Raw genomic sequence first — 57,671 nt, forward strand, 5'->3', positions numbered from 1 at the left:
TAAAGAACCTTCACCGTTGATATAATCCGTTATTGCTTTAATCTTAAGTTCATGTGAATAATGTTTATTTCTACTATTACTTATTAATCCATCCACTCCAAAAGCCTTATATTTACGTATCCATTCCTCAACCGAGAAGCTAGAAACTTGTAGTTGATAAGCTATTTGCCCTACACTTATTTTTCCTGATAAATACTCCTTAACAACCTCTATCTTAATTTCTGACAATATTTTAGTTTTTCTTTCCATAATAAAATGCTCCCTCTATATAAACAGTTTTTATTATTTCAACTGTCTACTATAAAGGGAGCATATCATTTAAAAGAAATCCTAGGGTTTTATAAATTTAGATAGCTTTTTTTATAATAAGATTTCTATTGTAAATCTCTTTAAATTTACCAGTAGCTCTATATGCTTGGTGAATTTCAAGTTCTAAATCTATATCCGAAGTTACAGTGATTGTAACTGTATTTTCGTCAAAGTCTACATCTAAATCACTAACAGCACCTACAAGGCTTCTATCTAGCCCTTCAGCAAGCTTTAAAAGAACTCCTATTAACTTTGTAGCCTTTACATCAAGGCTATTGATAATGGAGGCGAATGGAGGCTGAGGAACCTGGTATTTATTAAACCTATGTGAGGCTGCAATACATGCACTCATTAGTAATTCTTTATGAGTTATTCCATTAATATAAGAATGTAAAATTATATAGAAAGAATGTTTATGATGCTCATAGTAATCTATACTAGTTCCACAATCATGAAGCATAGTAGCAGTTTTAAGAATGCGATCATAACTACTATCTAAATGGTGAAGAGGTTTTAGTGCATCAAAGAGTTTAGTAGTAATCCAAAATACATGTTTAGCATGAGATTTATTACTATTTAAAGTATCTAAAATACCGTTAATGCTATAATCTAAAATATCTTTGTTAAGTGGATGTTTAGAATTAATGTATTCATATAAAACCCCTTCTTTTAAACCACGGTCAGAAATAATGATTTTACTGTTGCAAACTAGTTTAACAATATTGTGGAAAATAGCAAGTCCACCGACAATTACATCAGAAGAATCAGGATCAAAACCTTCAATTTTGCATCTTTGCTTATAATCCTTAGATTTTAAAAGATTATATATATCATGAACATCTAAATCAGTAAGTTCGTAGTTATGAGATATATCAAGTGGATATCTCTTTTTAATCCTATCAAGTTTCCCGATTGTACGAACCGTGCCACCAACTCCAATTATAGAATCATATGTGTTTTCAGTTACCCATTGCAAGTCACGTAAATGAGAGTTTATAAGGTTTATAGTTACATCTAAATCATCTCTAGATATTCTATCAGTTAAGTTATAATTGTATGATAAATTTACACAGCCAAAAGGAAGTGTTGCACTTTTGATAATGCATCCATTTTGAATCCAAGCTAAGTGAGTGCTATTTCCTTCAACTTCTACCATTAAAGAATTTTCTACATATATACTTCTAGTTACACCTATAAAGTTATAGTGGATTTCTTCTTCACAAGATAACACTCTAATATCAACATCTAATTCAGATTTAATTGTTGATATTAACAAATCTTTATTTTGTGCAGTTCTAAAGGATTCAGTAGCAACTGCAATTATTTTAGAAGCGCCAGATACAATGCATAATGATTTAAAAGCTCTAAGTGTAGAAAGAATTAAACTGATTTTATCATTGCATATTTCACATCCGTTAACTAAGTCAGAACATAATCTTATAGAAGATTTAAGTTCATCTATAACTTTAAAATAACCATCATCTTCAACTTCAGTTAACATTAATCGAAGAGTATTAGGACCAATATCAATAACACCTATTTTATTCATAAGAACTCCTTATTTACTTTAGTATTATAATTTAGTTTCTAATTCAATATTATATCACTTTTAAAAATAAAGAATAGATAAAATTTACTGACTAGTTATTTATTTAGATATGCCTTAACTAAAATTAAAGTTTATAAATGAAATTATTTTTATGAGTTGACAAAAAAACTTAGAGTTATGTATAATAGGTATATTAATAAATTTAAAATAAAGTCAAAGAAGAGGAAAGTACTTTAATTTAATCTTTTAGCGAATAGGGAGATGGTGTGAGCCCTACAAGATAAATTAAAAGGAAAAGAGACTTGGAGACATCTACTGAAATTAAGTAGGATAGATCGTATAAGCTGCGTTAAAGCAATGAGTGGCATTCATAAATGCAACTAGAGTGGTACCGCGGTTACTTCCGTCTCTTATTTTTAAAAGAGATGGCTTTTTTTATTTTCAAGTAAATATAATGAAATGCCTAAAATATAGGGAGGAATAATTATGGATTATAAAAAGAAAATTGCAGAGCTTATAAAAGAACATATGGATATGGATGTTAAGCTTATTGAAAATTTAATAGAAATACCGCCAAGACCAGAAATGGGGGATTTTGCATTCCCATGTTTCCAATTCTCAAAAACACTTAGAAAAGCACCAAATATGATAGCAGCAGAGTTAAAAGATAAATTAAATGCAGAAGGGTTTGAAAAAATAGATAATTTAGGACCATATGTAAACTTTTTTGCAGATAAAGCTATATTTACAAAAAATGCTATAGAAAAAATCCTAGAAGAAGGAGATAATTATGGATCATCAAATGTAGGAGAAGGAAAAACTGTTTGTGTTGAACATTCATCACCAAACATTGCAAAGCCTTTCCATGTTGGTCATCTTTTCTCAACTTCAGTTGGAAATTCATTATACAGATTATTTAAAAAAGAAGGGTATACTGTAGAAGGAATTAATCACTTAGGAGATTGGGGAACACAATTTGGTAAGTTAATATCAGCATATAAAAGATGGGGTAATGAAAAAGCTCTAGAAGAAAATGCAATAGATGAGTTACTTAGAATATATGTTAAGTTCCATGATGAAGCTGAGAATGATCCATCATTAGTTGATGAAGGAAGAGCATATTTTAAAGCTTTAGAAGATGGAGATAAAGAAGCCGAAGCATTATGGGAAAGATTCAGAAACTTAAGCCTAAAAGAATTTGATAGGGTATATAACATATTTAACGTAGAATTTGATTCCTATGCAGGAGAAGCCTTCTACAATGATAAAATGGGTGTTGTAGTTAATGAGTTAAAAGAAAAGAAACTTTTAGTTGAAAGTAATGGAGCACAAGTAGTTATGCTTGATGAATATAACATGCCACCATGCATAGTGTTAAAAGGAGATGGAGCATCTATATATGCAACAAGAGATTTAGCGGCAGCTATGTATAGAAAGAAAAAATATGATTTCTATAAATGTGTTTATGTAGTTGGTTCACCTCAAGCACTTCACTTTAAGCAAGTGTTTAAAGTGTTAGAGCTTGCAGGACACGAATGGGCTAAGGATTGTGTTCATGTTGGGTTTGGATTAGTTAAGTTTGCAGATAGAAAGCTTTCAACTAGAAAGGGTGAAATAATACTTTTAGATGATTTAGTAAGAGAATCAGTAGATAAGACTTTAGAAGTTATAAATGAAAAAAATCCAGAGTTAGAAAATAAAGAAGATGTTGCAAAGAAAATTGGAGTAGGTGCACTAGTATTTACTTACCTTAAGAATTCAAGAGAAAAAGATATAATATTTGATTGGAAGGAAATGCTTTCATTCGAAGGAGAAACAGGTCCTTATGTTCAATATTCCTATGCAAGAGCTAAGAGCATATTAAGAAGAGCAGAAGAATCAAATATAGAAGCTGATTTCTCAAAACTTAACTCAAAAGAAGAGTTTGAATTAGTGAAACACTTAGAAAACTTCAATAATCAAATACATGTAGCAGTTGAAAAACTAGAGCCTTCAATACTAACTAGATATGTAATAGAAGTTGCTAAGGCGTTTAATAAGTTCTACAATGCACATTCAGTATTAAATTTAGAAGATGAAGGATTAAAGCAAGCTAGATTAGAATTAGTTAAAGCTAGCTGCCAAGTTATAAAAAATGGATTATACTTATTAGGAATAGATGTAGTAGAAAAAATGTAATTACTAAGGAATATTCAAAAAAGCAACGTTTAATTTAAACGTTGCTTTTTTTATTAGGCTATTTATTTTTATCTTTGTCTTTATAAATAGGACAGTGGTTTGAACAACTGCCACAATTACAATTGCCTTTAGATGATTTTCTAAAACTTCTAAAAAGTATAAAGGCTGAGAATCCTAAAATTCCAATTGTTATAATAATCTCCATAACATCCTCCTTAGGTGTCTTCAAGAAAAGAACTCGCCAGATACTGGCCTATTTTCTTGAAGATTCCTCATCTATAAAAATAAAGTTGCAATATTAAAGACTATGAATGATACTACCCATGCTAAAATCAATTGGTAAGCTATTGAAAAAAGAGTGAATTTAGTTCCATACTCTTTGTACATAGCGCCTATAACTGATATACAGGGAGTGTATAGTAATACAAACACTAAAAATGAAAGTGCAGAAGCTGATGTGAAATATACTGGTAACATTAATGTTAAGTCACCTGAGAAAATTATCCCCATTGAAGCTATAACACTTTCTTTAGCAAGTAACCCTGTTAATAATGATACTGAACTTTGCCAATCACCAAAACCTAGCGGCTTAAATATTGGAGCTATAACGCTACCAATTGAAGACAATAGACTATCATTAACATCTACCATTCCAGTAAAGTTAAAGTTTGATAGGAACCATATAAGAACACTCATAGCAAATATTAATGTTCCAGCTCTAATTAAGAATCCTCTTGCTTTTTCCCATACTTGTTTTCCTATATTTTTAATAGATGGAGTTTTATATTCTGGTAATTCTATAATAAAGGGCTCCTCATCTTTTTTAAAAATAGTATTCTTAAAAATTACTCCGAAAATAAAGGCTAATATTACACCTAATAAATAAAGGCCAGCAACAATTAATCCAACATATTTAGGAAAGAATACAGCAGCAAACACTGCGTAAACAGGTAATTTTGCATTACAACTCATTAGTGGTACTAATAATGCTGTAAGTTTTCTATCTTTTTCACTTTCTAAAGTTCTAGCTGACATAATAGCTGGTACTGTACAACCGAAACCAACGATCATAGGAATAAATGCCTTACCTGAAAGACCCATTTTTCTCATAACCTTGTCCATTATAAAAGCTATTCGAGCCATATAACCACTATCTTCTAATACTGAAATACAAGCGAAGAGAGCAAGTATTATAGGTAATAAAACAACTATTCCCCCAACTCCAGCAATAATACCATCAACAATTAATGATTGGAACCAAGGGCTACTATCAGATAAAAGGCTAGTAACGAATGGTAAAAGGGAATCGTTAAGTAATGCATCTAGCATATCAGATAATGGTTGACCAACCCATGCAAATGTTACTTGGAACATTAAAGCCATAAAAGCTAAAAAAATTGGATAAGCAAGCCATGGGTTCAACAAAATATTATCTAATTTGTCTTTAGTTGGTTTACCTTTTTTTATAGAGATTGTACTACATTTCTCTATAACTGAATCAATAAAAGAATAAGTCGTTTTTTCATCTTCAAAATGAAAATCATTATCAGCTTGAGAGCTGAAAAAAACATCAGATACTAGTGCGTCTTTTAGTTCATTAATTCCCTCTTCCTTTGAAGCTACAATTGGAATTACTTTAACTTGCAAAAGTTCTGATAGCTTATTATAATCTAAATTAAATCCTTTTTTTTCAGCTACGTCAATCATATTAACGGCTAAAATAATAGGTTTTTTAAATTGTTTTAATTGAGTAGTTAAATAAAGGTTTCTATTTATATTTGATGCATCTATAATATTTAAGATAACATCAACCTCATCATCCTCTAAAAATTTTTTGGAAATTTTTTCTTCGTTAGAATAAGTATCAAGAGCATATATTCCTGGTAGATCAACTACTTTTATATCTCCAAAGAAGCCTTCCTTCTTATCTACTGTAACTCCTGCCCAATTTCCAACTCTTTGAGTAGAACCGGTTAAGCTATTAAATAAAGTTGTCTTTCCTACATTGGGGTTACCCAGTAGCGCTACTGTTTTCATTTATTATCCTCCTTAGTTAGCTAGAAAAATATTCTTAGCATCTTTTTTTCTTATGGCTAAATCGAATCCTCTTAGCTGTAGTATCATAGGATCGCCTAAAGGAGCTATTCTTTTAAGTTCTACCTCTGTACCTTCAATGCAACCTAAAGCAGATAATCTTTTAGCTAAATCTACATTTCCGGAAATTGATTTAATTATTCCTTTTTGGCCTAGTTCTAAATCACAAATACACATTATCTCTACCTCCAATGAAAATCATTATCATACTATATAATAGCTAAAAATTAAAAAAAAGTCAATGTTTTTTTAAATTAAGTGAATAATTTTGAAAAAAACAGAAAAACTATAAAGTTATTGATATATTAATTTAATAATAATATGTTAAAATAGGATTAAGATATATTAATTAAAAGTTTTTTAATTACCACAAAAATGGTATAATTAAAAAGTATATTAATGAGAAAAAATATATATAGATAAAGGTATCTAAAAATAGTTAATTGTTATAGTTAATAATTATTTTTATACTTAAATACTGGAAGAAAGAGTGGGTACTATGATAATACGTGAAAATATTGTAGAGGTAGAAGAAGTCTCAAAAGAATTTATGCTACACACTAATGAAATTAATAGAACTCCAGAGGATGTTATATTTTTTGATTTGGAGCATTATGTATATAAGAAACCTAAATGTATCGGTGTTTTCGGAGCTTGTATATATAATAATGAGGATAAAAAAATATATGTAACTCAATATATGATTGAAAATAAAAATGAAGTAGTAGATTTACTTATACTAGCAAAAAAATATTTTATTAATATGAAAGAAGCTGGTAAAAAAGCTATTGTTACATTTTCAGGGAATAATGATTTTACAGTAATTAATTATCTCTTTAAAAAGTACAACATAGAATATGATTTTTCTATAGAATATGAATCCATAGACATTCAAAAAGAGTATGAAAGAGAAAGAAAAACATCAATAGGTCTTAAAAATTTAGAAAAATTATTTGATATTCATAGAGAAGGAGATTTAATTAGTGGGTCTAACCTAGCAAAGACATTTCATAAAGTGTTAAAAGATAGAGAGTATATAATGAGAATGCCAAAAGAAAAAATAGAAACTATACTTTTATATAATGAGCAAGATGTAACAAATCTTTGTGTTATCTTTAAGAAATGGAATCAATACATTATTAATATTGAAAAAGAGAATGAAGAATATAATGAAAAAGATACTGAGAAAGAAAATGAAGAAGATACTGAAAAAGCAGAATATAATGAAGACATAGAAATAATAGATGAAACTAAAAAGATAGATATGATAGAAGAAAGTGAAATTAAATTAGAAGTTAATAATGTAATTTAAAAACAAATATCTAATCTTAATTGTTTTAGGAGAAATCCTTAAACAATAGATGCCTCCAAATTTTTATTTGGAGGCATCTATTGTTTAATTTAGTAATCGTAAACAAAATAATAAGATAAATGTCCCTTGATTTGAAGAATTTTATTTGTTTGGAATCCTATTTATTTCTGTTCCGTTAGAGGATAATACTATAGTTCCATCTAAATCAGTTCTATAAGATTTTATATTATTAGTATTTAATAAAGTTAGTGTTTTATTAGTGGGATGTCCATATTTATTATCTACACCTGCAGATATTACACCAATAGATGGATTAACAGCATTTAAAAAAGTTTTGCTAGTTGAAGTTGAAGATCCATGATGGCCAAGTTTTAAAACGTCAGATTTTATATTAGGATTTTTAGATAAAACTTCTTTTTCAACTTCAACTTCTGCATCACCAGTAAATAGAAAAGAATTATTTCCATATTCAATTTTTATTATAGGGGAATAGTCATTAAGATTAGAATATTCTTCTTTGCTTGGAGAAAATACTGTTACATTTGTGCCTTTGCCTAAATCTATAGTATCTATGCCAGCCTTAATAATATTAATTTTTAAATCTTTAGTTATTAAAGATTCCACCATTTTTTCAAATGTGCTAGTTGTATGTTCAACTTTTGGAGCATAAAATTTTCCGACTTCATACTTATTAATGACAGAGGACATACTACCTATGTGGTCTTCATGAGGATGTGTTGCAATTATATAATCTAGTTTAGATAAGCTGATAGAATCTAAATAAGTTAATAAATTTTCTTTAGCATCTTTTGGTCCTGCATCAATAAGTAAATTTTTATTGTTTACTTGTATTAAAATAGAGTCGCCTTGGCCAACATCTATATAGTGAACAATCATTTTATTAGTGGGATTTAGGTTTTTTTTAGGTGTAAATAAAAGGTTGTAGAATGAAAAAATAAAAGCAAATATTAATATTAATAAGGATAGAATTGAAAATTTCTTTTTCAATTTTAAGACCTCCTAAATTCTTAGTTAAAGTTATTTTTTTGTATTTGCGATTTAAATAAAGGCTAAACTTCTCATTGTACTATAATATTTATCCTTGTATAATACAAGTAAGGAATCTAAAAAAATATATTAGAAATTCTTCAGATTCCTTTAAAAACATAATTAGGAGAAAAATAATGGATTTGTTTAAGAAAATAAATTATGGATTATATATGATAATCTTAAGATTAAAGGCTATTAAATTATTTTTTATTAGAAGATTTAAAGGCGAAGTAGAAGCGGATAAATATGTAGCGAAAGTTGAATGTGCTTGGGCGGATTACACTATAAATAAAGCTGTCAAAATGAATGTTACAGTAATAGGAGAGGAAAATATACCAGAGGAACCCTGCGTCTTTATAGGAAATCATACAAGTGTTTTAGATTGTCCTTTATTAATATTTACAGCAAAAAGAAGTATTGGGTTTATAGCAAAGAAAGAATTAATAAAGGTGCCTATTATAGGATATTGGATAAAACAAGCTAAGTGTGTGCCAATTGATAGAGAAAATGTACGAGAAGCAGTTAAAGTAATAAATGAAGGTGTACAAAATCTTAAAGAGGGTCATAGCATGGCAGTATTTCCAGAAGGAACTAGGAGTAAAGATGGAAAACTTGGAGAATTTAAAAGAGGTAGTATGAAACTTGCTACAAAAGCAAAAGTGCCCATAATTCCAGTAGCAATGGATAGAGCAGACAGAGCATTTGAAATAGATAGAAAAATTAAACAAATAGATATTATAGTTACATTTGGTGAACCAATTTATACAGAAAATTTAACGAAAGAAGAAGAAAAAGAATTAGCAGAAAAAGTTAGAAGTGTTATAGCAAATTCTTTAGAGAAAAATAAAGAATAATAAATGTTAAAAATTTGATGAAATAAGTAACGAATTATTTTTTTTATTTTAAGGAAATGCGATAAATAAATTTAATTATTAAAAAAACGTTCGTGTATATGTTTTCAAATACAATATGTTTTCAATTTAATAATAGTTTGTGAAAAATGAAAAAACTTCTTTCTTAAATTGCATAATATATGATATAATTTAATAATAAATCACTAAAAGATATAAAAATGAATATTTAACTAAGATAAAATGCAAAAAGGGGGCAATTGTGTGCGTAAAGAGTTTTCAATAAGCAATGATAAAATATTAATAAACTTTACAGCTAAGTACTGTAATAACTTTCAAACACTAACAGAAAGTGAGGGGTTTAGAAGGGTTCTTGAGGTTTATTTAAAAACCTCAGAAACAAAGCTTTCTTTAAGCTATAAATACTTATCAAAATCTTTAAATACGAATGATCTATGTGAATTAAGAAAAGATGTAATAAGAGTAATTAAATATTTAACAGTTATGGATGTGAATGAAATAGTTACATTTGATGAAAATTATAAAAACTTATTTTCAGACAAAGATAGCTTCATATATTTCATAGAAGATTTTTATTTATTCTGGAGAAGACTTGAAAGATATACAGTAATTCATGGAGATAAAGTACAAGAGGGATTAGAAGCTATGAACCTTACACAAGCAAATACAGCTTTTTCAACTCTTATTAAAAAGTTATATAGAAAAATAGAAAAAAATGTTTCTGGATTAAAACCAAAGGTATTTAGACAATTACCAGCAGGTGGGAATTCATGTGTAATGATAAATAAAGTATTATGGCCTATACCAGATGGTTATGAAGCTTTAGAAAAAATACAATTTATAGATACTATATTACTTGAAACTCCATTTATAACATATCCTAAAAAAAATACTAGAAATGGTATGTTTAATGAAGTTTTTGAAAATCCAGTTAAAAGAGCTTCATTAAATGCAGATCATTGGTTCTGCTACACTGCAAAGGTTGGAGAATTACTAGCATACATATATTTCCATAGAGATTATATGGCTCATGGAATAACTTTATGTAATTTATTTGAAATGGCAAGAACAGAAGAATATAGAGGCAGAAAACCTGATATTATTTTTGTGTTTGGAGCTAATGATGATGATGGTAATTTAAAAACAGTATTTTATGATGATGTTAAAAATGATATAATGGTTGGATACATTAATCATTCAGAAGAAATAGATTATTTTGGATATATGAAAAAAATGACATTAACACTTCATAATTTAATTATGATAAAAAGAGGTTGCTTACCTATTCATGGAGCTATGGTAAACATTGTGCTTAAGGAAGGTAAGAATGCTAATGTTGTTATAATGGGAGATAGTGGTGCTGGTAAATCTGAAAGTTTAGAAGCTTTTAGAACTTTAAGTGAAGATCATATTAGTAATATGACAATAATATTCGATGATATGGGTACTTTTAAAGAAAAAGATGGAGATATTATAGGATATGGTACAGAAATTGGTGCTTTTGTAAGACTAGATGATTTAGATCAAGGTTATGCATTTAAGGAAATGGATAGAAGTATATTTATGAATCCAGATAAAACAAATGCAAGGTTAGTTATGCCAGTCGCTCCTTATAAAGAAATAATTAAAGGATATAAAGTTGATTTATTCCTTTATGCAAATAATTATACTAAGGTAGGAGAAGGCGAAACTTCCATAGAATACTTTAAAACAGCTAAGGAAGCTATTAATGTATTTAAATCAGGAGCAAGAATGGCTAAGGGAACTACAACTGAAATAGGACTTGTAGAATCATATTTTGCAAATCCATTTGGACCAGCTCAAAAGCCAGAACAATGTGATATATTAATTGATAATTATTTTGATGCAATGTATAAAGGTAATGTTAAAGTTGGGCAAATTAAAACTTGTTTAGCAGTTAACGGACAAGAAAAAGAAGGACCAAGACTTGCAGCTTTAGAATTATTTGAAATAATAAAGAATTTATAAAATAAAAAGCCTCTCAAATTTGAGAGGCTTTTTATTTTAGTCTGAACTCATTAATTTATCTTTTGCAAAGAATGACAGTGAGTATAATCCAGCTATTCCTACTAGCGCATACACAATTCTACTAAATGCTGTCATATCTCCGAATAGTGTAGAGACTAAGTTAAATTGGAAAAATCCAATTAAACCCCAGTTTATCGCTCCTATAATAACTAATATAAGAGCGGTTGAATCTAATACTTTCATAAAAAACACTCCTTTATTTTTGGGTACATAATTATGTTTCCCAAAGAAATATTTTTTATGTGTAAAACATAAAATTAAATTGTAATATTCCTATCTACTGGTTGTTCAAGTGAAATAAATGTATCTGTTCTTTGAACTCCAGGAATTACATTTATTTTATTAAGTAATATAGATTGTAAATCAGAAATGTTTTTGCATATTACCTTTGTAAAAATAGAATAATTCCCTGTAGTTAGATGTAATTCTACAACCTCGCTTATTAAAGAAAGTTGATCTACAACTGATGAGAAAGAAGATGTTTTATCTACATATATGCCAACAAAGCAGCATACATCATAGCCTAATATTGGTAGGTTTAAAAGAATTCTAGTTCCTTTTACAACTCCAAGTTCTTCCATCTTCTTCATTCTTACATGTATAGTACCACCACTAACATGACATATTCTAGCTATTTCTAAATAAGGAGTTCTAGAGTCCTTAATTAATAAATCTAATATTTGAAGGTCAAGTTCATCTAATTGATAGGTTTGGTTTAAACCCATATTATCACCCCTATTTAACGATTTTATAATTTCTTTTTCTATTTTATCAAATTTATTGTGAAAATAGAAGCTAAAAATGATAATATTATAAAATAAATTAAAAAAATTAATGAATTTATAAAAAATCCCAAATAAAGCAAGCTGCTTTCAAAAAAAAAATAAAAATTAAATTTATAATACTTGAAAATAAAGCTTATTTATTTTAATATATAGGTTACACAGTAAAATAGGAGGGTATACTTATGAACAACATATTATATATAGTAATAATGATAGTAGCAACAATTTTAATTTTTTGGGGCGGAAGAAAATTTATATTTTCTAAAGTGAAAATAAACAAATGGATTCCTTTAGGAATTTCAATAGTAATTTTAGCAAGCCAATTTTTTATAGGAAACCAAAATAAGTGGATTAATGCGGTCTCAACATTATTAACAGTTATGTTTTTCTTATGGTTTATGGAAATTCATAGTACTGGAGGCCCTAAGGTTGCAGAAAAGAAAATAGTAATTAAGCCTAAAGCTAAACCAAACAGAGTTAAGCATTTAAAAAAATAAGAAAATAAATAATTTAGGCATCTTCAAAAAATACTAGTAGTTAAACTAGTTATTTTTTCAAGATGCCTTAAACATATAAAAAACATTTAAGGAATATTTGCATTTTAGTCTGGATTTTTAGTTACAAAAATAGGTGAACTAAAAGCGATTTTACCAGTTTTCTGAATAACCTTAATTACATACCAGCTTTCATCTTTTTCATGTACATGCTCATAAAGATATTTAATGTTATTTAAGTTAATGTCAATTATGTTTTTGACTAAAGTACCTTTATTAGAAATTATATGAATTTCTTTAATTGGATACCTAATATCATCAGCATAAATCATAAATTTAAGTTTATCAGAAGTTATAACAATTTCCTCACCCATAAAAATATTATTAATAGTAAAGTAAAGTTTCAAAAAACGGGATTCAGTTGAATAGGTTCTTCTATTTCTAAAAGCAGATACTAGTGCAGTAGTTGAAAGCTCATTACCTATATAAACTGTAAGGTTTTCTGAATCACCAAAATTCACTTTGTGGTTATCTTGACTATTTATGGCGCCAAGTTTCCAACCTATATCTAGAAGGTTATAATAATATTTATCGTGGCGAGTATATTTGGACGCAGGGTTTCCGTTACCAACTTCCACAGAGGTAATAAGCTTATTAAATATTGGATGATGATCAAGGCTATTAACATTTTTGTGGGGATGATTAATTGAAATAAAAGCATTTGTATTATTTAACATCCATAAAGCTAAAAGCTTTAAGTCTATTATTGTACCATTAAAAAATGTATTAGAATTTATTATATTAAAATCACCAAAAGAGTTAGTTTTACATTCAAATCCTACTAAGGGTAAAAAATCATCGTATTTCTTTCTCATCTTAATTGCATAGTGATGAGTTCCTTGCCATCTTGTTAAAACCTCATCTTTAATAATAACTTTATTAGAAAGATAAGAATTATGGTCTGTTATGCACATAAAGTTTATACCTGTTTTTCTTCCATATTCATAATCATCATAAGGATTTCCTCTGCCGGTAGAATAAGATGTATGACAATGAGGTATTCCATAATAAAATTTTAAATTGCTTTGATCGAATTCTTTTATGTCTTTATGCTTTTTTCTTCCCAAATTATGCCTCTCAAAATATTGTTTAATTATATATAGTATTACATAGGTATAAATAATGACAATAATATAAGGGAATGATAAAATAAGTTTATAAGATTATATATTTATTTTTCAAAAGATGTTTTAATGAAAAGGAGTTATAGAAATGATAAAAGAGTTTCAAGGGGTTAAACCTATAGTACATAAAACTTGCTATATTTCAGAAAGTGTTGATATAATAGGAAATGTTGTTATTAAAGATAACGCTAATATTTGGTTTGGTACAAGGATTAGAGGCGATATGAATAGTATTGTTATAGGCGAAAATACAAATATTCAAGAAAACTCTGTAGTTCATGTAGATAGCCATTGTGGAACATATATAGGTGATGATGTAACAATAGGGCATGGAGCTATAATTCATGGATGCACTATACATAATAATGTTTTAATAGGAATGGGTTCTATTGTATTAAATGAAGCTATAATTGGGAAAAATACAATTATAGGAGCAGGATCATTAATACCACAAGGAAAAGAAATACCAGAAGGTGTTCTTTGTCTTGGTAGCCCAGTTAAAGTAATTAGAAATTTAACTGAAGAAGAAATAATAGGAATTAAGACTTCAGCAAATAATTATGTAAACTTAAGTAAAAAATATATATAGGAGGCAGGTTAAACAATTAGTTTAATAGTGCCTAAATCAGGAGGAAATATGTTAAATATAGGTGAATATCACGTTTTAAAAGCAGTAAGAAAAAAGGATTATGGATACTTTCTACAAAATGAAGAAGGTGACTCAGTTTTATTACCAACATCATGTATTGGTAAGGAAAGAGTTAGAATTGATGACGTTTTAAATGTATTTGTTTATAAAGATTCATTAGATAGACCAGTTGCATCACTTGCTAAACCATTTGTAACTGCAGGAGAAGTTGGTTATTTAAAAGTTGTAATGAAAACAGAGTTTGGAGCTTTCATTAGTATTGGATTAGACAGAGATATTTTTGTTCCAATTAAAGAACAAAGATTTGAAATCAAAGAAAATGAAAAATATTTATTCTATATATATGTAGATAAAACGGGAAGGCTTGCAGGAACTACAGATGTAGAACCTTACCTAAGACCTTTAGAAGAAGCGGATAACATAACTTATAAAGTAGGAGATGAAATGGAAGCTGTAGTTTATTCAGCTACTCCAGCTGGTACTTTAAATGTTGCAATAGATTGCAAATATAAAGGATTAGTATTACCAAACGAATACTTCCAAAGTGTTTATCCAGGAATAGAATTAAAATTAAGAGTTAAAAGATTGTATGAAGATGGAGTAATTGGATTTTCTTCAAGACAAAAAAGATTAATAGAAAGATCAAGTCTTCAAGAATCTATATTAAAACATATGGATATTAATGGTGGTTTTATGGCGTTTAACGATAAATCAGCACCAGAAGATATAAAAGCAACATTTAATACAAGTAAAAACTACTTCAAAATGGCACTTGGTGGCTTAATGAAGGAAGGGAAAATAGCTCAAGACTTAGAAGGAACAAGAATAGTAAAGTAGAGTAACTTATATTTAGGATAGAATTCAATTAATACTAAGCAAACTTATATCATATAACTTTATATGATATAAGTTTGTTTTTTTGTATTTTTGTATTTTAAAATGGGGAAAATAAATAAAGTTTGAAAAAACTAGGACATTAAATCTTTAGCATATGGTATAATTATATTGAAAATAAAGGGGGAATTAGTATGTTTAAAAATTTCGCAGCAGACGCTTTAGGATTAAGTGATATAGGGAAAATAATTAGTTCTAAGGATTATGACAAAGTAGATGCAGATGATTATATAATGCATGAAGATGGAGAAAAAATATTTTTCTTAATTAAGTCAAGGACAGATGAATATTGCTTCACTAATTTAGCTTTAATACATGTAGATGGTGAATCAGCTATTAGTAAGAAGAGAACAGTAAAAAGATATGACTATTATAAAAACAAATTAAGTAACATAACTATTGAAACAGCAGGAACAATAGATTTAGATTGTGAAATTAAGTTTGCAATAAATCAAGAGATGTTTTTAATTGATGTTGACAAAAGAGCCATTGAGCAATTAAAAGATCTTTATAAAGCTTTAATAAGAATAGAACAAATTACAGAAAGTAATGAAACAATGTTAATAAAATCAGGAGAAGTTTTAGAAATAGCATCTAAAGCCTGTGGTTCTCAAAAAATAGAAAATGGAGATTTAGCAGAAATATTTAAAAATATTAATGAATATTCTTTCCAATGGATAAAGCAAAGTAGAGAAGAATATATTAAAAAAGATTTTACAGATACATTTAAGAATTATATAAATAATTAAAGATAAAGTATTAGCGCAGCTCCTAGATAAAAAATTATCTAGGAGCTGTTTCTTTGGTGTTATTATCCAGTATAGTCAGCTATAATAACATATTTATTTTCGCCAACCTTTAATAGGTTAAATAAAACACCTCACATTATTAGAATTAAATTTGTATAAAAAAATATATATATCCTAATTATAATAAATAAAAGTATTGATTTATGAAAAAAATTAAATAAGAATATTGACTTTATTGCTTTACTGTGATAAAGTAATGATATGATAAAGAAAACAAAAGGGGGCAATTAATAATGAATATAAGAAAATTAATAAAAAAGGTTTTAATGACAACTATAGTAGGGGCAATAGCCATAGGATTTGTAGGTTGTGGTAACACTGAAAAACTAGTTTTGGGGTTTGATGATACTTTTGTACCAATGGGATTTAAAGATGAAAATGGCGAGGTTACAGGTTTTGATATTGAACTTGCAAAGGCAGTTGGAGAAAAGCTAGGTAAAGAAATAGAGTTTCAACCAATAGATTGGAGCATGAAAGAAACAGAACTTAATAATGGAAATATAGATTTTATTTGGAATGGATATTCAGTTACTGATGAAAGACGTGAAAAGGTTGAATTTTCAAAGACTTATTTAAATAATAGACAAATAATAATTACACTTGCAGATTCAAAAATTAAAACAAAAGCAGATTTAAAAGATGCTAAAGTTGCAGCACAAAATGCATCAAGTGCAGTTGAGGCAATAGAAGCTGATGGAGATATAATTTCTACATTTAAAAATGGAAAAATTATAACTTTTGACACAAATAATGAAGCGTTAATGGATTTAGAAGCAGGAAGAGTTGATGCTATTGTTGCTGATGAAATATTAGCAAAATATTATATGAATGGAAGAGGTATTGAAAAATATAATGTTATTTCAGAAGATTTTGGAATAGAAGATTATGCAGTAGGTATGAGAAAAGATGACTCAGCATTTGTTGAGAAATTTAATAAAGCTTTTGATGAAGTTGTAGCTGATGGAACAGCCGCAGAAATATCAAAAAAATGGTTTGGTGAAGATATAATAGCTAAATAAAGGAGGGAAAATTATGCAAGATATAATAAGCCTTATTCCACAAGTGCTTCAGGGTTTAACAACAACATTGATGGTGTTTATATTAACATTAATATTATCAATTCCATTAGGAGTAATTATAGCTCTTGGAAGAATATCTAAAATGAAAATATTAAATAGCATAACAGGTATTTATATCTATATATTTAGAGGAACTCCTTTATTATTACAAATACTATTTATATTTTTTGGGCTACCATCACTTGGATTATCAATTCCTAGAATGCCAGCAGCTATACTTGCAATGGTATTAAACTATGGTGCATACTTTGGAGAAATATTTAGAGCGGGAATAATTTCTATTGATAAAGGACAAATTGAAGCGGCTGAGGTACTTGGAATGTCTAAAAAGGATATCTTTGTTAGAATAATTCTGCCTCAAGCATTAAAAACAGTGTTTCCACCAGTATCAAATGAAGTTGTTACACTTGTAAAAGATACAGCACTAGTTTATGTTGTGGGATTAGACGAACTTCTTAAAGTTGCTAAAATAGCATCAAATAGATTAACATCAATAATGCCATTTGTAGTTGTAGCTATAGTATATTTAATTCTTAATGGGATAATTGCAAAAGTATTAGAAAAAATTGAAAAAAAATATAACTATTATCAGTAGGAGGGGACTTGCATGTTAAAAATAAGTGGATTGAAAAAAAGCTTTGGAAAAACAGAGGTATTAAAAGGCGTTGATTTAGAAATAAAATCTGGTGAAATACTAGTAATCGTTGGTCCTTCAGGTGGAGGAAAAACAACTCTACTTAGATGTGTTAATGCTTTAGAAACCTGCGATGATGGCTTAATTGAAATTAATGGAAACACTTTATGTGAAAATGGGAAATATATAGATAAAATAGAAATGAAAAATATAAGAAAAGATATAGGCTTAGTTTTTCAAAATTTTAATTTATTTCCTCATATGAGTGTTTTAGAAAATTTAATAGAAGCACCACAAAAGGTTTTTGGTGTTTCAAAGGAAGAAGCAATAAAAAGAGCAGAAGAAACTTTAAGTTTCCTTGGGTTAAATGATAAAAGAGACAACTACCCCTGTGAGCTATCAGGAGGCCAAAAGCAAAGAGTTGCAATTGGAAGAGCATTAGTATTAGATCCAAAGTTAATGTGCTTTGATGAGCCAACATCGGCATTAGATCCAGGTCTTACAGATGAGGTTGCAAAATTAATTAGAAGTCTTGGAAAAGAAGGTATGAGTATGATGATAATTACTCATGATATGGAATTTGCAAAGAAAGTTGCAGATAGAATATTTTCTATGGATAAGGGGATTTTGTCAGAAGGATTAATATTTAAAGATCTACTTTGATTTATATAAAAATGAATTAAGGTCTATTTAAAAAACAATAAAAATGAGGTATTCAAATTTGAATACCTCATTTCTTTTGAAAAATTATTTATCTTTCATTCTAAAGAATATTTTAATAAACTCATTTATTATAAATGGTACTAATGATAATCCAACTACAAGTCCCCAATCTGATACTGTTAAAGAATAAACTTTAAATATTGATGCTAAAACTGGAACTGTAATTATAATAAATTGCAAACTTATTCCAAATGCAATAGAACCAATTAACCATTTATTTTTAAATACTCCAACTTGGAATAAGGATTTTGTTTCGTTTCTCATAGTTAATGAATAAAACAATTGAGAAACACTTAATACTACAAATGCCATAGTTTGAGCATGCATTAATGAACCTGGATAAAGTCTTTCTCCTAATTTAAATGCAATTAATGTTGTAACACCAATTAATATTCCATTAATAATTAGTAATCTACCCATTCTACCAGCAAAAAGACTTTCTTTTGGGCTACGTGGTTGTTTAGACATAACATCATGGTCGCCTGGGTCAACTCCAAGTGCAAGAGCTGGGAAACTATCTGTAATTAAATTAACCCATAATATATGAATAGGTAATAGCGGTGTAGCCCAGTTAAATAATATAGCAAAGAATAATGCTATAACTTCTCCAAGGTTACAACTTAATAAGAATAAAATTGATTTTTTTATATTGTTAAAGATATTTCGTCCTTCTTCAACAGCTTTAACTATAGTTGTAAAGTTATCATCGGTTAAAACCATGTCAGCGGCACCTTTAGCAACATCTGTACCTGTAATTCCCATGGCAACACCAATGTCGGCTGCTTTTAATGAAGGAGCATCATTTACTCCGTCACCAGTCATTGAAACTATATTACCGTAAGATTTAAAGGCTTTAACTATTTTAACTTTATGCTCTGGAGAAACTCTAGCAAAAATTCTATAGTTATTAACTATTTTTATAAATTCTTCATCGGAGTAAGTATCAATTTCACTTCCGGACATTGCCTGGGCAATATTTTCTGCAATTCCAAGTTCTTTGGCAATGGCAACAGCAGTGTTTTTATGATCACCAGTAATCATAATAGTTCTTATACCAGCTTTTTTACTAAGTTCAATTGAACCCTTAACCTCTTCCCTTGGAGGATCAATCATACCCATTAAACCAATAAAGATTAAGTTATCTTCTAAATTATCAATTGCTACATGTTCATTTTCTAAAATTTTATATCCAAGAGCTAAGACTCTTAAAGCATCATCAGACATGGTGTTAGAAGATGTTAGAACACTAGCCTTTAGTTTATCAGTAAAGTCCTTAACTTCGCCACCAATTAATATTTTTGTTGATATTTTTAAAATGCTATCAATAGCACCCTTAGTAAAAGTATAATAATTTTCATTGTACTTATTTAAAGTTGTCATAAGTTTCCTATCAGAATCAAAAGGAATTTCATTAACTCTTTTATGGTTTGTATTTAAATCATCTTTAAATATATTAAATTTATTTCCTACATCTAATAAAGCAATTTCGGTTGGGTCACCAGTTTTAGAAGATTCTGTTGAAGTTGCATCATTACATAAAATCATACCATCTATTAATAATTTAGTTGTTTCATCTGTAATATTTGCATCCTCTAAAGATTTAAGTTCATTATTAACAAAATATTTTTTGACAGTCATTTTATTAATTGTTAAAGTTCCTGTTTTATCAGAACAAATAATATTAACAGAACCTAAAGTTTCAACAGCCGGTAATTTTCTAATAATAGCATTTTCCTTAATCATTCTTTGAACGCCAAGGGCTAAAACAATAGCAACAATGGCAGGTAATCCTTCAGGAATAGCAGCTACAGCTAAACTTATGGAAGTCATAAACATATCCATAAAGTTTCTTCCTTGGAACATTGAAATAATAAGCATAAGTATTGAAATAGAAACAGCGGCAAATCCAAGAGTTTTACCAAGCTGTGCAAGTTTCTTTTGAAGAGGTGTTGTATCATCACCCTCAGCATCAAGCATTTTTGCAATTTTACCAATTTGAGTATCCATACCAGTACTTGTAACTATACTAGTTCCTCTACCATAAGTAGCAAGCGTAGACATAAACAACATATTATGCTGATCTCCAATAGGAACATCTCCTTCAGATACTATAGTTTCTGAATTTTTATCAGCAGGAACAGATTCTCCCGTAAAGGCAGATTCTTCGATTTTCAAGTTAGCAGATTCTAAAATTCTTAAATCAGCAGGTATATATCTTCCGGCATCAATAATAACTATATCTCCAACAACTACTTCTTCAGATGGAATTTCTTTTAATTGTCCATCTCTTTTAACAAGAGCTTTTGGAGTAGAAAGCTTTTTAAGTGCATCAAGTGCCTTTTCAGCTTTAGATTCTTGCACTAAACCAATAAGAGCATTAACTAAAATAACAATTAATATGATTACAGCATCGCTAATTTCACCTACAATACCAGAAATTAAAGCAGCGCCAAGTAAAATATAAATCATTACATCGTTAATTTGAATAAAGAAAAGCATTGCAATTGATTTTTTCTTTTTTCCTGCTAGTTTATTTTCACCATTAGTTTCTAATCGTTCTTTTGCGTCTGTAGAAGAAAGCCCATTAAGAGCATTGGAGTTAAGCTCTTTTAATGCTTCTTCTGATGTTTTATTAAACCACATATGAAAAACCCTCCTTACTTTTTTGAAGACCCCTTAATAATCTATAAAAATTATTTTACTATAAGTATAGCATAAATAAAGTTGTTAATATTAATACCTGGTAAAAAAAGTAATATGTAAAGTTCTTATTAATGTGAAGAAAATATAGTGAAAAATAGCCTGGAAATATTGAGTTATTAGTTTATTTTAAACCTCTAATACACTTTCGAAAAAATAAAACCTCTAGTTGAAAAAACGTTACTCTGATATAATATTAATAAGGAATGTGAAAGGATTGATTAGTATGGAAATTGGAAGAGTAAATTCAAAAGATACAATTAGAAATGAAAGAAAAATAGTGTCAGAGAAAAAAGATTTTTCTCAAAGCTTTAATCAAGCTAGAGATAGAAAATCAGAAGAACAATTAAATAAAATGATTGAAGAAATTAATAAAAGAGGAAATAGATTAGTAACTACAAAAACTTATGGTGATGTAATAGCCTATAAAAAAATGATTAAAGAATATTTAGCATCAATTTTAAAGTTTATGTATGATACTAAAAAGGATGTTAGTTTTTGGCAAACACAGTACTTTGTAACAGTTGAAACTATAGATGAAAGACTTGAAGAACTTACAAAGGAATTAATGGCTGAAGAAAGAGAAAATTTAAACGTAGCAGCTACTATAGATGAAATACAGGGGCTTATAGTTGATATATATAAGTGACACTCCAAATCTATGATTTGGCAAGTGGAAGTTAAGTGAAAATCTAAATCTTTGATTTAGTAATTTGAACTTACTCTGTAAGAGCACTCCTTAGAGCGAATGCGAAAAGGAGTTTCCTTTATATAAACTCAACAAATAAGATTATAAAAGGGGAACAGGATTATGGCAGATAAAATAAAAGCATTGCCACATAAAATAACATTTGCAATAGGATTAAGTTTGGTATTAGTAGGAATAACAATAAGCAATATCCTGCCACTTGGTATTTGCTCAATGCTTGTTAGCGGTATTCCTATGTTTATAGGAACAATATTTGTTTTGATTGCGTCTGATAAAAGACACTCAAATATTGATAAATAAATTTTATTTTATAGGAACTGTTTTGGCAGTTCCTATAATTTTGTCATAATATCAACATTATCTTAAAACAAAGTCTAATTTTAAAAGAATAACAATTGAAAATAGTTATCAACTGTTGTAGTATTAAATATAATAAACAATATAAAAACGGAGGAAAAAAATATGATAAAAAGATTTATTAGTTATTATAGACCTTACAAAAAACTATTTTTCTTAGATATGATTGTTGCATTTATTGCAGCAGCTTGTGATTTAGTATTTCCTATGATGACAAGAAATTTGGTTAATGAGAGCATACCAAATAAAAATTTAAGAATGCTTATAGTATTTGGTGGAACTCTTTTAGGGATATATATAGTAAAGGCTGCTTGTACTTATTTTATGCAATATTATGGACATGTAATGGGAGTTAGAATGCAAGCGGATATGAGACGCAAAATGTTTCTAAATCTTCAAAAGTTACCTAATAGGTATTTTGATAATAATAAAACTGGTGACTTAATGAGTAGAATGATAAATGATCTTATGGAAATTTCGGAACTTGCTCATCATGGTCCAGAAGATTTATTTATTTCATTGGTTATGTTAATAGGTTCATTTATAATATTATGTACTATAAATATACCGTTAACACTTATAATATTTTCATTTATACCGGTAATTATAATTTTTACTTGGAAAAAGAGAAATAAAATGAAAAATGCATTTATGGAAACAAGAGTGCAAACTTCAGCGGTAAATTCAACACTTGAAAATTCTTTAGCAGGAATAAGAATAACGAAAGCCTTTGTTTGTCACAAAAATGAAGAAGAAAAATTTGAAAAAGGAAATATTAAATTTAAAAAGGCTAGAGAATCAGCATATAAAGTAATGGCTGAATATTCTTCAGTGGTAAATTTTAATATAGATATGTTAGATTATGTAGCATTAATTGCTGGGGGATTATTCACATTTGGTGGAATAATAAATATTGGAGATTTCTTAGCATATTTATTATATATTAAGATATTTAGTCAACCAATTAAAAAATTAACAGCCCTTATGGAACTATATCAAAGTGGTATGACTGGTTTTAATAGGTTTATAGAAATAATTGAAGAAGAAAAAGAGAAAGAAGACCCAAAGGCTACAGATATAACAAATGTACAGGGTGAAATCAAATTTAAAGATGTACATTTTAGTTATGAAGATAAAAATATATTAGCTGGAATAAATTTAACAATAGAAAAAGGTAAAATGTTAGCTATAGTTGGACCATCTGGTGGAGGGAAAACAACCTTTTGCAACTTAATACCAAGATTTTATGATGTTACAGATGGTGATATCACAATTGATGGTAAAAGCATATATTGTAGTAAGCTAAATTCTTTAAGAAAAAATATAGGGGTAGTGCAACAAGAGGTTTTCTTGTTTACAGGAACAATAAAAGAAAATATTTTATTTGGAGATCAGGAAGCTAATGATGAAAGGGTGATAGAATCAGCTAAAAGAGCTAATATACATGATTTTATTATGGAACTTCCAGATGGCTATAATACTAATATAGGAGAAAGAGGAGTTAAATTATCTGGAGGACAAAAACAAAGAATATCAATAGCAAGGGTATTTTTAAAAAATCCACCGATATTAATATTAGATGAAGCAACTTCAGCATTAGATAATACTACAGAATATATGATACAAAAATCTTTAGAAGAATTATGCTCAGGTAGAACAACTATAGTTGTTGCTCATAGATTATCAACAATAAAGAATGCGGATGAAATTATTGTTTTAACAGATAAAGGTATAGAAGAACAAGGAACTCATGAAGAATTATTAAATAAAGAGGGTTCATACAAAGAACTATATGAAGCTCAATTTTTAAATTTGAAAAAAGTGCAAAACTGAAAAAGAAACTTCCCTAGCTAAATATAAAATTTTAGAGTTGCGTAAGTAAATTGATAATTTTCTGTTAAAGGGGGAAAATAAAAAGGAATTAGTTAGGTTAGCTATTGACTAATAAGAGCAAAATGAGTAAAATTAAAATATATAATGTACCCCTAAGGGGTATATAAGGAGGAATAAATATGGTTCAACATGTTACAGTATCAAATTTTAATGAAGAGGTTATAAATAATAAAGGTGTAGTTTTAGTAGATTTTTGGGCAACTTGGTGTGGTCCTTGCAAAATGATAGCTCCAATATTAGAAGAAGTGGCGTCAGAAGTTACAAATGCTAAATTTACAAAGGTTGATGTAGATGCAAATCAAGCGCTTGCAAGTAAATATCAAGTATCAAGCATACCAACTTTAATGATATTTAAAAATGGTGCTCCTGTAGATACTTTAGTAGGATTTATGCCAAAGGATGCTTTAAAAGCTAAAATAGCTAAACACTTATAAATTTAAGAGGGTGAAAAAATGGGTGAACGGTATGATATTGCAATAGTTGGTAGTGGACCAGCGGGATTATCAGCTGCATTAAACGCAAAAATTAGAAATAAGAAATTTATTATCTTTGGGAATAAAAATTTAACTAATAAATTAGTTAAGGCTCCAAAAATAAATAATTATTTAGGTTTTTTTGGTATGACAGGAGAAGATATAAAAAATCAATTCGAGGCTCATTTAAATTCTATGGATATTAAAATAACTGAAGAGAGAATTAACGCTATATATGCAATGGGTGATTATTTCGCATTAATGGTAAATAATGAGACCTATGAAGCAACAACTGTTATATTAGCTACAGGGATGGAATATTCAAGACCTTTAAAGGGTGAAGAAGAATACCTTGGAAAAGGTGTTGGATATTGTGCAACCTGTGATGCTCCATTATATAGAGGCAAAGTAGTAACAATAATAGGTCATAATAAAGAAGCAGAAGAAGAAGCAAACTTTGTTTCCGAACTTGCAGGTCTTGTATATTATATACCAATGTATAAAGGCCCATATGAATTAAGAACTAATATTGAATTAGTAGAAGATAAACCAGAGCAAATTAAAGGCGAAATTAAAGTTGATAAAATAGTATTAAAAAACAGAGAGTTAGAAACAGACGGTGTTTTTGTATTAAAAGACTCTATTTCTCCAGGACAATTAGTTCCAGGTTTAAAAATTACTGATAATCATATTGAAGTTGATAGACTTATGAAAACAAATATTAAAGGTTGTTTTGCAGCGGGAGATTGTGTTGGTATTCCGTATCAATATATTAAATCCGCAGGGGAAGGTAATATTGCAGCCTTAAGTGCAGCTAAATATTTAGATCAAAAGAAATAACTTGTACTTAAAGAAAAGCGCTAAAGTGCTTTTCTTTTTTGTTGTTATAAGGATTAATATAATAGATAACAATATTTTTTTAGTAGTCTAAGTATAAAAAATATATAGTGTGGTAAAATAATGTAATAATATGAGACAAGATTACTAAAGTTAAATATGCCTAAAGAGGAGAGAAAAATGAAAGGTTTGTTAATAATATCAGTATTTATAGTAATAATTATATTACTTAGTATCAATTTTATAGGTGAAATAAAAAAAGATGCATTTAAACATATAATACTTGATGATAGGAAAGATAAAGGTAAAATGATAAAAGTTTTAAAAGAACGATTCTTTTGTGATTATAAAAATTATGAAGACTTAGAATATGAAGAATTAGAAATCCTAAGTTCAGATGGATTTAAGCTAAAGGGTTATTATTACAATAAATATCCGGACTCAAATAAAGTTATGATTATTCACCATGGATATACAGCAAATCATTATGTATGTATTCAATTTTTAGATATATTTTTTGAAGAGGGGTTTAATGTATTACTAGTAGATATGAGAAGTCATGGAGAAAGTGAAGGCGAATATATTACTTACGGATATAAAGAACAAAAAGATTTAGATATTTGGGTGAATTTAATTAGAAATAAAATCGGTGAAGATGGAATGATAGGACTTCACGGACAATCCATGGGTGGAGCAACAGTTCTTATGTATGGTGGAAATTATAGTGAAAAAATAGATTTTGTTATAGCTGATTGTGCATATTCAAATGGAAAAGAAATTTTAAGATATCAGTTTAAACAAGCTGATGTTCCGTTTTTTCCAATATATAATATGGTTAATAGACAATGTAAAAGTAAATGTGGGTTTGATATGAATAATATATCACCTATTGATTGTATAAAAGATAATGAGATACCTGTATTATTTGTTCATGGGACTGGAGACAATGTAGTGCCTGTAACTATGAGTGAAGAAATGTTTAGTGTTAAAATAGGAAATAAAAACAAATTAGTTATAATTCCAGATGCGGTACATGTGGGAGCTTATGCAAAAGACAAAGATACTTATGTAAAAGCTATTAGAGAATTTATAAGTGAATTAGGAATATAAAAAATAATAGTTAAAAGAGCATTCGATAGTATGTAATATCGAATGCTTTTTTATGTGAACTATTTTTAAATTTATATATTATGTAAATAAAGATAAAAATAATTAAATAAGACAAAAATGTACAAAAATATTTTAAATAGTGTAAAATATAAGTAATAAATAAAAATAATGTAAAAAAGGGTTTCAAAGTAAGGGGAAAGGTATATTTATATGGAGAAAATTAAAGGGAAAGGGGAAAACTATGAGACTAAATGCAAAATTTGATAATATGAAAAGCATAAAATTTACTATTACTAAAAATTTTATAATATTAATGGGGATTATAATATCTATAATAATAGGTGTGCAAAGATTTATTATGGGAAGTATGTTAAGAAGTAGCATAACAAAGGTTATTTCAGAAGGGGAAAAAGTAGTAGTTGCTGGAGTAATAAGTAAGGCTTTAAATAGGACAACAATGTACATAATAGTAATTTCAATTGTAATAATTATAATTGGAGCTATATGGATATGGAAAAATTTTGGCAGGACAGCAAGGTTATTAAATGGACTTAGATTACACATTGAATATCTTACAAATGGAGTTTATCATTATAAAATAAAGGAAAAATATTTTAAAAGAGAAGATGAAATTGGTGCAATATGTGTGGCATTAGATAAAATGCAAAAATCTACAATAGAAATGATAAAAGATTTAAAGTCCTTAACAGAAGATCTTAATGGTCAATCAGGGTCTTTATCTAATGTATCTGAGGAATTAACTTGTGCTACAGGGGATATTTCACAAGCAATAAGCAATATTGCCCAAGGAATATCTGGTGAAACTATGGATATTGAAGTTATTATAGGGAGAATGAGTGAATTTAACAAACTTCTAGAGGATAATATTAAAGATATAGATAATTTATCAGGAATAGCTAATGAAGTTGACAAAAATGCAAATGAAAGTAATGCAGAGTTAAAAGAATTAAGAAAATCAATGGAAGATTTTAATAAACTCTTTCAAGTATTCTTAGGAACTATTGAAACTATGAATACTGATATTAAAAAAGTTGATGATATCACAGATTTAATAAATAATGTAGCAGAACAAACTAATCTTTTAGCTTTAAATGCAGCTATTGAAGCGGCAAGGGCAGGGGCGGCAGGTCTAGGATTTACTGTAGTAGCATCAGAAATTAGAAAATTAGCAGAAAAGACTAAAGAATCATCAGTTTCTATTAATCATTTAATTGCAGATGTATTAAATAGTTCAGAAAACTTAGTTTCTAAAACAGATGAAATGAGTATGGAACTTCAAAATCAGAAATTGGGAGTAGATAAGTCAATAGTATCATTTGATGTTATTTCAAATTCTATAGGAGATATGAATCCTAAAATTAAAATGCTGGTTAAAAGAGCTAATTTAATTTCAGAAGATAGCAATAAAATTGTTATGAAAATTCAAAATCTATCAGTAGTAAATGAAGAAATATGTAACTCAGCAGAAGAAATAACTGCATCAGCCGAGAATACTAATACATCTTCAGCTGAAATATTAAAGTATTCAGTATCATTAAAAGATAATGCAGGGGTAACAACAAATTATATTAATAAATTCAAGCTTAATGGAGTGGCGGAAGAGGAATAAATGATAAAATATTTATTTGAAATTTAAAAAAGATATGGTGAAAATGCCCCTAAATTTAGTCAAATCTAAATTTAGGGGCATTTTAATTATTTAAAGCTATTGAAAGAAGCATCTGAAGGCATTCTCCAATCTCCTCTAGGACTTAAAGATATACTTCCTACCTTTGGTCCATCAGGGAGAGCACTTCTTTTAAATTGTTGAGTAAAGAATCTATAAATAAATTTATTAAGCCATTTTTCAATTTCATCGAAGCTATAATCATCTTTAAAGGCTTGAGTTGATAGTAACAGAATTCTTTCTTTGGAAGAACCATGTTTTATAAAGTGATATAAGAAGAAGTCATGTAATTCATATGGTCCAACTATATCTTCTGTTTTTTGTACCATTTCATCAGTAGCTCCCTTTGGTAATAGTTCAGGGCTAACTGGAGTATCTAAAACATCAAGTAATGTTTCTGCCACATTGCCAGTGTATTCTTGTTCTGCTACATATCTTACTAAATATCGAACAAGACTCTTGGGTATAGATGGGTTAACAGAGTACATGCTCATATGATCACCGTTATAAGTGCACCATCCAAGAGCGAGTTCTGATAAATCTCCTGTTCCAATTAGAAGTCCGCCTTCTTTGTTTGCTAAATCCATAAGTATTTGAGTTCTTTCTCTTGCCTGAACATTTTCATAAGTAACATCGTGAATGTTTTTATCATGGCCAATATCTTCAAAATGTTGAAGTGCGGCTTTTACTATATTTATTTCTCTTAAATCACAATTAAGCTCTTTGCAAAGAGTTAAGGCATTGTTATAAGTTCTATCTGTAGTTCCGAATCCTGGCATAGTAATTGCCACTATATTTTTATGATCAATACCTAATAGTTTAAAGGTTTTAACTACAACTAATAAAGCAAGAGTTGAGTCTAAACCTCCAGATATGCCTATTACAGCTTTTTTTATCCCTGTATGTTCCATTCTCTTCGCAAGTGCAGAAGCTTGAATATTAAATATTTCTTTGCATCTTTCTGCGCGTTCCTTTGGGTTTGAAGGAACAAAAGGATGTTTATCAACAAATCTATCAAAGTTTTTAATAGAAGTACTATTAAATTGGAACTTTATATAATTAGGTTCAAAAGGAAGAGTTGTTGATGAATTTCTAAAACTTATATTTTTAAGACGTTCTGCATTAAGTCTAAATATATCTACGCAAGAGTAAATAACTTCGTTATCTCTTTGGAATCTAGCATTTTCTTTTAGCAAACTTCCGTTTTCAGAGATTAATAAATGTCCACTAAATAAAAGATCTGTTGTTGATTCGTGAACACCAGCAGAAGCATATATGTATGAAGACATTAAACGAGCGCTTTGGTTTGTAATTAAACTCCTTCTATAATCAGCTTTAGATACAAGCTCATTTGAAGCTGAAAGGTTACCAATTATATTAGCACCCATTAAAGCTAAGTAGGAACTAGGTGGGATAGCAACCCAAAGATCCTCACAAATTTCAAAACCAAAATTAAAATTATCTGAAGAAAAGATTAAATTAGTTCCAAAAGGAATATCTTTTTGGAATTTAAAATCTACTTTTTTATTAATAATTCCAAGTCCTTCACTAAACCAACGTTTTTCATAAAATTCACTATAGTTTGGAATAAATGATTTTGGTATAATTCCAAGGATTTTACCGTTAAAAATAACATAACCACAGTTATAAAGATTATTATTATAATTAAGAGGGGCACCTACAGTAATTAACATGTCGGTATCTTTACTTTTATAAACAAGCTTTTCTATAGCTTCCATACTTTTGTTTAATAAAGAAGATTGCATAAATAAATCCCCACAAGTATAAGAAGTTATACAAAGTTCAGGGAAAACTATAGATTTAGCCCCAGCTTTATAGGCATTATCTATACATATATTAATATTTTCTAAGTTAAAATCTATATCAGCTACACGGGTAACGGGACAAGCTGCGCTGACTTTAATAAAATCCATATTATCAACTCCAATTTTTATTTTTTTGAAGATGTCTTATATATTAGTATTCATAAAATTACAAAACAAAATACATCCTAATTAAATAATAAAAGGAAAACCTTAGAAAATCAATGAGAATAAAATATAAATATAAATAAACCTATTAAAAGTTTAAAATAAACTTATAAAAAGTTTAAAATAATATTGTAAAGATGTAGAAAAGAATGTATAATAAATTTATAAGGTTAATATAATAAATTAATTAACAAATTATGTTATAATAAAAAGAAAAGAGAAGGGGGGAGTATAAATGGGATCAACAATATTTTGGATTATTCTTGGAATAGTGGTATTTATTTTAGATATAGCTACAAGTAGCTTTTTATTTATTTGGTTTTCTATAGGAGCCTTTGTAGCTATGATAGCTTCATTAATGGGCGCATCAATAGGAGTGCAAATAATTCTTTTCTTAGCTATAAGTATAATAACAATATCTATTGGATATCCTTGGGCAAGAAAAAAATTCAAATCTTCAGTACAGCGTTTACCACTAATGGAAGAACATTACATTGGTAAAGTTTTAAAAGCAGAAGAAGATATTGAAGAAAGAGGAAAAGCAAAACTCGGAGGCGTTTATTGGGCAGTACTTAACAAAGGCGAAACTATTAAAAAAGGTGAAAGCTTTAGAATAGTTGAATTTGAAGGTAATAAATTAAGAATAGAGAAAGAGGAGGAATAAAAAATGGCAGGTATTATAGTAGGAAGTGTGATTTTATTAATAGTATTAATATTAATTTTATCATCAATTAGAATTGTAAACACGGGGTCAGTATGTGTAGTTGAAAGGTTTGGACAATTTCAAAAGATATTAGAACCAGGATGGCACTTTATAATTCCGTTTGTAGATTTTGTAAGAAGAAGAATATCAACAAAACAACAAATTTTAGATGTACCACCACAATCAGTTATTACAAAGGATAATGTTAGAATTTCAGTAGATAATGTAATATTTTATAAATTATTAAGTGCAAAAGATGCAGTTTATAATATTGAAGATTACAGATCAGGTATTGTATATTCAGGAACAACAAATATGAGAAACATTATAGGTAACATGACTTTAGATGAAGTGTTATCAGGAAGAGATAGAATAAATTCAGATCTTTTAAATATTATGGATGATGTAACAGATGCTTATGGTATCAAAATTCTTTCAGTTGAAATAAAAAATATAGTTCCACCTAACGAAATTCAAGAAGCTATGGAAAAGCAAATGAAAGCTGAAAGAGATAAGAGAGCTACAATTCTTGTGGCTGAAGGTCAAAGACAATCTCAAATCGAAAAGGCTGAAGGTGAAAAGAGAGCTAAAATATTAGCAGCAGAAGCTGATAAAGAAGCTAATATTAGAAGAGCAGAAGGTTTAAAAGAATCACAATTGTTAGAAGCAGAAGGTAAAGCATCAGCAATAAAACAAATTTCTATTGCAGAAGCAGAAGCTATAAGAAAAGTAAATACAGCTATTATAGAATCAGGAACAAATGAAGTTGTTATAGCTTTAAAACAAGTTGAAGCCCTTAAAGAAATGGCAAATTGCCCAGCTAATAAGCTTATATTACCAAATGAAACTTTATCATCACTTGGTAGCATAGCTGCTATTGGAGAAATGTTAAGTAAAAACAAATAAAAATTATTTGTTTGGAGATAACTAAAATTACTTGAAAAAAATGAATAATTTAAAAGAGGAAGTTGATTATAATGATTTTGAAAATCATTTGTCAACATCCTCTTTTTTATTGGTTATTTATTTGAAAATATCTTATTATTTAGATATTTTGTTTTTTATTATACAAATACCTTGTGTCATAGTTCCCATTGGGCAATATACACACCAAGAGTTTGGTTTGAAAAGTACCATAGTAATAAGACCTAGTATTGTAGAAGTAAGCATTACACTATAAAATCCAAAAGCAAACTGGGAAATCCATGGAGTGATAGTAGTTAATTCATTAAAGTTCCAAGGAAGCTTGAATGTCCATAGAATAGTTATTACTTCTTTTAAAGAATTAGTACCTTGAAAAACTAAATAGGTATTAAAAATCATATTTATAAACATAGTTAAGAAAAATATTAAAAAACCATATCTAAAATATTTAGTTTTAATCCATTTAGGAATTGGTTTATTTCTTGAAAGATTAAATTTATTTCCAAGTAATGATAACAATTGACCACGTCCACAATAACTATTGCAATAGGCTTTTCCCCCACCGGTTAAGGAAATTATTAAAGGTATAAGAAAGCATATTAATCCAAGCCAAGCAAATAGAATGTTAAAAGCACCAAGAACTAAATAAGCAGACGAGGCAATCCATAGATATTCATACCAATTTTTTTTCTTTTTCATATTTTTTTCAACTCCTTAAAATTATTATTTTATTTCTATTACGGATGCAGGACAAATCTTTGAACATTTACTACAGCCAACACATTTTTCAAAATTTACCTCAGCATAAATTCCTTTGGTTACTTTAATAGCGTTAACAGGACAATTTCTTACACAAACACCACAAGCAACACAATATTTAGTATCTATATAAGCTTTTTTTCTTACTAAATTTTTTTTTATCATTTTTAACCCCTTTCTCGCTGATGTATAATCAGAGAAGCTTATTATAGCTATAGTATAATTAAATATATAAAAATATTATGTGACAATATCACATAAGGCATTTAAACTATTACTTTTATCAAATGACTAATTGGGTAAAATATTAGTTATAATAAAATTAAGGATCTTCAAAAAAATAAAAATTAAGATTTTGATCTACTTTGAAGATGGATAATAGAAGAGGTGGGTATGCATGAATAAAAAAAAAGAAGTAGTAGATAATAATTTAAATAATATAGAAAAATTATTTGAAATATATCCTATACTAAAAGAAATAAATAATGAGTTAATACGAGGAAAAACTATATTTGAAAAAATAGAAGCTGGTCAATATTTATCTTCTATTGAAAGTGAATGCACAGGGCTTTTATTTGTTATTAGTGGAGTTATAAAAATACAGAAAATAAATGAGGATGGAGAAGAAACTAATCTTTATAATATAAAAAAGGGCGATCTATGTCATGAAGCATTAAGTTGTATAATAAAGTGTGAATCTTTAAATATTGTAGCGAAAGCATTAGAAGATTCAAAAATATTTATAATGAACATAGATATAACTAAAAATATTTTATTAAAAGATACAGCTTTTCTTGAGTATATGTATAAAGATATATATTCCAAATTTAATAATGTACTAAATAATAAAGAAAAAATAATTCATGAACCTCTTGAAATAAGACTTATAAAATTATTAATAAGTAAAAATAGTAATGTAATTTATGCTAAACATAGTGAATTAGCCTTTGATATTGATTCAACTAGAGAAAGTGTAAGTAGAAAGCTTAAAAATATAGAGAGAATGGGATATATAAAAATAACACGAGGCAAAATTGTAATTATTAAAGAATTAAAGGAACTTCAAAAAATATCGAATTTGAGTGATTAGGTCACATAAAAGATTGAAACTTTAGTGTATATTAGGTACATATTAAAAATAACATCTTAGGAGGAAATAGAAATGTTTGATTTTTTAAAAAAAAGTAATGGGAAAGTTATAAATGTAAATGATATTGACAATTTAATAGGAAAGATAGAGTTAATTGATATTAGAGAAACTTATGAATATAAAAGTGGAACTATAAAAACAGCTAAAAACATACCAATGGGTGAAATTTTAGCTAAACCGGATAAATACTTAAAAAAAGATAAAGAATATTATATAATGTGCCAATCAGGGGGGAGAAGTTCAAGCGCTTGCAAACAATTATCAGAGTTAGGGTTTGATATAACTAATGTAGCTGGTGGAGTGGGTTCCTATGTAGGTTCAAAAATAAAATAATGTTTTTAGGTATAGTAAAATTAGAATATAAAATAGAAATTTTGAACAAACTAATAATAACCTGAAAAGGTTACGTAGGGTTTGCCGGCAATGTTATGTTGTCGGTATTTTTAAAAAATATAACTTAAATAAAAATAATTTTAAAAAAAGGTAGCGTTAATAAACAAAATATGTTATTATAAATAAGAAGTCGGAAACGACTAAATATATTTTAAAGATTTAATAGTAATTAGCATTCTCCATTATAGGGATTTGTTTTAAGAAATTAGTCTTTAGAGATGGAGGATTTAAGATGGAAGATAAGAAATTAGTATGTAAAGATTGTTCAGCAGATTTCATATTCACAGCTGGAGAGCAAGAATTTTACAAAGAAAAAGGATTCGACAACGAACCAGTAAGATGTGTTGAATGTAGAAGAGCTAGAAAGCAACAAAGCAACAGAAGATAATTCTATTGTTTAAATAGAAGCTGTAAGAGTTTACTCTTACAGCTTTTTGTTATATAAAATTAAAAATGTATTTTTAAATACTAATAAGGTATTTTTTGAAGAAATATTAGGCGTTTAAAGAAAATAAACAAGAATAGCACTTGTTATTTATTTGAATATTTTTTATATAAAAAAGATAAAAAAACTTAAAAAAGATATAGCATTAATGCAAAAACAAAATAAATAAGAAGTCGGAAACGACTAAATATATTTTAAAGATTTAATAGTAATTAGCATTCTCCATTATAGAGACTTGTTTTAAGAACTTAATCTTTAGAGATGGAGGATTTTAAGATGGAAGATAAGAAATTAGTATGTAAAGATTGTTCAGCAGATTTCATATTCACAGCTGGAGAGCAAGAATTCTACAAAGAAAAAGGATTCGATAACGAACCAGTAAGATGTGTTGAATGTAGAAGAGCTAGAAAGCAACAAAGCAACAGAAGATAATTCTATTGTTTAAATAAAAAACTGTAAGAGTTTACTCTTACAGTTTTTTTGTTGGGTATATGTAAAGGATATTCAAATAAACTTTTGAAGTTTTTTCAATAATCAGAAATATTAAAAAATATATAAAATTTATTGAAAAAAGTATGGTTTTTTTATAAATAATATGATATTATAAAGAGGAAGTCAGTAATGACTAAAATTTTTTTTGAAGATTTAATAGAAGTTAGCATTCTCCATTATAGAGTTTGGTACTAATATATTAATCTTTGGAAATGGAGGATTTAAGATGGAAGATAAGAAAATAATGTGTAAAGATTGTGGAAATGAGTTCATATTCACAACTGGAGAACAAGAATTTTACAAAGAAAAAGGGTTCGACAATGAACCAATCAGATGCATTGATTGCAGAAGAGCAAGAAAACAACAAAACAACAAAACAACAGAAGATAATTCTATTGTTTAAAAGAGACTGTAAGAGTTTACTCTTACAGTTTCTTTTTTTTTATGCAATTATAAAAAACTTGTATTGAAAGGGCTGACCTATGGACACCTAATAACCATATAATTTGTTTATAGTCAATAATTCGAACGTATGGTATAATAACCTTTGTGTAATAGCGTTCGCCTTCTTTGTCCAGTAACTAAAAGGAAATTGCATTTTTGTTAGTTACTTATATCCTATTTTGGGCTGATTTTTATTAAGAATTAATTATACCGTTTATAATTCAATACTAAGATTTAATTTAAAGAATTTTATAAAAAGATGAGGATGTGTTTAATAATGTCTATAAAACGTTTCAAATGCATAAATTACAAAAATTATTTTCTTTATTGTCTAGGTGCTTTAGTGTCTACACCTTTAATGGTAACGTTATTTAATAATGGTAGCTTACTAGCTTACCCTATGATGCTTATTTGGTTTTCACTTGTGATTATTGTAGTATTATTACCTTCAATCATAGGTCGTAATTTCTATAGTCACATTCTTCTCTATAAAGCTAAAAATGGATTATTAAGAGACGAAGAGAAAAAGCCTAGATTGATGAAGTTTTGTAAGTTTTTACCTAATATGTTAGGATGGGTAATTTGGTTAAAAATAATAAAAATAGATAAACTCGGGTTAGAACAATAGGCGCTATGAAATCATATTTATTAGCAAGCCTTGAATAGGACAGGCCTCCACAGGGCAATGACCTGCAGGGCAGGAACTATTTCTAGGGGCGAGCACTTGCTAATAATAGTAACTTGGATAAAGAGAATTTTCTTAATAACATAACTATTTTATAAAAATAAGATGATCTAAGTAATTAAACTAAAATGTACTGATATGATCCCCTTAAAGTAGATAGATTAAATAGCAAAAATCTGTCTACTTTAAGGGGATCATTTTTGTGTCTAAAAGAACTAAATATACAGCAGAATGGAGCCTTTTTAAAGATACCGTATAAATTTCCTTGATTAAGAATATGATGTATTTTAGGAGCACCATAGATACCTTTATTATCATCATATATTTTATTTATTTCTATTTTTAGTTCCTCATTCTCCTTATATCTCTTAGAATCTGTTTTGTTTAAAGATCTATAATAAGTACTTCTGGCTACGCCTAAGACGTTACACATTGTTTTAATATCATGAAAATACTTATTTTTATTTATAACTACTATCAACTTATATTAATCCATATTTATGAATTAATTCAATTTAAATCAATATTGGTAAAAGGCAAAACTATAATATTTTAAAAAAATAAATAGCATGCTTTTATATCAAAAAATATAATTTAACTGTCCGTAGGTCAGATTGCAAGGTAGGTTATTATATTAAAGGTAATAGAAAAAGAGGAACCCTATGGTTATGAGATATATCGAAATTTACAATTGTTAGGTTCTGATGAATTTGCTGAAGGGTCCTTATATCCATTACTATTGAGGCTAGAAAGAAATAATATGATAAAATCAGTAAAGAAGCAATAGCCTTATGGACCAGATAGAAAATATTATACATTAACAGAGGTTGGATTACAGGAAATAGTAGAATTTAAAGAAGATTGGGATCAAATTAGTATAAATATAAATAGTGTTTGGGGTAAGGGAACTTTATAAAATGGATTAAACCTTTGAGTCTGTTTATTATGAAGGGAATCATAATAAAAAATCCAACAATTAATATTGTTGAATTTTTTAGATTGTGATTTCCTAATATTGTTCATTTTCCTTTTTTAAATCCATAATTTTTCTTCTACACTTATATGCTTGATAGAAAAATATAATACATATAACACTTAATAAAATTGTGCTAATTAATGAAAATACCATCCTAAAATTTAAATAACTATGCAATTGTGATGGAATAATTAAAGTTTCACATAAGGCTAATATAAGAAAAATCTTTTGTATCCTACTATATTGTTCTATTTTACTTTCATTATCTGTATATAATTCAAATTCTCCTTTTTTTCTGAAGAATGCCCATATTCCCCATGTTTGTACAATCTCTGCATCAATTTCTCTAATTAAATCATAAAATTCATTTTTTTGTTTTGTATTTTTATCTTTAATTAAATCAACTTTATACGTATATTCTCCTGGCTCGCACTTTTCAAACCAGTATACTCCTAGAAAAAAATGTGTCATTGCGTATCCCTTTGCTACCATATCATTTAAAAATATTTCCTCTTTATCTTTGTCATAATACCATCTAAATTTAATCATCTTCGCCGCTCTCCTTTTCTCCATTTTTAACAAGTTCTTTCAATCTACGTATTTCATTACTTAAAATTTGTCTACCTAAATCAGTAATTAAATATTCTTTCTTTTTTCGTGAATCAGTTTCTTCGCTATAAAGCTTAATCCAGCGTTTTGACACTAATGTATTTATAGCTCCATATAATGTTCCTGGTCCTAACTTAACTCTACCTTTTGTTAACTCGTCTACTTTTTGTATAATTCCATATCCATGATTTGGTCTTAATACGGCTAACATAATATAGTAAGTAGATTCTGTTATAGCTATAGCCATTTTATATCTCCTCTCGATATATCGTTATCTGATATATATAATTATATCATCACCTGCTGTATTGTCAATACTTTAGATGTGTTTGGTTTTAAGTATATTTTCATTACATATAAATAATTTATCTGATAAATTATTTAATATTTTATAGACGATTTTAAATTACATGAACTAGACTAATTCCAAGTATCTTTTATCCATTCCACTCTCATATCAACATTTCCTTGGGTTGCGTTTGGAACTACTCTTGCTGTTTCCTTACGCATATGAATTCAAAAAATAAATAACAAGCCAATATGCAAGTACATTTGCACTTTGGCTTGTTATTTATTTTTTTAGTTAATTTATATTGAGAACAATAGTAATGGGTAAAGAAGTATAAAAATAAAATTTTTAACATACGAATTATAATCAAATAAAATAAAATGATAATTCGTAAATATACGAATTATAAAATAAAATATATAGAATAAAGTTGACTATAATGGATGGGAATGTTAAACTAAAAAAGAAATGACGAAGAATATAAGAAAAATAATAATTAATGTTCGTATTTGAAGAAGGTTAATACAATTATTTGTTAGAAGGATACGAGGATAGCTTATAGGGAATATTAATAAATAGACAATTGAAATTTGGAGGTATGGTTAATGGTAAATACAAGGTGCATATTTGTTGAAAAAAAGAAGGGCTTTGATGTAGAAGGAAAAAGCTTGCTTCATGATTTTAAAAGTAACTTAAGACTTGAAGGTTTAAAAGAGGTTAGGTTAGTTAATAAATATACTTTAGGAGAAATTGATGAAGCTTATTATCAAAAAGCTTTATACACTATTTTCTCAGAAAGAACAGTGGATACATTATATGAAAAGAATTTACCGTTAGAGGCTGGAGAATTTGCTTTTGCAGTAGAATATTTACCAGGCCAATATGACCAAAGAGCAGATTCAGCTGGAGAATGTTATCAGTTATTAACATCAGAAGAAAAAATAGATGTTAAATCAGCTAAAATAGTTATTTTAAGTGGTGATTTAAATGAAGAAGATGTTAATAAAATAAAAAAATATTATATTAATCCAGTAGATTCAAGAGAAGTAGCTATTGATAATTTAGAACTTAAAGTAGAACTTCCAGTGCCAAAGGATGTAGAAATTTTAAATGGATTTATAAATAAAAGTGATGAAGAAATTGCAGCCTTCCATAAAGAACTAGGGCTTGCAATGAGTATAGAAGATTTAAAACTTATAAAAGATTATTTTAAAGATGAAAATAGAGATCCAAGTATAACTGAAATAAAGGTTATAGATACATACTGGTCAGATCATTGTAGACATACTACTTTCTCTACATCAATAGAAGAAGTTGATATAGAAGAAGGAATTTACGCAGAGCCAGTAATGAAATCATATGAAGCATATATAAAATCAAGAGATTTTGTATATGGTGAAACAAATAGAGACGAAACACTTATGGATATTGCAGTTATTACTATGAAGGAAATGAAAAAACGTGGAAACTTAGATGATTTAGATCTTTCAGATGAAATTAATGCATGTTCAATAAAGGTTAACATAGAGACAGACAAAGGAAATGAAGAATATTTAGTAATGTTTAAAAATGAAACACATAATCATCCAACAGAAATTGAACCTTTTGGTGGAGCAGCTACATGTTTAGGTGGAGCTATAAGAGATCCCCTATCTGGAAGAACTTATGTGTATCAAGCAATGAGAGTTACAGGAAGTGGAGATCCTACAGTTGAAATAGAAAAAACGCTTAAAGGTAAGCTTCCACAAAGAAAGATAACTTTAGGAGCAGCTCATGGATACAGCTCATATGGTAATCAAATTGGGCTAGCTACAGGTCAAGTTGCAGAAGTGTATCATGAAAATTACAGAGCTAAAAGAATGGAAGTTGGAGCAGTTATAGCTGCAGCACCAAGGGCAAATGTAGTTCGGATTGAACCTAAATCTTCAGATTTAATAGTTTTATTAGGTGGAAGAACAGGTAGAGATGGACTTGGGGGAGCAACAGGATCATCTAAAGAACATACAGAAGAATCAATAAATGAATGCGGAGCTGAAGTTCAAAAAGGAAATGCACTAGTAGAGAGAAAAATCCAAAGATTATTTAGAAATAGTGAAGTTACTAAATTAATTAAAAGATGTAATGACTTTGGAGCTGGTGGAGTTTCAGTTGCAATTGGAGAATTAACAGTAGGACTTGATATAAACTTAGACAATGTTCCTAAAAAATATGATGGGCTTGATGGAACAGAACTTGCTATTTCAGAATCACAAGAAAGAATGGCAGTAGTTGTTGCTAAAGAAGATGCAGCAAAAATTATAGAACTTGCAGCTAAGGAAAATTTAGAAGCTGTAGTAGTTGCAGAAGTTACTGATAATGAAAGACTTAGAATGTTCTGGAGAGGAAATAAAATAGTTGATTTAAAAAGAAGTTTCCTAGATACAAATGGAGCAAGACAAACTACTGATGTAGTAGTTAATGCACCAAAGGATTATCCATTTAATGTGGAAGATGTGGATATTAAAGAAGAATGGATAAAAAATTTAAAAAGCTTAAATGTAGCATCACAAAAAGGGCTAGTAGAAAGATTCGATTCAACTATAGGAGGCGGAACAGTGCTTATGCCTTTCGGTGGGAAATATGCACAAACTCCTGCAGAAGGAATGGCAGCTAAAATACCAGTTTTAGATGGAGTATCTAAAGATGCAACATTAATGAGCTATGGATTTAATCCAAATATGGGGTTATGGAGTCCATACCACATGGCATATTACTCAGTAATAGAAGCAGTAACAAAACTTGCATCTATGGGTGGAGATTATAGAAAAGCTAGATTAACACTTCAAGAGTATTTTGAAAAGCTTGGATGTGACAGTGAAAGATGGGGAAAACCATTTGCAGCATTACTTGGAGCGTATCAAGCACAAATAGATCTTGGAATACCAGCAATTGGCGGTAAAGATTCAATGTCAGGAAGCTTTGGAGATTTAGATGTACCACCTTCACTTGTGGCATTTGCAGTGGGTGTTGAAAAAGCAGATAAAATAATTTCACCAGAATTTAAAGAAGTGGGATCAACAGTTGTTCTTTTAAAAGCAGAAACTTTAGAAGATATGACTTTAAACATGGATGGATATAAAAAGAACTTAGAAAAATTATATAAGTTAATTGGAGCAGAAAAAGTTATTTCAGCATCATCAGTTAAAATCGGAGGAATTGCTGAAGCTTTAACTAAAATGACTCTTGGAAATAGAATTGGGGTAGAATTTGAAAACTTAAGCAAAGAAGAATTATTTGGATTAAATTATGGTTCAGTAATTTTAGAATTTAGTAACTCTACAAATATAGAAGAAGAGTTAGTCGGTTGCGTTTATAAAGCAATAGGTAAGACAATAAATAATGGGGCTATAATTTCAAAGGAATATGACTTAAACCTTAAAGTTACAGAACTTGAAAAAACATTTGAAGAAAAATTATCTAAGGTATTTAAAATAGAAACTGAAGATAAAAATGAAAAAGTTGAAGCAATTAGCTATACAAAGAAAGTTTGCACAGGGGCAAAAGTTAAAATTGCAAAACCTAAAGTATTAATTCCAGTGTTCCCAGGAACAAACTGTGAATATGATTGCGCAAGAGCATTTAGGAATGAAGGCGCAGAAGTAACTGAATTAGTATTTAGAAATATGACTAAAGAAGCACTGCTAGAATCAATAGACAAATTAGAAAGTTTAATAAAAGAAACTCAAATAATAATGTTACCTGGTGGTTTTTCAGCAGGAGATGAGCCAGATGGTTCAGGTAAATTTATAGCAACAATATTTAGAAATGAAAAAATAAAAAATGCTGTAAATGACTTACTGAAAAATAGAGATGGTTTAATAATTGGTATTTGTAACGGCTTCCAAGCTTTAATAAAACTAGGACTTCTGCCTTATGGTGAAATTTTAGATATTGAAGAGGATATGGCAACACTTACTTATAACAACATTAACAGACATATGAGTTCAATGATAAAAACAAGAATTTCTTCAACTAAATCACCTTGGTTTAGTGAAGTAAATGTAGGGGATATTCATACAGTACCAGTTTCACATGGTGAAGGAAGATTTGTTGCACCAGAGAGTTTAATAAATAAATTAAAAGAGAATGGTCAAATAGCTACTCAATATGTGGATTTAGAAGGAAATGTTTCAATGAACATGCCGCATAATCCTAATGGATCAATGCTAGGAATTGAAGGGATAACAAGTTTAGATGGAAGAATCCTTGGTAAAATGGCTCACTCAGAAAGAGTTGGAGACAATCTTTACAAAAACATACCAGGAGAATTTGATCAGAAGATATTTAAAGCTGGGGTTAAGTACTTTCAATAGTAAAATATAAATTTAGATAATTAAAGAATTGTAAAATTAAATGAGCTTTATAAATTATGTTTAATCATTTAGCTCAAAATAATAAATATTTATAAAAATGGAGGAATCTTTATGAAGGTAGCAATATTTTTTGGAAGTAAATCTGATACTGAAATAATGAGAGGAGCTGCAAACTGTTTAAAAGAATTTGGTGTTGAATATAAAGCTTATGTTTTATCAGCACATAGAGTTCCTGAAAAATTAACAGAAGTTTTAATAGAAGCAGAAGCAAATGGTTGCGAAGTAGTTATTGCAGGAGCGGGGCTGGCGGCTCATCTGCCAGGAGTTATAGCATCACAAACAACAATGCCAGTAATTGGAGTTCCAATAAATGGAGCAATACAAGGGCTTGATGCATTGTTCTCAATAGTTCAAATGCCAAAATCAATACCAGTTGCAACAGTTGGAATAAACAATAGTTATAATGCAGGTATGCTTGCAGTACAAATGCTTGCAATTAAAGATGAAAAAATAAAAGAAAAATTAAAAACATTTAGATTAGATATGAAAAAGAAATTTATAGAAGAAAATGGCGAAGGGATGGATTTATAATGGCTAAATTAGAAATGATGTATGAGGGAAAAGCAAAACAAGTATTCAGAACAGATAAAGAGGACGAAGTAATAGTTTATTACAAAGATGATGCAACAGCTTTTAATGGAGAAAAGAAAGGTTCAATTAACGATAAAGGTGAATTAAATAATGCTATAACAGCAATGATTTTTGAAATGTTAAATAAGAATGGAATTAAAACTCACTTTATTGAAAAACTAAATGATAGAGAACAATTATGTAAAAAGGTTCAAATAGTACCTCTTGAAGTTATTGTAAGAAATGTAGCAGCAGGTTCAATGGCTAAAAGATTAGGTCTTGAAGAAGGATTTGCATTAAAAACTACAGTATTTGAATTATCATATAAAGATGATAATTTAGGAGATCCACTAATAAATGATTTCCATGCAGTAGCAATTGGAGCAGCAACTTTTGAAGAACTTGAAATAATTTATTCAATAACAGCAAAAATAAATGATTTATTAAAAGAATTCTTTATAAAACAAAACATCAGATTAATTGATTTTAAAATAGAATTTGGTAGATATAATGGAGAAATAATTTTAGCAGATGAAATATCACCAGATACATGTAGATTCTGGGATGCAACTACAGGAGAAAAGTTAGATAAAGATAGATTTAGAAGAGACTTAGGAAATGTACGTGACGCTTATGTTGAAATATTAAACAGAATCAAAAACAAGTAAGAATAAAAAGAAGAAAATTTAGAAATAGATAAATAGATAAATAGATAAATAGATAAATATGAAAATATGAAAATAAGTATAGGCAATAGGCAATAGGCAAATATGTAAAGTGAGGTGGGTGAGTATTATGAGTAATGAAACATTAGAATTAATTATGGACCCAAGCAATGATAAGTTTAAAGAAGAATGTGGAGTATTTGGAGTATATGTAAACAAACCTATGGATGTAGCTTCTATGAGTTACTATGGTTTATATGCTCTTCAACATAGAGGTCAAGAAAGTGCAGGAATTGCAGTAGCTAATGAAGAAGGAATAAAAATGCACAAGGGAATGGGGCTTATAACAGAAGCCTTTTCCCAAGATGATTTAAAAGAGCTAAAGGGTCATGGGGCAATTGGTCATGTAAGATATTCAACTTCAGGAGATACAAATATTATAAATGCACAACCATTATTAACTCAAACAAAGCTAGGACAAATAGCTATGGCTCATAATGGAACTTTAGTAAACGCTGGTGTTATTCGTGAACTATTAGAAGATGGAGGACACGTTTTCCACACTTCAATAGATTCAGAAGTTATAGCTAATCTTATTGCAAGAGGTGCAAAAAAAGGTATTGAAAATGCAGTTTTAGATGCAATTCAAGCAGTTAGAGGGTCCTTTGCAATAGTGATTTTAACAGAAGGAAAGCTAATTGGAGTTAGAGATCCTCATGGAATAAGACCTTTATGCATTGGAAAAATGGACGAAGGATATGTTTTATCTTCAGAAAGCTGCGCATTAGATGCGATAGGAGCAGAACTTCTGCGTGATGTTGAGCCTGGTGAAATAGTAGTTATAGATGAGACTGAAATTAAATCTTATAGTTACTCAGAAAACACTCAATGCAGAACCTGCGCTTTTGAATATATATATTTTGCAAGACCAGATTCAATAATTGATGGGCTTGATGTTCATGCATCAAGAGTGGAAGCTGGTAGGCAACTATTTAAACAACATCCAGTAGATGCGGATATAGTAGTTGCAGTTCCAGACTCTGGAATTCCAGCAGCTATGGGTTATGCAAAAGCATCAGGAATTCCTTACGACACAGGGTTTATTAAAAATAGATATGTAGGAAGAACTTTTATTACACCTTCTCAAGAAGTAAGAGAAAGAGCAGTAGCTATAAAGTTAAATCCTTTAAAATCAAATATAGCTGGTAAAAGAGTAGTTTTAGTTGATGATTCAATAGTTAGAGGGACTACATCTAAACATTTAGTGGATTCACTAAGAAGAGCTGGAGCAAAAGAAGTTCATTTCTTAGTTGCATCACCAGTAGTTAAATATCCTTGCTATTTTGGAATAGATACTCCATATAGAAGTGAATTAATAGGTTCTGGTAAAAACAATGAAGAAATTAGAGAACAAATAGGCTGTGATAGCTTAGAATATTTATCAATGGAAAGCATGTATAAATGTTTTACACAAGAAAAAGGATATTGTGTTGGATGTTTCAATGGAATTTATCCAATAGCAACACCAATAGAAACTGGAAAAGATAATCTTGAAAGGTAGGTAGTAATAATATGATAACTTACAAAGAAGCTGGAGTTAATATAGAAGAAGGATACAAATCTGTAAAACTTATAAAAGAATATGCAAGCCGCACAATGACAGAATATGTTTTAAATGGTCTTGGAGGTTTTGCAGGTATGGTTGAACTTCCAGAAGGTTACAAAAAACCAGTTTTAGTTTCAGGAACAGATGGAGTTGGAACTAAACTTGAAATAGCTTTTAAAACTAAAAAATATGATACTGTAGGAATTGATTGTGTTGCTATGTGTGTAAATGATATTTTATGTCATGGAGCAAAGCCGTTATTTTTCCTTGATTATATAGCTTGTGGAAAGCTAGAAGCAGAAGTTGCAGCAGATTTAGTGAAAGGTGTAGCAGATGGGTGTGTTCAATCAGCTTGCGCATTAGTTGGTGGAGAAACAGCAGAAATGCCAGGGTTTTATAAAGAAGGCGAATATGACATGGCAGGTTTCGCTGTTGGTATAGTTGATAAAGATAAAATAATTAATGGTAAAAACATTAAAGTTGGAGATAAATTAATAGGTATAGCATCTTCAGGACTTCATTCAAATGGATATTCATTAGTAAGAAAAGTTTTTGAAGATATTAATGAAGATTTAAATGGAGAAGAAGCTTGGAAGACATTAATTACTCCAACTAAAATATATGTTAAACCAGTTTTAGCCTTACTTGAAAAGTTTGAAATTAAAGGAATGGCACATATTACAGGTGGTGGATTTATAGAAAATGCACCAAGAATGTTTAATGGCTTAGATTTTACAGCAGTAATTAATAAAGACAGTTATCCACTTCCAAAAGTATTCGAAAGAATAATAGAAAAAGGCGTAGATAAAGATCATATGTACAACACTTTTAACATGGGAATAGGATTTATGCTTTGTGTTAATGAATCAGATGTTCAGCCTGTAATCAGAGCTTTAGTTGAAAGTGGAGAAAAGGCTTATGAAATAGGGCATATAATAGCTGGTGGTGATGGCATTTGTTTAAAATAGCAGTGTTAGCATCCGGTGGAGGGTCAAACCTCCAATCCATTTTTGATTCAATAGATAATGGAAACCTTAATTGCAGTGTAGAAATGGTTATTGGAAGCAAAGAAGGTATATTTGCATTAGATAGAGCTAAAACAAAAGAAGTAGAAACGCATGTTGTTTCAAGAAAAGAATATGGAAATAAAACTTCAGATAAAATATTAGAACTAACTAAGGGAAAGGTTGATTTAATAGTACTAGCAGGATACCTTTCAATATTAGAAGGAGATATTTTAAAAGAGTTTAAAAATAAAATAATTAATATTCATCCATCATTAATACCTGCTTTTTGTGGAGATAAAATGTATGGAATGAATGTTCATAATGCAGTAATTAAATCCGGAGTTAAATTTACAGGGTGTAGCGTACATTTTGTAAATGAAGAAGTAGATGGAGGAGCAATTATCCTTCAAGAAGTTGTACCAGTTAACTTTGAAGATAATGCAGAAGATGTGCAAAAAAGAGTTTTAGCTGAGGAACATAAACTGCTTCCAAAAGCAATTGAATTATTAATAAATGATAAAATACAAGTTGTAGATAAAAGAGTAAATATAGTAAAGTAGTTAGATGTTTAATTAGTGAAATATAAATATAGTAAAGTTGTGAGGAGTTTTAATATGATTAAAAGAGCTTTAATAAGTGTTTTTGATAAAGAAGGGGTTTTAGATTTTTCTAAGTTTCTATCAGATAATGGAGTAGAAGTTATATCAACTGGAGGAACTTACAAGCACCTAAAGGAAAATGGTGTAAAAGTTATAGAAGTTAACGAAGTAACTAATTTTCCGGAAATGTTAGATGGAAGAGTAAAAACATTACATCCAATATTACATGCAGGAATCCTGGCAATAAGAAATAATGCAGAGCATATGAAAACTATAAAAGAAAGAAATATAGAAACTATTGATATGGTAATAGTTAATCTTTATCCTTTCTTTGAAAAAGTAAAAGAAGATTTAGACTTTGAAGAAAAAGTTGAATTTATAGATATTGGTGGACCAACAATGCTAAGAGCAGCAGCTAAAAACTTCCAAGATGTTGTAGTTATTTCAGATAAAGAAGATTACATCACAGTTATGGAAGAAATGAAAGTTACAGGAGAGGTTAGCTACTCACTTAGAAAAAAATTAGCAGGAAAAGTATTTAACTTAATGAGTGCTTATGATGCTGCAATTTCAAACTTCTTACTTGGTGATGAGGAATATCCAGAATATCTTTCAGTATCATATAAAAAAATGCAAGATTTAAGATATGGAGAAAACCCACATCAAAAAGCAGCTTACTATGGAGCAACAGAATTTAATGGAGCAATGAATTCATTTGAAATATTAAATGGTAAAGAATTATCATACAACAATATTAAAGATGTAGATATTGCATGGAAAACAGTTTGTGAATTTGAAGAAACAGCTTGTTGTGGACTTAAGCATAACACACCATGTGGAGCAGCTATTGGAAAAACACCATTGGAAGTTTATAAAAAAACATATGATGTAGATCCAACTTCAATATTTGGAGGAATAGTAGCTATAAACAGAGTTATTGATAAAGAAACAGCAGAAGAAATGGTGAAAACATTCCTAGAAGTAGTTATTGCACCAGATTACAGCGCAGAAGCTTTAGAAGTATTTAAAACTAAAAAGAACTTAAGAATATTAAAATGTGGTGTAAAAGCTAAGGATAAAAAATATATTGTATCAGTAGATGGTGGAATGTTAATACAAGAAGAAGATAAAACTTTAGCAGAAGACTTTAAAGTAGTAACAAAGAAAGCACCTACAGAAAAAGAAATGGAAGATTTAATCTTCGGGATGAAAGTAGTAAAATACGTTAAATCAAATGCTATAGTAACAGTAAAAGATGGAGTAGCAGTAGGAATTGGCGGAGGTCAAGTAAATAGAATTTGGCCAACTATGGACGCTTTAAGAAGAGGAGCAGGAGCTACAGTATTAGCTTCAGATGCATTCTTCCCATTTAGGGATATAGTAGACGAATGTGCTAAAGCTGGGATTAAAGCTATTATACAACCAGGTGGATCTATGAGAGATCAAGAATCTATTGATGCTTGTGATGAACATGGAATTGCTATGGTTATGACAGGGATTAGACATTTTAAACACTAGGATAATAGCAAAGAGGAGGTAATCTTCTCTTTGCTTATTAAATGAATAGTAATGAATGTAGAATTTGGATTCTATATTCATTACTAATTATAATAAAGGTGATAAGGGAGCGTTTTAATATGAAGTTGTTATTAATTGGGGCTGGTGGAAGAGAGCATTCTTTAGCTTGGAAATTGGCTAAAAGTGAGAAAGTTGAGAAGATTTTTGTGGCACCTGGTAATGGTGGAACTGCATTTGCGGATAAATGTGAAAATGTAGATATTACGGATATAAATGAATTATTGGCTTTTGCTAAGGAAAACAATATTGATTTAACTATTGTTGGTCCTGAAGATCCTTTAACGAAGGGAATAGTTGATTTGTTTAAAGCTGGTGGACTTAAGATATTTGGACCTGATAAAGCAGGAGCAGAGCTTGAAGGTAGTAAAAGTTATTCTAAAGACTTTATGAAGAAGTATGGTGTTAAAACTGCGGAGTATGAAGTTTTTTATGATGCAGATAAAGCTTTAGGTTATTTAGAAAACTGTACTTATCCAATAGTTATTAAAGCAGATGGGCTTGCAGCTGGAAAAGGGGTTGCGATTTGCGAAACTAGAGAAGAAGCAAATGATTCAATAAAATCATTTATGATAGATGACATATTTAAAGGGGCAGGAGCGAAAGTTGTTATTGAAGAATTTTTAGATGGTGTGGAAGCATCTATATTATCAATAACAGATGGAAAAACAATTGTACCATTTTTATCAGCAAAAGATCATAAACAAATATTTGATGGTGGAAAAGGACCAAATACAGGTGGAATGGGAGTTCTTGCACCAAATCCATATGTAACAGATGAGGTTCAAAAAGAATTCGAAGAAAACATAATGGCAAAAACATTAGCAGGAATACAAGCAGAAGGATATGACTTTAAGGGGATAATATTCTTTGGATTAATGATAACTAAAAAAGGTACTTATTTATTAGAATATAATGTGAGAATGGGAGATCCTGAGACACAATCAGTGCTTTATTTGATGGAAAGTGATTTGCTTGAAGTTATTGAAGCGGCTATGAATGAGGAGTTGGCTGGTTTTGAAATTAAATGGAGTAAGGGTACTTGTGTAAATGTTGTGCTTGCTTCGGGGGGATATCCTGGAGAGTTTGTTAAAGGCTATGAAATAAAGATTAATGAAGGGGTTAAAGACAAAGTATTCTTGGCTGGAGCTAAGGCTGAAGATGGTGTGCTTAAGACTAATGGGGGGAGAGTTCTTTCTGTGTTGGGTGTTGGGGATACTGTTGAGGAAGCTAGGGTTGATGTTTATAATAATATTGATGGGGTTGAGTTTGAGGAGATGTATTTTAGGGAGGATATTGGATTAATATAAGATTAAGTGAAACTTTAGAACTATGAAGAGTGGAAAACTAAAATATGTGGTTCCACAAAAAAAGAATATAAATAACTAAGATAGCTCAGACCTTTAATTTCAAAGGTTTGAGTTTTTTCATGCTACAATAAAAAGGATTAGTAGATTTACAATAATAAATTGTATAAGAGTTTATTAATTTATATGTAAGATATACTGTTTATATTTACATAATATTGGTATAATATTTTATGTAATTAATTATAATTTTAATAGAGAGATAAAATTATATTAAGTAATTTATTAGATAAAATAAGAGGTAGATATAAAAAGGAAAATAACATTAAAAGACTACCCAAAGATACATATTTAAAGATAGGTAATGTCTTTAAGGAAAAAAATATTATTTAAAAAGATATTCTAGTTATATGTATAGGTACAAATAGAACGAATACAATTGATTACCGTGACCCATTTATAGGTTCATTACTAAAAGAAGATAGAGATTTTGATGTGCCTGTTTATGGTACTATGGTTAAACCTATTCATGTGTTGAATTTGACACAAAGCATAACAGAGACAAGGGATTTACATCTCAATACTATTATAATTGCTATTGATTCAGCATTAACAACTGATGATAAAATAGGACAAATTTTTATTAAGAGTAAACGTATGTTGCCTGGTAATGGTGTAGGTAAAAAAATGAAGTAATTGGATGTTTTAGTATTAATGGAGTCATAGGACCAAGTGGCGTTAACGTAGTAGAATATGAAACTGATTTGAAGTTTATTAGAGCCATGGCATATACAATAGATAAAGGAGTTAAAGAGGCACTTAGACAGTAAAACTAATGATTATGTAACATTAGTTTTAATTGCAATAAAATTGATTAAATTGGAAAAAGGAGATGTAGCTAATTAAGGGGAGTGGTATAAAGTATTTGCGGGACAATTAGCTAGTAAAATGAAATAAGGGGGATGAGTATATGGCACATATAGTATTGACAAGTCCTAGTTTTCTTGATGGTTGTATATACTGGAAAGTAGTTGATTGTAGAAAAATTTGGAGATCAATAGATGGATCAAGACTTTACACTTGGGATGAGTTTCATGGAGAAATAGAAGTTTTTAATAAGAGAGGCAGACATTTAGGAAGTGCTGATAAATATGAGGGCAGGTTAATTAAAGATGCTGTGAAGGGGAGGAGATTAGATGTCTAATATAAAATTTATAGATGCAGTTATTATGGGTGATGTATTAATAGATGAGATAGATGATTATATAGATATGTGGCATGATGGAGACTCAAAGTTAGAAATATATGAGTTTTTAGGAATGACTCAAAATGAGTATAGATTGTGGGTAGATGATGAAAGTATTTTAAAAGAAATAATTAAGTGTCACATGAACGGTAAAGACATTGAAGAAGTAATATTAAATCCTTACTATACAAAGCAAAGAATGGTTGCAAGAGCTAAAAGTGCAGAAGAAGCAAAAGCAGCTTATGAGATAATAAGGAAGTATGAAAATGAATAAGCTTACTTTAGAAAAGAAACTCTCAAATGTTAGAAAAATGGCGAATAGGGTTTTTGAAAAGGAAGGTTTAACAATACCGGTAGACATATTTACACTAATAAAAAAGTTTGCAAAGCTTGAATGTGTGGATATACCATTTTCGGATGCAATATGTGTAGATTTAGAGAAATGCCCAACAGTTATATATAATGATGATACACAACATACAAGGTTAAGATTTACACTAGCACATGAATTAGGACATATAAAAATTCCATGGCATACTGGTATAGTTTCATGTCATACTGAGGATGATTTAGCAAATATGGAACATGAATACGAAGAAATGGAAAAGGAGGCTAATACATTTGCTTCTGAATTATTAATACCTACATTATGGTTACAAAGTATATTTAATGAAGAAAGAGATTACGGTCTAGAAAAAATTATAAATCTAGTTTCTGAAAAAGCCCAGGTTTCTAAATTAGCTGTATTGTATGCTATAAATGAAAATTTACCAGAAGGTTATATAGTTTTTGTAGAAAATAAACAGTATGATTTTATAGCTAAAAAAGAAGGTTATAAAAGAAATATTTTGCATTTATATGATAGAGGCGATTATTCTATAGAATGGTTAATGATAAATGCTAAAAATAGTGGAGAGATTAACCTATATAATAGCAATGTGTATTGGATAGACTTAGGGCGTCAGATGGAAGAAAATGATTTAAAGAGCATGTTAACTGATATAAGCTGTGCGAAATTAGAATCTATATGTTATGAACTTTTTGAAGATAAAAGTTTAAGTCCTGCTAATATACTAAAAATAATAATAGATTCTTTACCAAAATCTTTTATAATGAAAGTTAATTTAAATAATAGTAATTATGTTAGATATGTAAAGTCAAGTGGTACATATATTTCAAATAAATTAGAATCAGTATCTGATAGAGAATGTACTAAATGGTATTATGATAATTCATGTGAAAGTATGGAATATAAAAATAATGAGTTTAGTATAACGGTATGGAAATTTGAAGATTATATATTAAATTCTCATGATTTTAGTGAAAAACGTAATTCTAAATTAATATTAAGGAGTATAGTAGATGGAAATTATTATGAGAACGAAAGAATAATCATATTAGGAAGAATAAATGGAGTAATTGGTAGTCTTAATAATAAAAAAAAGGAATTAACACAGCAACAATTCTATAATGCTTTAAAACAACGATTTGTAGGTCGTGAAGATTTACAATATATAGTACTTCATAGAGATTTTAATAATTTTTTAATTAAGAAAACTATTGAACTTTATTCATATTAATAGCAATTTCGTGTCAGATAAGCTGACGACTCAGAAGTTCCCCTGACGGAGGTAATGATTGGCAGTGGCAAGCATTTTCTAATAAAATTTTATGGATATAATCTTAATTGAGATTGGAAATTTAGTTTGCGTATAATTTGAGTGGGTAAGTAATGGATATACTACATAAGGGGATGACTGTATGGATGAAAATAGATATTTGAAGATAGATTATTTGATTAAGTATGGATATTTTGATTTTAAGAATAGTAATACACAAAAAAGTTTTATGGATGAAAATGAAGATAAATATATATCGTCTAATACTATATATAAGGGGATTTTTAATTGTGATGAATTATATAATAATTTAGAAATAATGCTAAAATTAATTGATAGTAGTTTTTACGGTGAAACAGAAGCAATACAATTTTCATGCTATAAGAATGAAGAGGAAAGAAGAGGATATAAATATAGCAATATGTATTCGTATATAAATTTAAGTCAGCATATACATAACAATATGAAAAAATATGGGCAGATATTAGAGGGAAGCAGTAAATCACTGTCTAATAAATTTTATAATAGAACATTTTTACAAGGCAAAATATTGAAATATAATAATAGGTTAGGTAAAAGGCGCATATTTAAGGCTGATATAGAGAATTTTTATCCAAGTATATATACACATTCAATACCATGGGTACTTGAAGGGAAATTAGAAGCAAAAAAGAATAAAAGCAATAAATCTATATATTATAACGAGTTAGATAGCCTTATTCAGCGTTGTCAATATGGTGAAACACATGGTATTCCAACTGGAAGTTTTACATCTAGGGTGATTGCAGAAATATATATGTGCAAAGTTGATGAAAAGTTAAGTGAATATAGTTACGTTAGATATGTTGATGATTTTGAATTGGCATATAATAAAGAAGAAGAGCAAATAAAATTTTACAATGCATTATATAAGGAATTAAAGAGTTTGAATCTTAAAATAAAAAAAGAAAAGAATATTATAGATATATTCCCATTTGAAGCTGAAGAGGATATAGATGATATTTTTGGATATATAGCAAATAAAAAAGAGCGTTGCAATAGATTAACTTTATCAAAAGAAAAACGGATAATATATAGTTTTATAGAATTTGCTAGTTCAAAGGAGAGGGATGGGAAAAAGGGGGCATTAAAGCTTTTATTTAAAGCTTTAAAACATGCAGTAATTAATTCAGAAGTAAGTGAAGAAGCATGGCTCAGTAATGTATGGGAATATTTATTTAACATTATTTTGCTGAGACCACAAATATCAAGTTATTATTTAGAGTTAATAGATAGCATGGATAGAGAAGATATATTAGAGTATATTAAACAGAGTTTAAGTAAAATGAAAGTTCAAATAGAGGATAGTATAAATAGATACATAGAGTTAGAATATAGCGAAGAATTATGTGCAATTTTAAGTATATGCTATTCACTTAATAATTGGCAAGTGATCTGTAAAGAGCATTTATTATTAATTATAAATAAGTTGGATGATTTTAATTCTATTATAGCTATGGAAATATATTTAAAGAGTGATGTTATTGAATGGAATAAGTTATTTGAGGTTATTGAAAATAAGTTAGGAAGTTCATATGAATGGTGTAATGAATTCTGGCTGTTTAAGTATCAAATGTTTTACAAATTAAAGAAAGAAAAAGGATTGGAATTTGAGAAAGAATATAAAGAGTATTTGTATAATAAGTATTCAGGAGGCAAGAATAAAGGGGTGTTTTTTGATAAAAGAAATATAAAAAAAATTAACTCACCTATAATACTGGAGGTGCAAAATAAAAGTGGGAATGCGCTAGCAAAATTTTATAAAAATATGCTGAATAATAATATAACATTTTTTATATATAAGTAGAAATTTCGAGTTAGACAAGCTAAAGACTAAAAATATCCCCAGAGGTAGTAATTTGCCATGGGACAAGTTACTAAAAATCCCTTATTGTAGTCGAATGTGTTAATATAGATAGCTAAAAAAATAAAAGTGATTCATAAGATGGAAGATTTTTAATTTTAAGCATAATAATTACATATGATATAGTTAATGTATATAAGAGGAATTATCGAAAATTAAAAAAATTAGCAATTTCGTGTCAGACAAGCTGACGACTCAAAAATACCCCCGGCGGAGGTAGTGATTGCCAGGGGCAAGCACTTGCTAAAAATGAATAACAGAGTTAAATATAGCATTATTCATTGATGAGTATGCGATGTTTTTTTGTTAGTAATTCAATGAGAGTATGAGATTTGTATAAATCACGAATTATTCAATAAAAATAGTCTTTGAAAATTGAATAATAATATATTTATAAAATATATTATTATTCTTAATTTGTAAAATATGTTATTATTAATTTGTAATAGTAATTTAGTTATTTAGAATAAATAATAATGAATAATATCATATGTAAATTAGATTTAAGATAAGTTAGATTGAAATATTATAAGTATAAGGAAAAATGATTGGAGATTAATAATGAGTAGTTTATTAAGGCCAGATAAAATAATGAATGGATTAATAACAAATTTAATAGAAGAAATTTGGAAAGAAAATAAAAAAAAAAATCTAAAGTTATTAATTTCGATGAGATTCAAAATATTCATAAAGCTATAGTAGAATATGATAATGAAAAAAAAGAAATATTTGGACAATTAGCAATGAATATAAGCACACCTATTAATGTAAGAAATTGTCATATAGAGGAATGTATAGATTTTTTTGATGTTCCGGGATTTATATTAGATGATGGTATATATGCCTCAGCATTTGGACAGTTCAATTATATTTATAGAGCTAAAGGGATAAGAAGTATCTGGTTTAAAAATGGAATAATAAATGAATGTACAATTCATTCCAGTATTGATGAGAATGGATTTAACTTAAATTATGAAGAAATTGAAGGTGTAGATTTATATAATAGCAAAGATTTTTTTGATGAAAATATTAATCAAGAATATGAAACAACATGTGATAAATATAAAGATCCAAGTTTTATATTAAATAAATTGCTAAATATAAATAAATATTATTATAAATCTTACTACTTAGAGTATCTTATAGATCCACCAGATGTTCAAATTTTATCTGATTATTCTTTAGAGCTTAGAAAAGAAATTTGGAATTCAATTTTAGAATTGGGAAAGAGAGTAATAAGAGATAAAAAAAATGATGAATTAGATTTCTTTAAATTTTGTATAGATTTTATGAGAATAGTAAACAATGATATACAAGTTGAACAAGTCATAGATTTTTTTACATATATAATAGAAAATAAAAGTAATATAGATTTGAATTTAGCATTGAATTTATTAAAGGAATTAAAAAGTTCTGACGAAGAAAAAATAAGTTTAATGAATGAAATTAATAGTAAGATTGATTCAAATAATAAGTCAGATATTTTAGAAGTAAAACCTAATATATGGGGAATAGGAATTAATTTTAATGAAGTTTTCGAAAGAATAAGAATTTTAGTTAGAAAAAAAAATTAGTACAAGCTTTAATTAATTTTTTAATTATATCAAAATACAAAAAAATACTGTTTATTAATAAAAATCTTAATTACTATCGATACGGAGAACCGTATCATAAATAAATGAGATTTTTGGCCTTAAATATTAAAATTATTTGGTTAAGGATGCTTTATAAGTGAAAATATCGGATCATAAGTAAAATTAATACAATGTTATATTAGTAATATATTATTTATTGATAATATTACTATATAGTTGTGGCTAGATTGACTAATAGGTATATAGGGGGAGTTAAATGTTATTAAACAATGAAGAATTAAAATTTTTAGAAGAAGATAAAGAGGAGGGGAAACTTACTGAAATTGAGATAAATGAAAAATATCAACGTGGAGAAATGAGGATTGTAACAGAACAAGGCAGATATCCTCTTAAAAATATAAAATCTATTTTAAGTTCAGACATAAAACTAAATCCAGAGTATCAGAGGAGAAGAGTTTGGAGTAATATCCAAAAGTCTAAGTTGATAGAATCATTTATTATGAATATTCCAGTTCCACCTGTATTTTTATATGAAATAGATTTTTCAAAATACGAAGTTATGGATGGATTACAGAGATTGTCAACACTATATGATTTTTATGATGATAGATTTAAATTAACAGGATTAGAATTATGGTCTGAATTAAATGGGATGAAGTATAGTGAACTACCAGAAAAAATTCAAAAAGGTATAGATAGAAGATATATTTCAACGATAGTTATTCTTAATGAAACAGCAAAATCAAAAAGTGAAGAACATATATTGAAAAAATTTGTCTTTGAAAGATTGAATACTGGAGGGACTAGACTAACTGAACAAGAAACTAGAAATGCATTATATGATGGAAAAATGAATCAACTTTGCATAAAGATTGCTAAAGAAAATAATACATTGCATAATTTATGGAAAATTAGGCCTTTTGTTGATGATATAACTGATTCTATAGATGAAGAAGTGAATGAAGAGCAAGATAGAGATAAAAAAATATATGTAAGAATGGAAGATGTTGAATTAGTGTTAAGATTTTTTGCATATAGACAGCTAGAAGAAATACCTGCTACTAAATTAAAAGATGTATTAGATATATATATAAAGCAAGCAAATGAGTATTATTCTGATCAATTGATTGATGAACTAGAAGATTTGTTTAATAAAACAATAGATTTAGTAGATTGTATTTATGGTGATAAAGCATTTTTAATGTATACTAAAAGAAAAAATGGTAATTTTCAATGGTATCCGAAACCTTCAAAATTAGTCTATGATCCTATTCTAG

General features: G+C 28.4%; 59 protein-coding genes and 1 other annotated feature (1 of these 60 running past the window's edge). Of the genes, 43 read left to right on the top strand and 16 right to left on the bottom strand.

Annotated elements, in window-relative coordinates:
* A partial coding sequence (locus BLS77_RS16765) for a helix-turn-helix domain-containing protein (protein ID WP_139164865.1) occupies nucleotides 1-249 on the bottom strand: 249 nt, incomplete at its 3' end.
* Nucleotides 250-346: 97 nt separating this feature from the next.
* Entirely contained in the window at nucleotides 347-1,858 is a 1,512-nt protein-coding gene (locus tag BLS77_RS16770; RefSeq protein WP_089972460.1) for a Ppx/GppA phosphatase family protein, read from the bottom strand.
* A gap of 207 nt (nucleotides 1,859-2,065) precedes the next feature.
* Nucleotides 2,066-2,272, top strand: a binding site (T-box leader).
* Nucleotides 2,273-2,344: 72 nt separating this feature from the next.
* Here BLS77_RS16770 and argS point away from each other — a divergent pair.
* The gene (gene argS, locus BLS77_RS16775) at nucleotides 2,345-4,036 is read left to right on the top strand and encodes an arginine--tRNA ligase (protein WP_089972463.1); all 1,692 of its coding nucleotides are present in this window, start codon (nucleotides 2,345-2,347) and stop codon (nucleotides 4,034-4,036) included.
* A gap of 58 nt (nucleotides 4,037-4,094) precedes the next feature.
* On the opposite strand, the gene BLS77_RS16780 is transcribed toward argS, so the two are convergent.
* The 3 genes from BLS77_RS16780 to BLS77_RS16790 all read right to left on the bottom strand — a co-directional run bounded on the left by BLS77_RS16780 (nucleotide 4,095) and on the right by BLS77_RS16790 (nucleotide 6,307).
* Nucleotides 4,095-4,241: a FeoB-associated Cys-rich membrane protein gene (locus tag BLS77_RS16780; RefSeq protein WP_089972467.1), complete on the bottom strand. Its 147-nt coding sequence runs from the start codon at nucleotides 4,239-4,241 to the stop codon at nucleotides 4,095-4,097.
* 71 nt (nucleotides 4,242-4,312) lie between these two features.
* Nucleotides 4,313-6,073, bottom strand: coding sequence for a ferrous iron transport protein B (gene feoB, locus BLS77_RS16785; RefSeq protein WP_089972470.1), 1,761 nt, complete (start codon nucleotides 6,071-6,073; stop codon nucleotides 4,313-4,315).
* Between the two features lie 12 nt (nucleotides 6,074-6,085).
* Entirely contained in the window at nucleotides 6,086-6,307 is a 222-nt protein-coding gene (locus tag BLS77_RS16790) for a FeoA family protein (protein ID WP_089972473.1), read from the bottom strand.
* 322 nt (nucleotides 6,308-6,629) lie between these two features.
* On the opposite strand from BLS77_RS16790, the gene BLS77_RS16795 reads away from it, so the two are divergent.
* On the top strand, nucleotides 6,630-7,442 hold the full coding sequence (locus tag BLS77_RS16795) for a ribonuclease H-like domain-containing protein (protein WP_089972477.1): 813 nt from the start codon (nucleotides 6,630-6,632) through the stop codon (nucleotides 7,440-7,442).
* Between the two features lie 141 nt (nucleotides 7,443-7,583).
* Here BLS77_RS16795 and BLS77_RS16800 read toward each other — a convergent pair whose 3' ends face one another.
* Nucleotides 7,584-8,450: a ComEC/Rec2 family competence protein gene (locus BLS77_RS16800; protein WP_089972481.1), complete on the bottom strand. Its 867-nt coding sequence runs from the start codon at nucleotides 8,448-8,450 to the stop codon at nucleotides 7,584-7,586.
* Nucleotides 8,451-8,626: 176 nt separating this feature from the next.
* Here BLS77_RS16800 and BLS77_RS16805 point away from each other — a divergent pair, with 176 nt between their 5' ends.
* Together BLS77_RS16805 and BLS77_RS16810 are read left to right on the top strand one after the other, a co-directional pair.
* Nucleotides 8,627-9,346 carry a lysophospholipid acyltransferase family protein gene (locus tag BLS77_RS16805; protein WP_089972484.1) on the top strand — a complete coding sequence of 240 codons (720 nt, stop codon included), beginning with the start codon at nucleotides 8,627-8,629 and terminating at the stop codon, nucleotides 9,344-9,346.
* Between the two features lie 261 nt (nucleotides 9,347-9,607).
* A complete protein-coding gene (locus BLS77_RS16810; RefSeq protein ID WP_089972487.1) occupies nucleotides 9,608-11,353 on the top strand; it encodes a phosphoenolpyruvate carboxykinase (ATP) in 1,746 nt (581 codons plus the stop codon).
* A 36-nt stretch (nucleotides 11,354-11,389) separates the two neighbouring features.
* On the opposite strand, the gene BLS77_RS16815 is transcribed toward BLS77_RS16810, so the two are convergent.
* Both BLS77_RS16815 and BLS77_RS16820 read right to left on the bottom strand, forming a co-directional pair.
* The gene (locus BLS77_RS16815; RefSeq protein ID WP_089972491.1) at nucleotides 11,390-11,596 is read right to left on the bottom strand and encodes a DUF378 domain-containing protein; all 207 of its coding nucleotides are present in this window, start codon (nucleotides 11,594-11,596) and stop codon (nucleotides 11,390-11,392) included.
* A gap of 74 nt (nucleotides 11,597-11,670) precedes the next feature.
* Nucleotides 11,671-12,138: an Lrp/AsnC ligand binding domain-containing protein gene (locus BLS77_RS16820; protein ID WP_089972493.1), complete on the bottom strand. Its 468-nt coding sequence runs from the start codon at nucleotides 12,136-12,138 to the stop codon at nucleotides 11,671-11,673.
* Nucleotides 12,139-12,380: 242 nt separating this feature from the next.
* On the opposite strand from BLS77_RS16820, the gene BLS77_RS16825 reads away from it, so the two are divergent.
* On the top strand, nucleotides 12,381-12,695 hold the full coding sequence (locus BLS77_RS16825) for a hypothetical protein (RefSeq protein WP_089972496.1): 315 nt from the start codon (nucleotides 12,381-12,383) through the stop codon (nucleotides 12,693-12,695).
* A 104-nt stretch (nucleotides 12,696-12,799) separates the two neighbouring features.
* Here the strand turns inward: BLS77_RS16825 and BLS77_RS16830 are convergent, their stop codons facing one another.
* Nucleotides 12,800-13,819 carry a CehA/McbA family metallohydrolase gene (locus BLS77_RS16830; RefSeq protein ID WP_089972499.1) on the bottom strand — a complete coding sequence of 340 codons (1,020 nt, stop codon included), beginning with the start codon at nucleotides 13,817-13,819 and terminating at the stop codon, nucleotides 12,800-12,802.
* A 145-nt stretch (nucleotides 13,820-13,964) separates the two neighbouring features.
* Between BLS77_RS16830 and BLS77_RS16835 the strand changes: the two genes are divergently transcribed.
* The 6 genes from BLS77_RS16835 (at nucleotide 13,965) to BLS77_RS16860 (ending at nucleotide 18,604) form a co-directional block, all read left to right on the top strand.
* A complete protein-coding gene (locus tag BLS77_RS16835; RefSeq protein WP_089972502.1) occupies nucleotides 13,965-14,465 on the top strand; it encodes a gamma carbonic anhydrase family protein in 501 nt (166 codons plus the stop codon).
* Nucleotides 14,466-14,513: 48 nt separating this feature from the next.
* Nucleotides 14,514-15,362 (top strand): CvfB family protein, encoded by an 849-nt coding sequence (locus tag BLS77_RS16840; RefSeq protein ID WP_089972505.1) that lies wholly within the window; start codon nucleotides 14,514-14,516, stop codon nucleotides 15,360-15,362.
* 191 nt (nucleotides 15,363-15,553) lie between these two features.
* Nucleotides 15,554-16,168 carry a PH domain-containing protein gene (locus tag BLS77_RS16845; RefSeq protein ID WP_089972509.1) on the top strand — a complete coding sequence of 205 codons (615 nt, stop codon included), beginning with the start codon at nucleotides 15,554-15,556 and terminating at the stop codon, nucleotides 16,166-16,168.
* Nucleotides 16,169-16,461: 293 nt separating this feature from the next.
* On the top strand, nucleotides 16,462-17,247 hold the full coding sequence (locus BLS77_RS16850; RefSeq protein WP_089972512.1) for an amino acid ABC transporter substrate-binding protein: 786 nt from the start codon (nucleotides 16,462-16,464) through the stop codon (nucleotides 17,245-17,247).
* A gap of 13 nt (nucleotides 17,248-17,260) precedes the next feature.
* Nucleotides 17,261-17,902, top strand: coding sequence for an amino acid ABC transporter permease (locus BLS77_RS16855; RefSeq protein WP_089972516.1), 642 nt, complete (start codon nucleotides 17,261-17,263; stop codon nucleotides 17,900-17,902).
* 12 nt (nucleotides 17,903-17,914) lie between these two features.
* The gene (locus BLS77_RS16860; RefSeq protein ID WP_089972519.1) at nucleotides 17,915-18,604 is read left to right on the top strand and encodes an amino acid ABC transporter ATP-binding protein; all 690 of its coding nucleotides are present in this window, start codon (nucleotides 17,915-17,917) and stop codon (nucleotides 18,602-18,604) included.
* An 84-nt stretch (nucleotides 18,605-18,688) separates the two neighbouring features.
* On the opposite strand, the gene BLS77_RS16865 is transcribed toward BLS77_RS16860, so the two are convergent.
* Nucleotides 18,689-21,307, bottom strand: a complete 2,619-nt coding sequence (locus BLS77_RS16865; protein ID WP_089972523.1) for a calcium-translocating P-type ATPase, PMCA-type — start codon at nucleotides 21,305-21,307, stop codon at nucleotides 18,689-18,691.
* A 283-nt stretch (nucleotides 21,308-21,590) separates the two neighbouring features.
* Between BLS77_RS16865 and BLS77_RS16870 the strand changes: the two genes are divergently transcribed.
* The 7 genes from BLS77_RS16870 (at nucleotide 21,591) to BLS77_RS16900 (ending at nucleotide 28,373) form a co-directional block, all read left to right on the top strand.
* Nucleotides 21,591-22,013: a YaaR family protein gene (locus BLS77_RS16870; protein WP_089972526.1), complete on the top strand. Its 423-nt coding sequence runs from the start codon at nucleotides 21,591-21,593 to the stop codon at nucleotides 22,011-22,013.
* A 162-nt stretch (nucleotides 22,014-22,175) separates the two neighbouring features.
* A complete protein-coding gene (locus tag BLS77_RS16875; protein ID WP_089972529.1) occupies nucleotides 22,176-22,373 on the top strand; it encodes a hypothetical protein in 198 nt (65 codons plus the stop codon).
* 162 nt (nucleotides 22,374-22,535) lie between these two features.
* Nucleotides 22,536-24,263, top strand: a complete 1,728-nt coding sequence (locus BLS77_RS16880) for an ABC transporter ATP-binding protein (RefSeq protein ID WP_089972532.1) — start codon at nucleotides 22,536-22,538, stop codon at nucleotides 24,261-24,263.
* Between the two features lie 179 nt (nucleotides 24,264-24,442).
* A complete protein-coding gene (gene trxA, locus BLS77_RS16885; RefSeq protein WP_089972536.1) occupies nucleotides 24,443-24,757 on the top strand; it encodes a thioredoxin in 315 nt (104 codons plus the stop codon).
* 18 nt (nucleotides 24,758-24,775) lie between these two features.
* Nucleotides 24,776-25,636 (top strand): NAD(P)/FAD-dependent oxidoreductase, encoded by an 861-nt coding sequence (locus tag BLS77_RS16890; protein ID WP_089972540.1) that lies wholly within the window; start codon nucleotides 24,776-24,778, stop codon nucleotides 25,634-25,636.
* A 177-nt stretch (nucleotides 25,637-25,813) separates the two neighbouring features.
* Nucleotides 25,814-26,743, top strand: coding sequence for an alpha/beta hydrolase (locus BLS77_RS16895; RefSeq protein ID WP_175490893.1), 930 nt, complete (start codon nucleotides 25,814-25,816; stop codon nucleotides 26,741-26,743).
* 241 nt (nucleotides 26,744-26,984) lie between these two features.
* Nucleotides 26,985-28,373 (top strand): methyl-accepting chemotaxis protein, encoded by a 1,389-nt coding sequence (locus BLS77_RS16900; RefSeq protein WP_089972548.1) that lies wholly within the window; start codon nucleotides 26,985-26,987, stop codon nucleotides 28,371-28,373.
* Between the two features lie 86 nt (nucleotides 28,374-28,459).
* Here the strand turns inward: BLS77_RS16900 and BLS77_RS16905 are convergent, their stop codons facing one another.
* Nucleotides 28,460-30,364: an NAD(+) synthase gene (locus tag BLS77_RS16905; protein WP_089972552.1), complete on the bottom strand. Its 1,905-nt coding sequence runs from the start codon at nucleotides 30,362-30,364 to the stop codon at nucleotides 28,460-28,462.
* Between the two features lie 292 nt (nucleotides 30,365-30,656).
* Between BLS77_RS16905 and BLS77_RS16910 the strand changes: the two genes are divergently transcribed.
* Nucleotides 30,657-31,085, top strand: a complete 429-nt coding sequence (locus BLS77_RS16910) for an NfeD family protein (RefSeq protein WP_089972557.1) — start codon at nucleotides 30,657-30,659, stop codon at nucleotides 31,083-31,085.
* 3 nt (nucleotides 31,086-31,088) lie between these two features.
* Complete coding sequence (locus tag BLS77_RS16915) at nucleotides 31,089-32,030, top strand: SPFH domain-containing protein (protein WP_089972561.1); 942 nt, start codon at nucleotides 31,089-31,091, stop codon at nucleotides 32,028-32,030.
* A gap of 135 nt (nucleotides 32,031-32,165) precedes the next feature.
* Here BLS77_RS16915 and BLS77_RS16920 read toward each other — a convergent pair whose 3' ends face one another.
* Both BLS77_RS16920 and BLS77_RS16925 read right to left on the bottom strand, forming a co-directional pair.
* Nucleotides 32,166-32,747 (bottom strand): 4Fe-4S binding protein, encoded by a 582-nt coding sequence (locus tag BLS77_RS16920; protein ID WP_089972565.1) that lies wholly within the window; start codon nucleotides 32,745-32,747, stop codon nucleotides 32,166-32,168.
* Between the two features lie 24 nt (nucleotides 32,748-32,771).
* Complete coding sequence (locus BLS77_RS16925; RefSeq protein ID WP_089972567.1) at nucleotides 32,772-32,972, bottom strand: 4Fe-4S binding protein; 201 nt, start codon at nucleotides 32,970-32,972, stop codon at nucleotides 32,772-32,774.
* Between the two features lie 232 nt (nucleotides 32,973-33,204).
* On the opposite strand from BLS77_RS16925, the gene BLS77_RS16930 reads away from it, so the two are divergent.
* The 6 genes from BLS77_RS16930 (at nucleotide 33,205) to BLS77_RS16955 (ending at nucleotide 36,359) form a co-directional block, all read left to right on the top strand.
* A complete protein-coding gene (locus BLS77_RS16930; protein WP_089972570.1) occupies nucleotides 33,205-33,897 on the top strand; it encodes a Crp/Fnr family transcriptional regulator in 693 nt (230 codons plus the stop codon).
* 72 nt (nucleotides 33,898-33,969) lie between these two features.
* A complete protein-coding gene (locus BLS77_RS16935; protein ID WP_089972577.1) occupies nucleotides 33,970-34,290 on the top strand; it encodes a rhodanese-like domain-containing protein in 321 nt (106 codons plus the stop codon).
* Nucleotides 34,291-34,582: 292 nt separating this feature from the next.
* Nucleotides 34,583-34,738: a zinc-ribbon domain-containing protein gene (locus BLS77_RS16940; RefSeq protein WP_089972580.1), complete on the top strand. Its 156-nt coding sequence runs from the start codon at nucleotides 34,583-34,585 to the stop codon at nucleotides 34,736-34,738.
* Between the two features lie 333 nt (nucleotides 34,739-35,071).
* Complete coding sequence (locus BLS77_RS16945) at nucleotides 35,072-35,227, top strand: zinc-ribbon domain-containing protein (RefSeq protein ID WP_089972580.1); 156 nt, start codon at nucleotides 35,072-35,074, stop codon at nucleotides 35,225-35,227.
* Nucleotides 35,228-35,513: 286 nt separating this feature from the next.
* Nucleotides 35,514-35,690 (top strand): zinc-ribbon domain-containing protein, encoded by a 177-nt coding sequence (locus BLS77_RS16950; protein WP_089972583.1) that lies wholly within the window; start codon nucleotides 35,514-35,516, stop codon nucleotides 35,688-35,690.
* Nucleotides 35,691-36,089: 399 nt separating this feature from the next.
* Entirely contained in the window at nucleotides 36,090-36,359 is a 270-nt protein-coding gene (locus BLS77_RS16955; RefSeq protein ID WP_175490894.1) for a hypothetical protein, read from the top strand.
* A gap of 175 nt (nucleotides 36,360-36,534) precedes the next feature.
* On the opposite strand, the gene BLS77_RS16960 is transcribed toward BLS77_RS16955, so the two are convergent.
* Nucleotides 36,535-36,897, bottom strand: coding sequence for an IS3 family transposase (locus BLS77_RS16960; RefSeq protein WP_089972589.1), 363 nt, complete (start codon nucleotides 36,895-36,897; stop codon nucleotides 36,535-36,537).
* 162 nt (nucleotides 36,898-37,059) lie between these two features.
* Between BLS77_RS16960 and BLS77_RS20805 the strand changes: the two genes are divergently transcribed.
* Entirely contained in the window at nucleotides 37,060-37,203 is a 144-nt protein-coding gene (locus tag BLS77_RS20805) for a helix-turn-helix transcriptional regulator (RefSeq protein ID WP_423231044.1), read from the top strand.
* A 222-nt stretch (nucleotides 37,204-37,425) separates the two neighbouring features.
* Here BLS77_RS20805 and BLS77_RS16970 read toward each other — a convergent pair whose 3' ends face one another.
* Complete coding sequence (locus BLS77_RS16970) at nucleotides 37,426-37,941, bottom strand: DUF2812 domain-containing protein (RefSeq protein WP_175490895.1); 516 nt, start codon at nucleotides 37,939-37,941, stop codon at nucleotides 37,426-37,428.
* Nucleotides 37,934-38,248, bottom strand: a complete 315-nt coding sequence (locus tag BLS77_RS16975; RefSeq protein WP_089972595.1) for a PadR family transcriptional regulator — start codon at nucleotides 38,246-38,248, stop codon at nucleotides 37,934-37,936. The genes BLS77_RS16970 and BLS77_RS16975 overlap by 8 nt, the downstream gene beginning before the upstream one ends.
* Before the next feature lie 647 nt (nucleotides 38,249-38,895).
* On the opposite strand from BLS77_RS16975, the gene BLS77_RS16980 reads away from it, so the two are divergent.
* The 16 genes from BLS77_RS16980 to BLS77_RS17050 all read left to right on the top strand — a co-directional run.
* On the top strand, nucleotides 38,896-42,642 hold the full coding sequence (locus tag BLS77_RS16980; RefSeq protein WP_089972598.1) for a phosphoribosylformylglycinamidine synthase: 3,747 nt from the start codon (nucleotides 38,896-38,898) through the stop codon (nucleotides 42,640-42,642).
* 111 nt (nucleotides 42,643-42,753) lie between these two features.
* Entirely contained in the window at nucleotides 42,754-43,233 is a 480-nt protein-coding gene (gene purE, locus BLS77_RS16985; RefSeq protein ID WP_089972601.1) for a 5-(carboxyamino)imidazole ribonucleotide mutase, read from the top strand.
* Nucleotides 43,233-43,940 carry a phosphoribosylaminoimidazolesuccinocarboxamide synthase gene (purC, locus tag BLS77_RS16990; RefSeq protein ID WP_089972604.1) on the top strand — a complete coding sequence of 236 codons (708 nt, stop codon included), beginning with the start codon at nucleotides 43,233-43,235 and terminating at the stop codon, nucleotides 43,938-43,940. The genes purE and purC overlap by 1 nt, the downstream gene beginning before the upstream one ends.
* Before the next feature lie 127 nt (nucleotides 43,941-44,067).
* Complete coding sequence (gene purF / locus BLS77_RS16995; RefSeq protein ID WP_089972607.1) at nucleotides 44,068-45,498, top strand: amidophosphoribosyltransferase; 1,431 nt, start codon at nucleotides 44,068-44,070, stop codon at nucleotides 45,496-45,498.
* Between the two features lie 11 nt (nucleotides 45,499-45,509).
* Nucleotides 45,510-46,511 (top strand): phosphoribosylformylglycinamidine cyclo-ligase, encoded by a 1,002-nt coding sequence (gene purM / locus BLS77_RS17000; RefSeq protein WP_089972610.1) that lies wholly within the window; start codon nucleotides 45,510-45,512, stop codon nucleotides 46,509-46,511.
* Nucleotides 46,499-47,110 (top strand): phosphoribosylglycinamide formyltransferase, encoded by a 612-nt coding sequence (gene purN / locus BLS77_RS17005; RefSeq protein ID WP_089972613.1) that lies wholly within the window; start codon nucleotides 46,499-46,501, stop codon nucleotides 47,108-47,110. Before purM ends, purN begins: the two co-directional genes overlap by 13 nt.
* Before the next feature lie 54 nt (nucleotides 47,111-47,164).
* Nucleotides 47,165-48,667 (top strand): bifunctional phosphoribosylaminoimidazolecarboxamide formyltransferase/IMP cyclohydrolase, encoded by a 1,503-nt coding sequence (gene purH, locus BLS77_RS17010; protein WP_089972617.1) that lies wholly within the window; start codon nucleotides 47,165-47,167, stop codon nucleotides 48,665-48,667.
* Between the two features lie 119 nt (nucleotides 48,668-48,786).
* Nucleotides 48,787-50,034 (top strand): phosphoribosylamine--glycine ligase, encoded by a 1,248-nt coding sequence (purD, locus tag BLS77_RS17015; protein WP_089972620.1) that lies wholly within the window; start codon nucleotides 48,787-48,789, stop codon nucleotides 50,032-50,034.
* Between the two features lie 396 nt (nucleotides 50,035-50,430).
* Nucleotides 50,431-50,727 carry a DUF1256 domain-containing protein gene (locus BLS77_RS17020; RefSeq protein WP_089972623.1) on the top strand — a complete coding sequence of 99 codons (297 nt, stop codon included), beginning with the start codon at nucleotides 50,431-50,433 and terminating at the stop codon, nucleotides 50,725-50,727.
* A 274-nt stretch (nucleotides 50,728-51,001) separates the two neighbouring features.
* Nucleotides 51,002-51,235 (top strand): colicin E3/pyocin S6 family cytotoxin, encoded by a 234-nt coding sequence (locus BLS77_RS17025; RefSeq protein WP_089972627.1) that lies wholly within the window; start codon nucleotides 51,002-51,004, stop codon nucleotides 51,233-51,235.
* The gene (locus tag BLS77_RS17030) at nucleotides 51,228-51,551 is read left to right on the top strand and encodes a hypothetical protein (RefSeq protein WP_089972630.1); all 324 of its coding nucleotides are present in this window, start codon (nucleotides 51,228-51,230) and stop codon (nucleotides 51,549-51,551) included. The genes BLS77_RS17025 and BLS77_RS17030 overlap by 8 nt, the downstream gene beginning before the upstream one ends.
* On the top strand, nucleotides 51,538-52,857 hold the full coding sequence (locus BLS77_RS17035) for an ImmA/IrrE family metallo-endopeptidase (protein WP_089972633.1): 1,320 nt from the start codon (nucleotides 51,538-51,540) through the stop codon (nucleotides 52,855-52,857). The genes BLS77_RS17030 and BLS77_RS17035 overlap by 14 nt, the downstream gene beginning before the upstream one ends.
* A gap of 181 nt (nucleotides 52,858-53,038) precedes the next feature.
* Nucleotides 53,039-54,742, top strand: coding sequence for an RNA-directed DNA polymerase (locus BLS77_RS17040; protein WP_089972636.1), 1,704 nt, complete (start codon nucleotides 53,039-53,041; stop codon nucleotides 54,740-54,742).
* Nucleotides 54,743-55,360: 618 nt separating this feature from the next.
* Entirely contained in the window at nucleotides 55,361-55,498 is a 138-nt protein-coding gene (locus BLS77_RS20045; RefSeq protein ID WP_175490896.1) for a hypothetical protein, read from the top strand.
* A gap of 44 nt (nucleotides 55,499-55,542) precedes the next feature.
* Complete coding sequence (locus BLS77_RS17045; protein WP_089972639.1) at nucleotides 55,543-56,373, top strand: hypothetical protein; 831 nt, start codon at nucleotides 55,543-55,545, stop codon at nucleotides 56,371-56,373.
* Nucleotides 56,374-56,650: 277 nt separating this feature from the next.
* On the top strand, nucleotides 56,651-57,671 hold the 5' portion of the coding sequence (locus BLS77_RS17050) for a DUF262 domain-containing protein (protein ID WP_089972643.1). The gene runs 200 nt beyond the window's last position; only the first 1,021 of its 1,221 coding nucleotides appear in the window; its start codon is at nucleotides 56,651-56,653; the stop codon falls past the right edge of the window.

The organism is Clostridium gasigenes, from assembly GCF_900104115.1.
Taxonomy (GTDB): domain Bacteria; phylum Bacillota; class Clostridia; order Clostridiales; family Clostridiaceae; genus Clostridium; species Clostridium gasigenes.

Coding starts and splice junctions, on each gene's coding strand:
- BLS77_RS16855 (WP_089972516.1), top strand. CDS start 17,261: ATGCAAGATATAATAAGCCTTATTCCACAAGTGCTTCAGGGTTTAACA.
- BLS77_RS16955 (WP_175490894.1), top strand. CDS start 36,090: ATGGTAACGTTATTTAATAATGGTAGCTTACTAGCTTACCCTATGATG.
- BLS77_RS16920 (WP_089972565.1), bottom strand. CDS start 32,747: ATGAAAAAGAAAAAAAATTGGTATGAATATCTATGGATTGCCTCGTCT.
- BLS77_RS16910 (WP_089972557.1), top strand. CDS start 30,657: ATGGGATCAACAATATTTTGGATTATTCTTGGAATAGTGGTATTTATT.
- BLS77_RS16895 (WP_175490893.1), top strand. CDS start 25,814: ATGAAAGGTTTGTTAATAATATCAGTATTTATAGTAATAATTATATTA.
- feoB (WP_089972470.1), bottom strand. CDS start 6,073: ATGAAAACAGTAGCGCTACTGGGTAACCCCAATGTAGGAAAGACAACT.
- BLS77_RS16970 (WP_175490895.1), bottom strand. CDS start 37,941: ATGATTAAATTTAGATGGTATTATGACAAAGATAAAGAGGAAATATTT.
- BLS77_RS16820 (WP_089972493.1), bottom strand. CDS start 12,138: ATGGGTTTAAACCAAACCTATCAATTAGATGAACTTGACCTTCAAATA.
- BLS77_RS16795 (WP_089972477.1), top strand. CDS start 6,630: ATGATAATACGTGAAAATATTGTAGAGGTAGAAGAAGTCTCAAAAGAA.
- BLS77_RS16875 (WP_089972529.1), top strand. CDS start 22,176: ATGGCAGATAAAATAAAAGCATTGCCACATAAAATAACATTTGCAATA.
- BLS77_RS16945 (WP_089972580.1), top strand. CDS start 35,072: ATGGAAGATAAGAAATTAGTATGTAAAGATTGTTCAGCAGATTTCATA.
- BLS77_RS16900 (WP_089972548.1), top strand. CDS start 26,985: ATGAGACTAAATGCAAAATTTGATAATATGAAAAGCATAAAATTTACT.
- purH (WP_089972617.1), top strand. CDS start 47,165: ATGATTAAAAGAGCTTTAATAAGTGTTTTTGATAAAGAAGGGGTTTTA.
- BLS77_RS16935 (WP_089972577.1), top strand. CDS start 33,970: ATGTTTGATTTTTTAAAAAAAAGTAATGGGAAAGTTATAAATGTAAAT.
- BLS77_RS17030 (WP_089972630.1), top strand. CDS start 51,228: ATGTCTAATATAAAATTTATAGATGCAGTTATTATGGGTGATGTATTA.
- BLS77_RS16890 (WP_089972540.1), top strand. CDS start 24,776: ATGGGTGAACGGTATGATATTGCAATAGTTGGTAGTGGACCAGCGGGA.
- BLS77_RS16880 (WP_089972532.1), top strand. CDS start 22,536: ATGATAAAAAGATTTATTAGTTATTATAGACCTTACAAAAAACTATTT.
- argS (WP_089972463.1), top strand. CDS start 2,345: ATGGATTATAAAAAGAAAATTGCAGAGCTTATAAAAGAACATATGGAT.
- purE (WP_089972601.1), top strand. CDS start 42,754: ATGAAGGTAGCAATATTTTTTGGAAGTAAATCTGATACTGAAATAATG.
- BLS77_RS16845 (WP_089972509.1), top strand. CDS start 15,554: ATGTTTAAAAATTTCGCAGCAGACGCTTTAGGATTAAGTGATATAGGG.
- trxA (WP_089972536.1), top strand. CDS start 24,443: ATGGTTCAACATGTTACAGTATCAAATTTTAATGAAGAGGTTATAAAT.
- BLS77_RS16850 (WP_089972512.1), top strand. CDS start 16,462: ATGAATATAAGAAAATTAATAAAAAAGGTTTTAATGACAACTATAGTA.
- purF (WP_089972607.1), top strand. CDS start 44,068: ATGAGTAATGAAACATTAGAATTAATTATGGACCCAAGCAATGATAAG.
- BLS77_RS16925 (WP_089972567.1), bottom strand. CDS start 32,972: ATGATAAAAAAAAATTTAGTAAGAAAAAAAGCTTATATAGATACTAAA.
- purD (WP_089972620.1), top strand. CDS start 48,787: ATGAAGTTGTTATTAATTGGGGCTGGTGGAAGAGAGCATTCTTTAGCT.
- BLS77_RS16780 (WP_089972467.1), bottom strand. CDS start 4,241: ATGGAGATTATTATAACAATTGGAATTTTAGGATTCTCAGCCTTTATA.
- purM (WP_089972610.1), top strand. CDS start 45,510: ATGATAACTTACAAAGAAGCTGGAGTTAATATAGAAGAAGGATACAAA.
- BLS77_RS16770 (WP_089972460.1), bottom strand. CDS start 1,858: ATGAATAAAATAGGTGTTATTGATATTGGTCCTAATACTCTTCGATTA.
- BLS77_RS16940 (WP_089972580.1), top strand. CDS start 34,583: ATGGAAGATAAGAAATTAGTATGTAAAGATTGTTCAGCAGATTTCATA.
- BLS77_RS16915 (WP_089972561.1), top strand. CDS start 31,089: ATGGCAGGTATTATAGTAGGAAGTGTGATTTTATTAATAGTATTAATA.
- BLS77_RS16865 (WP_089972523.1), bottom strand. CDS start 21,307: ATGTGGTTTAATAAAACATCAGAAGAAGCATTAAAAGAGCTTAACTCC.
- BLS77_RS16905 (WP_089972552.1), bottom strand. CDS start 30,364: ATGGATTTTATTAAAGTCAGCGCAGCTTGTCCCGTTACCCGTGTAGCT.
- BLS77_RS16840 (WP_089972505.1), top strand. CDS start 14,514: ATGTTAAATATAGGTGAATATCACGTTTTAAAAGCAGTAAGAAAAAAG.
- BLS77_RS16870 (WP_089972526.1), top strand. CDS start 21,591: ATGGAAATTGGAAGAGTAAATTCAAAAGATACAATTAGAAATGAAAGA.
- BLS77_RS16950 (WP_089972583.1), top strand. CDS start 35,514: ATGGAAGATAAGAAAATAATGTGTAAAGATTGTGGAAATGAGTTCATA.
- BLS77_RS17035 (WP_089972633.1), top strand. CDS start 51,538: ATGAAAATGAATAAGCTTACTTTAGAAAAGAAACTCTCAAATGTTAGA.
- BLS77_RS16860 (WP_089972519.1), top strand. CDS start 17,915: ATGTTAAAAATAAGTGGATTGAAAAAAAGCTTTGGAAAAACAGAGGTA.
- BLS77_RS16980 (WP_089972598.1), top strand. CDS start 38,896: ATGGTAAATACAAGGTGCATATTTGTTGAAAAAAAGAAGGGCTTTGAT.
- BLS77_RS17040 (WP_089972636.1), top strand. CDS start 53,039: ATGGATGAAAATAGATATTTGAAGATAGATTATTTGATTAAGTATGGA.
- BLS77_RS20045 (WP_175490896.1), top strand. CDS start 55,361: ATGAGTAGTTTATTAAGGCCAGATAAAATAATGAATGGATTAATAACA.
- BLS77_RS16790 (WP_089972473.1), bottom strand. CDS start 6,307: ATGTGTATTTGTGATTTAGAACTAGGCCAAAAAGGAATAATTAAATCA.
- BLS77_RS16825 (WP_089972496.1), top strand. CDS start 12,381: ATGAACAACATATTATATATAGTAATAATGATAGTAGCAACAATTTTA.
- BLS77_RS16835 (WP_089972502.1), top strand. CDS start 13,965: ATGATAAAAGAGTTTCAAGGGGTTAAACCTATAGTACATAAAACTTGC.
- BLS77_RS17045 (WP_089972639.1), top strand. CDS start 55,543: ATGAATATAAGCACACCTATTAATGTAAGAAATTGTCATATAGAGGAA.
- purC (WP_089972604.1), top strand. CDS start 43,233: ATGGCTAAATTAGAAATGATGTATGAGGGAAAAGCAAAACAAGTATTC.
- BLS77_RS16975 (WP_089972595.1), bottom strand. CDS start 38,248: ATGGCTATAGCTATAACAGAATCTACTTACTATATTATGTTAGCCGTA.
- BLS77_RS17025 (WP_089972627.1), top strand. CDS start 51,002: ATGGCACATATAGTATTGACAAGTCCTAGTTTTCTTGATGGTTGTATA.
- BLS77_RS16930 (WP_089972570.1), top strand. CDS start 33,205: ATGAATAAAAAAAAAGAAGTAGTAGATAATAATTTAAATAATATAGAA.
- BLS77_RS16805 (WP_089972484.1), top strand. CDS start 8,627: ATGGATTTGTTTAAGAAAATAAATTATGGATTATATATGATAATCTTA.
- BLS77_RS16815 (WP_089972491.1), bottom strand. CDS start 11,596: ATGAAAGTATTAGATTCAACCGCTCTTATATTAGTTATTATAGGAGCG.